Origin of the sequence: Variovorax sp. Root411, assembly GCF_001425205.1 — a bacterium.
Taxonomy (GTDB): Bacteria; Pseudomonadota; Gammaproteobacteria; order Burkholderiales; family Burkholderiaceae_C; genus Variovorax.
Genome location: NZ_LMDW01000018.1, coordinates 111,315 through 153,932 on the forward strand (window position 1 = coordinate 111,315; position 42,618 = coordinate 153,932).

At 67.0% G+C, this 42,618-nt stretch carries 32 protein-coding genes (1 of these 32 cut by a window edge); 17 read left to right on the top strand and 15 right to left on the bottom strand.

Going from position 1 to position 42,618, the window contains the following annotated elements; translation table 11 throughout:
* The 5 genes in view from ASC92_RS22460 to ASC92_RS22475 are tightly spaced (at most 31 nt apart) and all read left to right on the top strand, a layout consistent with a single transcriptional unit that may run on beyond the window.
* Nucleotides 1-111: the final stretch of a DUF3613 domain-containing protein gene (locus tag ASC92_RS22460; protein WP_056520206.1), read on the top strand. Its footprint begins 324 nt before the window's first position; only the last 111 of its 435 coding nucleotides appear in the window; its start codon lies off the left edge, out of view; its stop codon occupies nt 109-111.
* A 31-nt stretch (nt 112-142) separates the two neighbouring features.
* Nucleotides 143-616, top strand: a complete 474-nt coding sequence (locus ASC92_RS22465; protein ID WP_056520208.1) for a TadE/TadG family type IV pilus assembly protein — start codon at nt 143-145, stop codon at nt 614-616.
* Between the two features lie 5 nt (nt 617-621).
* On the top strand, nt 622-1,113 hold the full coding sequence (locus ASC92_RS22470) for a TadE/TadG family type IV pilus assembly protein (RefSeq protein ID WP_082519675.1): 492 nt from the start codon (nt 622-624) through the stop codon (nt 1,111-1,113).
* A 13-nt stretch (nt 1,114-1,126) separates the two neighbouring features.
* On the top strand, nt 1,127-2,938 hold the full coding sequence (locus ASC92_RS28210; RefSeq protein WP_082519676.1) for a pilus assembly protein TadG-related protein: 1,812 nt from the start codon (nt 1,127-1,129) through the stop codon (nt 2,936-2,938).
* 31 nt (nt 2,939-2,969) lie between these two features.
* Nucleotides 2,970-4,388, top strand: coding sequence for a sigma 54-interacting transcriptional regulator (locus tag ASC92_RS22475; protein ID WP_056520211.1), 1,419 nt, complete (start codon nt 2,970-2,972; stop codon nt 4,386-4,388).
* A 4-nt stretch (nt 4,389-4,392) separates the two neighbouring features.
* On the opposite strand, the gene ASC92_RS22480 is transcribed toward ASC92_RS22475, so the two are convergent.
* The 7 genes from ASC92_RS22480 to ASC92_RS22505 all read right to left on the bottom strand — a co-directional run bounded on the left by ASC92_RS22480 (nt 4,393) and on the right by ASC92_RS22505 (nt 16,170).
* Nucleotides 4,393-5,964: a TolC family protein gene (locus ASC92_RS22480; RefSeq protein ID WP_056520212.1), complete on the bottom strand. Its 1,572-nt coding sequence runs from the start codon at nt 5,962-5,964 to the stop codon at nt 4,393-4,395.
* On the bottom strand, nt 5,961-7,277 hold the full coding sequence (locus ASC92_RS22485; RefSeq protein WP_056520213.1) for an HlyD family type I secretion periplasmic adaptor subunit: 1,317 nt from the start codon (nt 7,275-7,277) through the stop codon (nt 5,961-5,963). The genes ASC92_RS22480 and ASC92_RS22485 overlap by 4 nt, the downstream gene beginning before the upstream one ends.
* Before the next feature lie 45 nt (nt 7,278-7,322).
* Nucleotides 7,323-9,140, bottom strand: coding sequence for a peptidase domain-containing ABC transporter (locus ASC92_RS22490; RefSeq protein WP_056520215.1), 1,818 nt, complete (start codon nt 9,138-9,140; stop codon nt 7,323-7,325).
* A gap of 75 nt (nt 9,141-9,215) precedes the next feature.
* On the bottom strand, nt 9,216-9,383 hold the full coding sequence (locus ASC92_RS28720) for a hypothetical protein (protein ID WP_157609108.1): 168 nt from the start codon (nt 9,381-9,383) through the stop codon (nt 9,216-9,218).
* Nucleotides 9,380-12,475 carry a glutamate ligase domain-containing protein gene (locus tag ASC92_RS22495; protein ID WP_056520217.1) on the bottom strand — a complete coding sequence of 1,032 codons (3,096 nt, stop codon included), beginning with the start codon at nt 12,473-12,475 and terminating at the stop codon, nt 9,380-9,382. The genes ASC92_RS28720 and ASC92_RS22495 overlap by 4 nt, the downstream gene beginning before the upstream one ends.
* A 109-nt stretch (nt 12,476-12,584) precedes the next feature.
* Nucleotides 12,585-13,091 carry an OmpA family protein gene (locus ASC92_RS22500; RefSeq protein WP_056520219.1) on the bottom strand — a complete coding sequence of 169 codons (507 nt, stop codon included), beginning with the start codon at nt 13,089-13,091 and terminating at the stop codon, nt 12,585-12,587.
* A gap of 85 nt (nt 13,092-13,176) precedes the next feature.
* Entirely contained in the window at nt 13,177-16,170 is a 2,994-nt protein-coding gene (locus ASC92_RS22505; protein ID WP_056520220.1) for a hypothetical protein, read from the bottom strand.
* Between the two features lie 300 nt (nt 16,171-16,470).
* Between ASC92_RS22505 and ASC92_RS22510 the strand changes: the two genes are divergently transcribed.
* Nucleotides 16,471-16,905 carry a DUF1841 family protein gene (locus ASC92_RS22510; protein ID WP_007838777.1) on the top strand — a complete coding sequence of 145 codons (435 nt, stop codon included), beginning with the start codon at nt 16,471-16,473 and terminating at the stop codon, nt 16,903-16,905.
* A gap of 104 nt (nt 16,906-17,009) precedes the next feature.
* Here the strand turns inward: ASC92_RS22510 and ASC92_RS22515 are convergent, their stop codons facing one another.
* Complete coding sequence (locus ASC92_RS22515; RefSeq protein ID WP_056520225.1) at nt 17,010-17,999, bottom strand: LysR substrate-binding domain-containing protein; 990 nt, start codon at nt 17,997-17,999, stop codon at nt 17,010-17,012.
* A 107-nt stretch (nt 18,000-18,106) separates the two neighbouring features.
* Here ASC92_RS22515 and pcaH point away from each other — a divergent pair, with 107 nt between their 5' ends.
* Together pcaH and pcaG are read left to right on the top strand one after the other, a co-directional pair.
* On the top strand, nt 18,107-18,832 hold the full coding sequence (pcaH, locus tag ASC92_RS22520; RefSeq protein WP_056520227.1) for a protocatechuate 3,4-dioxygenase subunit beta: 726 nt from the start codon (nt 18,107-18,109) through the stop codon (nt 18,830-18,832).
* A gap of 17 nt (nt 18,833-18,849) precedes the next feature.
* Nucleotides 18,850-19,458: a protocatechuate 3,4-dioxygenase subunit alpha gene (pcaG, locus tag ASC92_RS22525; RefSeq protein ID WP_056520229.1), complete on the top strand. Its 609-nt coding sequence runs from the start codon at nt 18,850-18,852 to the stop codon at nt 19,456-19,458.
* Nucleotides 19,459-19,527: 69 nt separating this feature from the next.
* On the opposite strand, the gene ASC92_RS22530 is transcribed toward pcaG, so the two are convergent.
* The gene (locus tag ASC92_RS22530) at nt 19,528-20,220 is read right to left on the bottom strand and encodes a c-type cytochrome (RefSeq protein WP_007835005.1); all 693 of its coding nucleotides are present in this window, start codon (nt 20,218-20,220) and stop codon (nt 19,528-19,530) included.
* A 160-nt stretch (nt 20,221-20,380) separates the two neighbouring features.
* On the opposite strand from ASC92_RS22530, the gene ASC92_RS22535 reads away from it, so the two are divergent.
* The 7 genes from ASC92_RS22535 to ASC92_RS22565 all read left to right on the top strand — a co-directional run bounded on the left by ASC92_RS22535 (nt 20,381) and on the right by ASC92_RS22565 (nt 29,783).
* Nucleotides 20,381-21,235 carry an AAA family ATPase gene (locus tag ASC92_RS22535; protein ID WP_007835007.1) on the top strand — a complete coding sequence of 285 codons (855 nt, stop codon included), beginning with the start codon at nt 20,381-20,383 and terminating at the stop codon, nt 21,233-21,235.
* Between the two features lie 4 nt (nt 21,236-21,239).
* A complete protein-coding gene (locus ASC92_RS22540) occupies nt 21,240-21,485 on the top strand; it encodes a hypothetical protein (protein ID WP_056520230.1) in 246 nt (81 codons plus the stop codon).
* 23 nt (nt 21,486-21,508) lie between these two features.
* The gene (locus tag ASC92_RS22545) at nt 21,509-22,096 is read left to right on the top strand and encodes a GNAT family N-acetyltransferase (RefSeq protein ID WP_056520233.1); all 588 of its coding nucleotides are present in this window, start codon (nt 21,509-21,511) and stop codon (nt 22,094-22,096) included.
* A gap of 17 nt (nt 22,097-22,113) precedes the next feature.
* Complete coding sequence (locus tag ASC92_RS22550; RefSeq protein WP_056520235.1) at nt 22,114-23,301, top strand: vWA domain-containing protein; 1,188 nt, start codon at nt 22,114-22,116, stop codon at nt 23,299-23,301.
* Between the two features lie 70 nt (nt 23,302-23,371).
* The gene (locus tag ASC92_RS22555) at nt 23,372-25,300 is read left to right on the top strand and encodes an autotransporter assembly complex protein TamA (RefSeq protein WP_056520237.1); all 1,929 of its coding nucleotides are present in this window, start codon (nt 23,372-23,374) and stop codon (nt 25,298-25,300) included.
* 8 nt (nt 25,301-25,308) lie between these two features.
* Nucleotides 25,309-29,385, top strand: a complete 4,077-nt coding sequence (locus ASC92_RS22560; RefSeq protein WP_056520381.1) for a translocation/assembly module TamB domain-containing protein — start codon at nt 25,309-25,311, stop codon at nt 29,383-29,385.
* A gap of 98 nt (nt 29,386-29,483) precedes the next feature.
* Entirely contained in the window at nt 29,484-29,783 is a 300-nt protein-coding gene (locus ASC92_RS22565) for a hypothetical protein (protein WP_056520239.1), read from the top strand.
* A gap of 9 nt (nt 29,784-29,792) precedes the next feature.
* Here ASC92_RS22565 and ASC92_RS22570 read toward each other — a convergent pair whose 3' ends face one another.
* The 6 genes from ASC92_RS22570 to oxlT form a co-directional block, all read right to left on the bottom strand.
* Nucleotides 29,793-30,101, bottom strand: coding sequence for a formate dehydrogenase subunit delta (locus ASC92_RS22570; protein WP_056520241.1), 309 nt, complete (start codon nt 30,099-30,101; stop codon nt 29,793-29,795).
* 31 nt (nt 30,102-30,132) lie between these two features.
* On the bottom strand, nt 30,133-30,999 hold the full coding sequence (gene fdhD / locus ASC92_RS22575) for a formate dehydrogenase accessory sulfurtransferase FdhD (protein ID WP_157609109.1): 867 nt from the start codon (nt 30,997-30,999) through the stop codon (nt 30,133-30,135).
* Between the two features lie 4 nt (nt 31,000-31,003).
* Nucleotides 31,004-33,880 carry a formate dehydrogenase subunit alpha gene (fdhF, locus tag ASC92_RS22580; protein ID WP_056520243.1) on the bottom strand — a complete coding sequence of 959 codons (2,877 nt, stop codon included), beginning with the start codon at nt 33,878-33,880 and terminating at the stop codon, nt 31,004-31,006.
* Between the two features lie 342 nt (nt 33,881-34,222).
* Nucleotides 34,223-35,782 carry a formate dehydrogenase beta subunit gene (locus tag ASC92_RS22585; RefSeq protein WP_056520245.1) on the bottom strand — a complete coding sequence of 520 codons (1,560 nt, stop codon included), beginning with the start codon at nt 35,780-35,782 and terminating at the stop codon, nt 34,223-34,225.
* Nucleotides 35,779-36,306 (bottom strand): formate dehydrogenase subunit gamma, encoded by a 528-nt coding sequence (locus ASC92_RS22590; RefSeq protein ID WP_082519677.1) that lies wholly within the window; start codon nt 36,304-36,306, stop codon nt 35,779-35,781. The genes ASC92_RS22585 and ASC92_RS22590 overlap by 4 nt, the downstream gene beginning before the upstream one ends.
* A gap of 296 nt (nt 36,307-36,602) precedes the next feature.
* The gene (gene oxlT, locus ASC92_RS22595) at nt 36,603-37,937 is read right to left on the bottom strand and encodes an oxalate/formate MFS antiporter (protein ID WP_082519678.1); all 1,335 of its coding nucleotides are present in this window, start codon (nt 37,935-37,937) and stop codon (nt 36,603-36,605) included.
* Nucleotides 37,938-38,560: 623 nt separating this feature from the next.
* Between oxlT and ASC92_RS22605 the strand changes: the two genes are divergently transcribed.
* Both ASC92_RS22605 and ASC92_RS22610 read left to right on the top strand, forming a co-directional pair.
* Nucleotides 38,561-41,155: a type VI secretion system Vgr family protein gene (locus ASC92_RS22605; protein ID WP_082519679.1), complete on the top strand. Its 2,595-nt coding sequence runs from the start codon at nt 38,561-38,563 to the stop codon at nt 41,153-41,155.
* A gap of 20 nt (nt 41,156-41,175) precedes the next feature.
* Nucleotides 41,176-42,408, top strand: coding sequence for a VRR-NUC domain-containing protein (locus tag ASC92_RS22610; protein WP_056520386.1), 1,233 nt, complete (start codon nt 41,176-41,178; stop codon nt 42,406-42,408).
* Nucleotides 42,409-42,618: the final 210 nt, after the last annotated feature.

Sequence of the window (42,618 nt, forward strand, 5' to 3'; positions counted from 1 at the left end):
CGCAGCTACGAGCGCTATCTGAAGAGCTTTGAGTTCCCGATACCGGAGCATACGAGCTCGACGGTCAAGTCTTCGTCTGGCTCCGGCTCGGGCGCTGGCTCCCCGAAATAACTAGCGCCAGTCGCCACCGGACGCCACGATCATGAAAGCCGCGCCTCGTCCTCTTACCGCAGCGCGCAGCCAGCGCGGCGTGTATGCAATTGAGTTCGCGATGGTGTTCATGACCTTCTTCAGCATTCTTTATGCAGTCATCTGCTACGGGATGCTGTTCGCGTTTCGGCTCGGATTGCAGAACGCAGCCGAAGATGGCGCTAGGGCGGCGCTTCAATATCAGAGCAGTCTGGAGGACCGAAGAAAGCGCGCAGCAGACGTCGCAACCTCTCGAAGCGGCTGGATGCCGCAGGTGGTGAAGCCCACCGTGTCGACACAGATCTGCCGCGTTGAGGGAACCAACCAATGCGCCCCGACCAACTGCGGACCGTCATGGAGCCAACGATGCCAAGTCGAAGTTCTCGTACAAGCCAACAACCTTGGGTCGCTGCTGCCTCCCTTGCCGAGTTTCGCCGTGCCGACTCAGATCACCGGCAAAGCCAGCATGCTGCTTGAGTTGAGGTGAGAACCATGTCCGTCACAAGCATCCGACTGCGTTCCAGCTCCCCCGCTCCCAGGCTCCAGCGCGGCATTGCCGCTATCGAGTTCGCTTTCGTTTTCGTATTTCTCTTTCTTGTGATGTATGGGCTGGTGACCTTTGGCGCGATCTTCTATACGCAGCAGGCCGTCTCCCGCGCCGCAGAAGATGGCGCACGCGCGGCGATGCTGCTACCTCAGCCGCCGGATCAGGAGAGCGTGCGCCAGGTCGTTCTCGATTCGCTCGCGCGCTCACTTGTCGTTCCCAGTTTCGCCAATACGGACACGGCCAGCAGAAAGAATTGGCTCTCCACCAACGTCACGGTCGCCCCTTGCTCGGCAGTGCCGGGCGCTACGAGTTGCGTAGTGACTGTCACCTACCCCTACAAGAACAATCGCATCCTGCCTTCTGTGTCGCTGCTGGATTCCAGTTGGGTACCGGACAACTTACGCAGCAGCGCCACCGCGGCGCTTAAGGCCTCATGAAACGGTTCTCGGCATGAATGCAGCCACGATGCGCAAAGCTTTTCAACCGAGCGATCGCCGCCGCGCCCGCGGTTCCATCCTCGTCAACACGGCCATTGCACTGAGCCTGATTGCGATCACTCTCGTGGGCACGGAATTGGGTTACCTCTTCTATATGAAACGGGAGCTGCAGAAAACAGCGGACCTTGCCGCCCTAGCGGGTGCGCAGAAGCTGACACCGCCAGGAGACTCCGGTACGTGCAGCGCGTCGGACGGCCCACAGAACGCGGCACTCGCCAGCGCGAATCAGAACTTTCCGGGCATTGGCCTGACAGAGATGAAATGTGGACACTGGGATCCTGCCAATGCCACGCCTGCAAGCCCGGTCCCAGATGATTGCTTCATCGGGACGGACGATCATTTCCTTCCAGAGGCTTTCCCGGAAAACGCCTTTCGCGTACGGATCAAGAAAACGCCTGCCACCCTACTGCCCTTCTTCGAAGGCAATCGCAATATATGCGTTCAGGCAGTTGCTGCACTCGACGCGCCCGTAGCAGCCTTCACCGTGGGTTCTCGCCTGCTTCGCCTCGAAGACAACACCCTCTTGCCCAATCTGCTGAAGGCTATCGGGCTTGATCTCAGTCCGACCGATCTTCTGAGCTATCGCGGATTGGCCAACACGAGCATTACTCCTGCGGGCTTGCTCGCTGCCCTGGGCGTTCCCGTCACGGGAGACTTGAACGTTGGCACTCTCAATCAGCTTGCATCCATCGAAGGCCTGGCGTTAGGCGGTTTGATCGACGCCACAGTCATAGCACTTCAGAACCAAGGAGGAACTGTTGACGCTTCAATCGCATTGCTGAGGCAACTGCAGGGGGGCCTGAGCGCCGGAGCCGTTGCTGCGAAAGTGAAGCTCTTCGGGAACGAAACGTCGCCGGGAATATTGGTCGGTCTGGATACCACGGGGAATGCCGCACTCAACTCAAAAGTTGATCTACTAAGTTTGGTGACAGCGGGGGCGTCTATTGCGAATGGAAAGAACCTTATTGCGATTGACAATCTTGGAATTGGAATTCTTGGCGTTCAAGCCAAGGCCAGCGTGATCGAGCCGCCATCGATCGGAATTGGCGGAGTGGGAGCGATTGCGAGAACTGCGCAGATACGAGCGTATCTGCGGATCACCCCCCCGCTTCTAGGCCTTGACCTCCCCCTCATTCTCGAACTCGCGCAATCGACGGGGGAACTGAAGAATATCAATTGCAAAGCACCAAGGCACAACGCAACCATTGCTGTCAGTTCTTCACAGGTGAATGTATGCCTGGGTCGATTTCATGACATGACCTCAGAAGCAGATAGCAATTCCTCTCATTTTTTCACCGAGAACAACCGCTGTGCTCCAAACAGCTCAGGGGCGTTTCCCGACTCCGCAGAAGGAGTCAGGCGCCACCGCATACTTAACGTTCTTGGACTCGGCGCTGTATCGGCAAGCGCTCGCGTCGGACTTCCGGTGCTCGCATCTCAAGCGCCAGTCGAGACAAATCCGCCGCTCAATGTTCCGTCGTCCCCCTCAGACGGAACTTCACAGACGACCATCACTGCAACCGGGATCAATCCGGCTCAAATTGTCAGTAGCGCTGCTAGAGCGGTGACCGATGGGATTCTTGGTGACTTGGGAGGACAGGGCTTGGGGTTGCTTCTAGGCACCATCACCGGGCTTCTCAAGCCCGTATTTGATATTTTGAGCCAAGTGCTCGCGGCGCTTCTTTCAACCCTCGGTATTTCGATAGGACAGACAGATGTCTCACTTCTCTCCGTCGATTGCGGAGTCGCCAAACTAGTGCACTAGGTTTATAGCAATTGAGACGAGTTAGTTTTTCATGACCTCCCCCAACTTCGACGAACTCGACCTCTTTGTCTGGGAAGGCAAAGCCGACATCCTCGACCGCATCGCGCGGTGCATGGCGAGCTTCGACGTGGAGGTGCTTCGGGCCGATGGCTTGCCGCCTCCGCCGCAGGATCGCGGCACGGCGCTGCGCCCGTCGGTGGCGATCATCAGCGTCACCGTCATCGACAGCGGCGGGCTGGCGCATGCGACCGAGCTGCTGCAGGGCATGCCGGTGATCTGGGTGGCCGCAGGCTCGCGCGAGCGCGACTCGCGCACCTATCCGCCCGAGTACCTGCACGTGCTGCCCTACGACTTCACCTGCGCCGAGTTGCGCACGATGGTCGCGAAGCTGGTGCGGCAGCTGCGCGCGCGCGAAGTGGCGCCGCAGGCGCCCGACGTGCTGGTCGCGCACTCGGAAGCGATGAAGGCGCTGCTGGCCGAGGTGGGCGCCTTTGCCGACTGCAACCACAGCGTGCTGGTGCGCGGCGAAACGGGCGTGGGCAAGGAGCGCATCGCGCAGCAGCTGCACCTCGGGCACCAGCACTACAGCAAGGGCGCGTTCGTGGCGGTGAACTGCGGCGCGATTCCCGATGGGCTTTTCGAGTCGCTGTTCTTCGGCCATACGAAGGGCTCATTCACGGGCGCGGTGCACGCGCACCGCGGCTACTTCGAGCAGGCCACGGGCGGCACGCTGTTTCTCGACGAGATCGGCGACCTGCCGCGCTACCAGCAGGTGAAGCTGCTGCGCGTGCTGGAAGACAGCGCGGTCACGCGGCTGGGCGCGACGGCGCCGGTGCGGGTCGACTTCCGGCTGGTGGCGGCGACCAACCGCAACCTGCGCGAGATGGTGGCGAGCGGCGAGTTTCGCGCCGACCTGTTCTACCGGCTCGCGGTGATCGAGCTGCATGTGCCCAGCCTCGAGGAGCGCGGCGAGGTCGACAAGATTGCGATTTTCAAGGCACTGCTGGGCAACGTGCTCGGCGACGAGCTCGAAGCGCTCGGCGAAACGCCGCATTGGCTCAGCGATGCGGTGGCCGAGACCTACTTTCCGGGCAACGTGCGGCAGCTGCGCAACCTCGCGGAGCGCGTGGGCGTGATCGCGCGGCAGCTGCACGGCTGGGACCAGCACCTGATCCAGCGCGCGATTGCGCTCACGCGCGGCACGCCGGCACCGGCGACTCCGAGCGACCGCAACGGCATGGGCAACGGCAACGGCTCGCTCGATGGCAGCGGCGACCGCAAGGGCTGGAACAGCGGCGAGCGCAACCGCATCATCGCGGCGCTGGAGATCAACGACTGGAAGCGCCAGGACACCGCGCAGCACCTGGGCATCAGCCGCAAGGTGCTGTGGGAGAAGATGCGCAAGTACCAGATTCTCGACGGCGAGCCAGGCATCCCTGAGGACGCCTGATCTCTCAGCGCGTCGACAGGCGCGAGGCCTTGCGCAGCGGCGGGTTCGCTCCTGCCGCGCCCACGGTGCGTTCGGCAACGGGCTCGCTCGCACACGCCGTGTTGCTCGAGATGCACAGCGCACCCAGCAGGCCGTCTTCGGTCAGCACCTGCCGCCTCGGCGCGCCGAAGAGGCGGTCGATCCAGCCGTTGGGGCCGGCCGGGTCGATTCGCAGTTCACCGGTGGTGCGCGCCAGGCGCAGCTCGGAGATGCGCAGGTCGAACACGCCGTCGATGTAGTCGAACAGCAAGGTGTAGTAATCGAGCTGGGCGTCGAGCACCTTGGGCAGGGTCTCGCGGCCGAACTCCATGAGGCGGCGGCGGCCGCGGAAGGCCTGGCCTGCCGTGCTCACGGCTTCCATCAGCTGGCGCTCGCGCTCGCGGCCCGACACGGTGCGCGCCCATGAGGCCGATGTGAGCTCGAACAGATTGAGCTTCACGCTTTCGAGCTTGGCTTCCTGGTTGGCGACTTCGGCCAGCGCCGACTTCAGGCGCAGTTGCCGGTCGAAGCCGTTGCCGAAGTTCCAGTTGAGTTCGAAGGCGGCGCGCGTCGGGTCTTGCGGCGACACGCCGCGCGGGTCCTTGCTCTTCACGAGCACGGCGTCGAGCGAGGGGTAGAGGCTCGCGTCCTGCTGGTCGGCCAGCGCCTTGGCGCGGTCGATGCGGCCCTGCGCCTCGGCGATCTCGGTGCTGCGCGACTCGGCGCGGCGCAGCGCCTCTTCCTGCGAGGAGATGCGCCACTGCGCCGGCGCCGCGAGCACGGGCAGCGACTCTGCATTGGGCGAGAACTTGAAGTAGTTGCGGAACTTGGCAAGGGCCTCGTCGCGCTGCGCCTCGAAGTCGGACTCGCGTGCAGCCACCAGCGCGCGCCGCGAGGCCGCCATGTTGAGGTCGTTGTCGCCGCTCACGCCCAATGCCACGCGGCGGGCTTCGGCCTTGGAGATTTCGGCCACCACCTCGGTGGCCTTGTGCGCGATCTGCTTCTTCAGGTCGAAGCGCTGCACCTGCAGGTAGGCGGTGAGTGCATCCAGCACCACCTTCTGCGAGGTGGTGACGACGGCCTCGTCGTCTGCCTGGTTGGCCGCTTCGGCGGCGCGCTGCGCCGCGCTCATGGCGCCGCCGTCGATCAGGCTCACGCGCGCCTCGGCGGTGAGCACGGTGTAGTTCTGCGTCTTGGCGTTGGCCGCGCCGCTGTTGTAGTTGCCGGACGAGGTGCCGAGCTTGAAGCGCGGGTAGCGCGCCTGCCTGGCCGCGTCCACGCCGTAGCTGCTGGTGTTGGCCGCGGCCTGCGCGGTCTGCACTTCGGGGTAGTCCTGCGACAGCGCGACCAGGGCCTGCTTCACCTGCTGGGTGTAGCTCGCAGCGCCGAGCGAGGGCGAGGACAGCCGGCGCGCGAGCATCAGCCTGGCGCCGGCCTCCTGCTGCTCCTGCCGTTCTTGCGCGAAAGCGACGGGCGGCAGGACGAAGCTCGCGCACAACGCTGCGCAGACAACGCCGGCGCCCCTTCGGCGTCGGTCGGCCGGTTGGCGGTACTTCATGGTTCGCGGAAGGCTTCGCGCCGCAGCTTGAGCACAGGTCGCAGGATGTACCAGATGAACGGGTCGGTGCCCACACGCAAGTCCACTTCGGACTCCATGCCGGACGTGATGCGGTTCTCGTCGCGGCCCACATGGGACTGCGACATGCTGATGAGCAGCCGGTAGTACGGCGCGCCGTTGGAGACGGCGGCGTCGCGGTCGGCGTCGGCCGCCACCAGCTTGACCTTGCCGTCGACGGCGCCGTAGCGCAGGTAGTCGTAGGCGGTGATCTTCACGCGCGCCGGCTGGCCCACTTCGATGAAGCCGCGGTCGTTGGGGTTGAGCCGCGCCTCGACCATGATCTCGTCCTCGTCGGGCACCACCTCGAGGATGGATTCGCCGGGCTTCACGACCCAGCCCGGGCTGGAGTTGCGCAGCCCCTTGACGATGCCGTCCGACGGCGCCTTCACCACCGTGCGCGAGCGCTGGGTGCGCGCGCGCGCCAGGTCTTCGCTCAGGCTCGCGAACTGCCGCTCCACCGTGGCCAGTTCGTCCGACGCGCGCCGGCGAAAGCGCCCTTCGGCCTCGGCCATCTTGGCCTGCGCCTCGGTGATGGACGCGTTGGCGGAGATCACGCCCTGGCGCGCCACGGCAAGTTCGCTGCGCACGCCTTCGGCCTGCCGGCGCTTCTCCAGCACCTCGACCTGGCCGACCAGCTTCTCGCTGAACAGCTGCTCGGAGATTTCGAGTTCCTTCTGCATCAGCGCCAGCCGGTCGCTCAGGCCCTTGACCTTGGCCTGCTGCTCCAGTTGCTTGCTGCGCGCCTGCTCCAGGCCCGACACGGCGCCGGCCATGACGCCGCGCTGTTCGAGCGCGCGCGCCTGGTAGGCGCCGGTCTCGCCTTCGAACACGCTTTCGTCGATGTCGGCGGCGAAGGATTCACGCTTGAGCGGCTGGCCGCGGCTCTCGGCCATGAGCCGCACGCGCGTGGCTTGCGTGGCCGCGTAGCGGGCCGAGAGTTCCTCGAAGTTGAGGCCGCTGCCGCCAAGATCGATCTCGACCAGCGACTGGCCCTGCTTGACCTTTTCGCCTTCCTTCACCAGCACGTTGCTGACGATGCCGCCTTCCAGATGCTGGATCGACTTGACGCGGTCCGAGGGGATCACGCGACCGGGTGCGACGACCACGGTTTCCATCGGGAAACCGAGGCCGACCAGCGCCAGCACGCCGATCGCGCCGCCGATGATCCATTGGCGCCGCCGCCCCTGCGGCGAGGCCTGGGCCGCGCGCTTGTCGTTCTCGTCCTGAAGAATCTGCGGCAAATCTGATTTCAAGTCGCGTCCCCGATCACTCGTCATTCGCTGTTCGTTTGTTCTTCGTCACGCCATCGAACGGGAGGCCGCGGCGCCCGCGCCCTCTTCCGCATCACCCAGCGCCACCAGCGGCTTCTTCACACCGAACAGCTTCGGCACCATCACCGCCGCCGTGCCCTGCTCCACGTTGCCTTGCCCCGTGACGTGATAGACCACGTTGGCGGCGGAGACGATGCGCAGCGAATGCGTGACCACCACCACGGTGCGCACCTTGGCCACCGCGAGCAGCGTGGCGAGCAGGTTGCGCTCGCTCTGAAAGTCGAGGTCGTTGCTGGGCTCGTCGAGCACCAGCACCGAGGGTTTGCGCAGGAAGCTCATGGCCAGCGCGAGCTTGCGCCGCTCGCCCACCGACATGCCGGTGCCGCCTTCGCCGATCATGGTGCGGTAGCCGTCCGGCAGCCGCGAGATGAAGTCGTGCGCGCCCGATAGCCTGCAGGCCGCGACGATCTGCTCGTCGCTCTGGCCGGGCGCCGTCCGGCGCATCACGTCGATCAGCGAACCGCCGAACCAGTAGACCTCTTGCGAGAGGTAGCTGATCCAGCGCGACAGCTCTTCGCGGCCGAACTGCGAGAGGTCGTACTCGCCGATGCTGACGATGCCGCGCGTGGGCGTGTACAGGCCCGACAGCAGCTTCACCATGGTCGACTTGCCCGCGCCGTTGCGCCCGACGATCACGTGCAGCCCGCCCGGTCCGATGTCGAGGTCGACGTTTTCCAGCACCGGCTGCTGCGCGGTGTCGGTGAAGCTGAAGCTCACGTCCCTCAGGGTGATGCGGCCGAGCGGCTGCGGCAACGTCATGCCCGTGGGCGGTTTCTCGACCGGTTCGCACAGCACGCTCTCGAGCCGCTTGGCGGCTTCCTTGGCGGTGGCCAACGAGCGCCAGTTCGACACCAGCCCGGCCACCGGCTGCAGCGCCTTGAGCGCCAGCATGTTCGAGGCAACGAGGCCGCCCACCGTCATCCACTGCTCCATCACCGAGACTGCCCCCACGGACACCACGATGACCGAGAACACCGTGAGCAGCACGGTGGTGCCGTCGCGCGCGGTTTCGATCTGGCCGTTCTTGCTGAAGCTCTCGGTGAGCCAGGCGTTGTAGGTCTGGCGCCACATGTCGCTGATGGGGCCGTCGTTGGCCTGCGTCTTCAGCGTTTCGCGCGCATGGCAGATCTCGGCGGTCATGCGGTCGAGGCCGCGGCCGCGCTGCACTTCTTCCACGCGGCCGGCGCGCACCTCGTCGGCCCACCACCACGCCAGGAACGACATGATGGCGAGAAACGCCGCCACCACGGGCAGCACCGGCAAGGCGACGATGCCGATCACGATGAGCGCGAAGATCGCCATCGGCAAATCGAAGATGGATTGCGCGAGGCCGCCGGTGACGGTGCCGCGCACCGAGCCCACGTCGCGAAAGTATTGCTGCCACACCGAGGCGGGCCGCGCCTCGAGCGCGCGCAGCGGCCGGGCCAGCATCGATTGCAGCAAGGCGCCCGAAATGCCGTGGTCGATGATGGCGCCCGCGTTGCGCAGCAGGCGCGAACGGCGCGTGCGCAGCCAGAACTCGATGCACAGGAAGAAGAAGATGCCGCTCACCAGCGCAGCGAGCGTCGAGAAGCCGCTGCGCGACAGCACGCGGTCATACACCTGCAGCAGGAAGATGGAAGGCAGCAGCCCGAACAGGCTGATGGGCAGCGAACGCCATGCCGCGCTCTTCACGAGCGGGTAGGCCGCGCGGAACGCGGTGTTCAGCGCCCCGGCATAAGGGCTGGCACCCGGCTCGTCCGGCGTTTCGGCAACCAGCTGGCTGGGCAAGAGAAACTTGATCATGGGAAAAAGCCGATCCGTCGTGCAATGACGCCTGAGCCATTATCAACTGTTACCCAACTGTTACAAGGCAAAAAGTCACGCTCCGGCCAGCACCAGTGCGATGTTGGCGCACAGCAGCATGCAGAGCACCCAGGCACACAACAGCTGCGCCCAGCCCAGCCACCAGCGGCGCATCGGCCGCCGCCGAAGCGCCGCCTCATGGTCGAAGGGCGATTGCGGAAGTACATCCCATCTCGTGCTCATGGCAGTGCTTTCAAAACCCGGGCCAACCGGGACAGGCCTACGCCTGCGGAACTCTTCGCCAACACCCAGTCGCCGGGCTGCAGCAGCCCGCCGAGCGCGGTCGACAGGTCGGACACATCGACGAACCAGTGCGAGCGAACCTTTGTACGAATGCGCGCGTGCAGTGCCCGCATCAGCGGGCCGCACAGCAGCACGCGGTCGGGCTGCGAAGCCAGCAGCTCGGCCTCGAGGTCGAGGTGGTGGCGTTGCGCGGCGGGGCCGAGCTCCTGCATGTCGCCGAGGATCGCCACCCGCCGCGCCGGCTCGCAGGGCGCCTGCGACAGCATCTCGAGCGCCGCGCGCATCGAGCTCGGGTTGGCGTCGTAGGTCTCGTCGATCAGCTTGAAGCTGCCGCCGCCGATGTGAATGGTGTGCAGCGCACCGCGGCCGCCCGGCGGCTCGAAGTGCGCGAAGGGCTCGACCGCGGCGGCCAGCGGCAGGCGCAGGGCCTGCAGGGCCGCGAGCGCGGCGATCGCGCTCGCGCCCATGTGACGCCCCGGTGCATTGAGCCGCAACTGGAAGGGCTCGCCCGCCACCAGCGCCTGCACCTCGCCGTGGTCGAAGGCGAGCAGGCGCACGTCGGCGTCCTTGTGCTCGCCGCAGGTGACGATCTGCAGCTGCCGCTCCGTTGCCGCTTCGGCGAAGGTCGCGAACTCGGGCATGTCGCGGTTGAGCACCACGCTGCCGCCCGGCGCCATGGCCTGCAGGATGCGGCTGTCGAGCCGCGCTGCGGCTTCGGTCGGACCGCGGTGCTTCTGCGACGCGGCCGAGAGCCCCGTCACCACCAGCAGCGAAGGCCGCACCAGCTGCGCCGAGGCCGGCATGTGCGAGGTGCCCATCTCCAGCACCCAGTAGGCGGCGTGCCGTGGCATGCAGGTCATGTTCCAGGCGATGCCCGATGGCAGGCTGACGTTGCCCTCGGGCTGGCCGACCTCGCCCCATACTGTCAGCGCGCCGGCCAGCATGGCGGCCACGGTGCCGCTGGCGACGCCGTTCGCCGCGCCGCTGCCGAGCACGCCGCACACGCGGCCGGTGAACTCGGCGCGCGCATGGTCGCCCAGCTCCAGCACGGCCTGCAGCACGTTCGGCACCTTGAGCACGGGCACGCGCTTGTCGAGGTGCGGCTTGGGGTCGGTGCACAGCACGGCGGCGGCCGGCTGCAGTACGCCCTTGAGCGTGACGGCGGCCAGCGGCGTCTTCGACGGCCGCGCCTGGTGGTCGAACACCACGCGGCCCTTGCGCATGAACGAACGCTGCGCCACGCCGGTGGCGCGCCAGCCGTCCTCGGGCTTGACGACCCACTCGCCGCCGGTGACGCGCGCCATTTCGCTCGCGGTCCAAACGGCGCCGTCGTCGCGCACGCCGCCCGTGCCGGCCGCACCGGGCGAGGTGCGCCGCTCCACCAGGTAGCGGTGGTAGGCGGCGAAGCCCGACAGGTAATGCTCCACGTCGTCAATGCGCACGCGAAACGAGTGATGGCGGATGAAGAACGAGCCGACGATGGTCGACGGCCGGCGAAAGTACATCGCCATCTCGGGCCAGAAGAAGCCGTTGAGCAGGTAGTGCGCGCGGTAGTCGAGCGCGCGGTAGAACTTCTCGGTGTCGAGTTCGTCGAGCAGGTGCCGCATCGCGGGCATGCCTTCGAGCCGCTGGAGCATCTGCTGCGCGGCCAGCATGAGTTCGAGCAGCGTCGGGAAGGTGGTCTTCCGGTCGAGCACGAAATCGAGATACCCCGCCACGTTCTGCAGGCCGAAGCGGAAGTACTTCTCCTGCGGGCTCCAGTGCGTGAGTTCGTGGACGCAGCGGCTGAGCCAGTGGTCGTGTGCCTGCCAATGCTGGCTGGCGATGAAATGGTCGAAGGCCTTCTCGACCGCGGCCAGCCATTGCGGCTCGCGCGTGAGGCCGTACAGGCGCATGAGGCCGTAGGCCGCCTCGCCGTCGTAGCAGGCGATGCGCGAGGCCTGCTTGAGCGTGAGGTCGGCCGCGTGCAGCACGTGGTTGAAGCGGCCGGTGGCCGGGTCCTGCAGCGACACGATGCCGAGCGCGAGCTTTTCCAGCAGCGGCAGCCAGTGGCGCGTTTCCATCAGCTCGCAGTACTTCACCAGCGCGAGCACGCAGGCCGCGTTGCCACCGAGCTTGATCTCGCCGCCGGTGTCGACCAGGAACGCCGCCGCGCGCCCGTCCGCCAGCGTGTAGTCGCGGATCAGCGAGGCCGTGAGATTGTCGAGCGAGCGGTCGATGGCGGCGCGCAGCGTTTCGTCGCGCGTGAGCTCCCACGCCTCGAGCATGGCGTGGAGCGCGCTCGCGTGGCGCGCCGCGTCGTAGGTCGGGATGCGGCGGTCGAAGCACGGGAAATAGCCGTACACGAAGAGGCCGTCGCTGCGCACCTGGCGCGCGAGGTACGACGAGCCGCTGCGCACGAGGTCGAGCACCGACTGCGGGTTCAGTGCCGGCAGCTGCCGGCGGCCCGCGTCGAGCCCCGTGCCCACGAGCTTGTGCACCACGCCGTCGGGCTGGCAGAACACGCCCACCGTGGCCAGCAGGTAGACCGGCTGGTCCGGGGGCATGTTGTCCATTGGCGGCGAGCACTGGAAGCGCTCCTGGCCATAGACCTCGAAGTTGCGCGGGTTCACCACCGAATGCGCAATGGTCGAGTCGCCGCACAGCATGGCGTTGGCGTTGAGTTCCTGCTCGGTGAAGGCGAGAGCGAAGTCCTGGTCGAAGGCCAGGCCGAGGCGGAAGTAGTTGCGCTTGACGGCGGTGAGCTGGGTCTTGAACTGGGTCCAGTCCATCGGGCTCGCGCCCTCGACCCAGTCGATGCGCAGCCACGGCGACACGACGCCGCGCTCGCGCACCCAGTGCTCGACGCGCCCGGCGCCTTCGCGCCAGGCGGTTTCGAATTCGGCGGCCCGCGCGTGCACGACATGTGCGCGCTGCGCGCCATCGCTCACGGAGAAGAACAGCGTGAACGCCGGATAGGGAGCCGGCAGCGCCGCGCACAGCGAGACCAGGCGTTCGTGGCAGGCGTGGAGCTGGTCTGTGAAGGACATCATTCGGCCCCGATCCAATGCGGGAGACCGGTCGCGCCCGTCATCTGCTCTCGCTTCGACGACGTATGCGCGGACCGGGAACTGCCGTCGAAGTCATCGCGGTGATCCGGCTTCAGCGGTAGCTGAATTCGGCTCGGCGATTGAGCTGATAGCCCTCCTCGGTGGTTTCGGTGGACGCGGGTTTTTCCACGCCCCAGCTGATGGCCTCGATGCGCTCGGCGGGCACGCCCAGTTGCGTGAGCGTGCGCTGCACGGAGTCGGCGCGGCGCTGTCCGAGCGCGAGGTTGTATTCGCGCCCGCCGCGCTGGTCGGTGTGGCCTTCGATCACGATCCGGCTCGCCGGCCGGTTGCGCATGAAGCCCGCGTGCGCCTCGACAACGTTGCGGTCGCCGGGCCGAATGTTGTACCTGTCGAAGTCGAAATAGACGATCTTCGCCACGCCGGCCGGTCCGTTCTGCACCGGCGGCGCAGGGGGTGGCTCCACCTTCGCCACCGGGGCGGCCACGGCCTTGTTCGAGTAGTAGTAAGTCGCGTCGTCGCGGCCCGTCTTCGGGGCCGCGCAGCCCACGAGGACTGCGCCGAGGGCGACGATGGCCAGTGTCTGGAAATTCTTTTTCATATCGATCCTTTCGGGGGACAGGCCGGTGGCGGCCTGTCCCTGGTGCTGCGCTCCCCCACTGCTCCTTCTGCGTTCTTGTTGCCGTTCAGCCCAGCAGGCCGTGCAATACGTTCGTCACGGGCGACAGGGCTGTGCCGGTCGGGCTGTGCTCGACCAGGCTGGTGATCGGGGTCACGGCGTCGGTCACCAGCGGAGTGACCGCATGCGTGACGCTGCCCACCAGGTCGCCGGCCGGGGAAGCGGTGCCTGAACCGGCCAGGATGTCGGTCACGGGGGCGAGCAGGTCGGAAACCGCGCTCGTCGGGTTCGATGCCACCGGAGCAGCATCGGTCACGCCGCTCACCACGCTGGTGACAGGCTCCAGGATGTTTGCCACCGGGCTGCTGCCACCCGACAAGCCGCCGAGCAGGCTGCCCACCAAGCCGTCCTGGCCCAGCAGGCTGCCGACGAGGCCGTCGTTGCCGACCACACCGTCGAGCAGGCCGCCGGTGCCGCCATCGGTCACGCCGCCGAGGACGCCACCCAGAAGGCCGCCGCTGCCGAGCACGCCATCAAGCAGGCCGCTCGCGCCGCCATCGGTCACGCCGCCGAGGACRCCRCCCAGAAGACCGTCGTTGCCGAGCACGCCGTCGAGCAGCCCGCCCGTGCCGCCATCGGTCACGCCGCCGAGGACGCCGCCCAGAAGACCGTCGCTGCCGAGCACGCCGTCGAGCAGCCCGCCCGTGCCTCCATCGGTCACGCCGCCGAGGACGCCRCCCAGAAGACCGTCGCTGCCGAGCACGCCGTCGAGCAGCCCGCCGGTGCCTCCATCGGTCACGCCGCCGAGGACGCCACCCAGTAGGCCCCCATCACCCAGTACGCCGCCGAGCAGGCCGTCGCCGGACACGAGGTGGGCCACGCCGTCGGTCAGGTAGTCGACCTGCGCCGTGACACCGTTCAGCAGCGCGGTCGTCGTGCCCTCACCGAGCAGTTGATCGGTCAACGGGCTCAGCAGACCACCGGCGCCGGCCGCCACTTCGCCCACGACGCCATCGACCGGGTCGAGCACGTTGGGGTTGTTCTCCGAGAAGCTGGTGCCGAGCACCGGAGCCAGCAGGCCGCCGGCAGTGTTGGTCAGACCGTCCGCAAAGCCGACCACCGATCCGAGTGTGTTCCCGAGACCAAGCTCGCCCACAAGGCCGGTGTTCAGGCCATCGGCCAGGTTGCCGGCCATGCCGTCGGCCGGGTCGAACAGGCCAGCGCCCGTGCCCGGGGTGCCGCCATTGCCGAGCACGCCGCCAAGCAAACCACCTTCGCCGCCGAGAACGCCGCCCAATGGGCCTTCATCGCCGATCATGCCGCCCAACACGCCGTTTTCGCCAAGCAAGCTGCCAAGCAGGCCGGTGGTGCCGAGCAGGCCGCCCGCAAGGCCGCTTTCGCCCAGCACGTCGGAGAGCGCGCCGTTCGTGCCGAGCAGCGAGCCGACGACGCCGTCCGGACCCACCAAGCCACCCAGGGGCGTGCCTTCGCCGAGCAGGCTTCCGACCAGGCCGTCCTCACCCAGAACGCCGCCGAGCAGGCCACCGGAAAGACCGTCGTTGCCGAGCACACCACCCAGGGCACCGCCTTCGCCGATCACTCCGCCAAGCAGGCCGTCGAGGGCGCTGCCCTGGCCGATCAGGTCGCCGACGAGGCTGCCTTCACCGAGCAGGCCTCCAACCAGGCCATCGTCCGCCAGCAGGTCGCCGACCAACCCGTTGTCGCCGAGCAGGCCGTCGAGCGTGTTGCCAACCACACCGCCGTCAGCCAGCAGGCTGTCGAGGCCCAGGTTGGAGGTCAGGCCACCCAGCGGGCCTTCATTGGAAAGGAGGTTGTTCAGGCCGTCGGTCAGGTAGTCCACCTGGCCGTTCAGATGATGGAGCAGCGCATCGGTCACGCCCTCGCCGAGCAGGGTGTCCACGATGGGACTCAGGCTGTTGCCGAGCGGGTCGGCGATGTTGCCGACGACGTCGTCGACCGGGTCCAGCGCGTTGGGATCATCGCGGGTGAACTCGGAGCCGAGCAGCGGTGCCAGCACGCTATCGACCACGTCGGTCACGCCGTCGACCACCGGGGCCACGGGAGCGAGCGCGCCGCCCAGGCCAGCGGTGCCGTCGACCGCGCCGACCGCACCATCGACGAGGCCGTCGCCCGGATCGAGCAGGTGATCGCCGTCTGCGTCTGCGTCTGCGTCTGCATCGGCGTCTGCATCTGCATCTGCATCTGCATCTGCATCTGCATCGGCGTCAGCGTCAGCGTCTGCATCGGCATCGGCATCGGCATCGGCATCGGCATCAGCATCAGCATCAGCATCAGCATCAGCATCGGCATCGGCATCGGCATCGGCATCGGCATCGGCATCGGCATCGGCATCGGCATCGGCATCAGCGTCGGCATCGCCGTCCGCATCCGCATCAGCGTCCGCATCGGCATCGGCGTCGGCATCGGAGTCGCCCACGCCCGAAAGGAGCAGCGGGAAGGCGCTGTCGCTGCCACCGCCACCGCCGCCGAGCGCGGCGCCGAGTGCGGCGGCGCCCAGGGCACCCAGTGCGAATTCACCCAGCCCGATACCGCTGCCGGCAGCGAGCTTCTTGGTCACGGCCAGGGCAGCGGCATCCGCATCGCTGTCCGGCGGGGTCACTTGCAGGTCGCCCGAAGCGACATCCACATTCACCTGCTCGAGGCCGCCCGGCAGCTTGGTCGAGCCGATGGTGGCGTCGGTGCCGCCGGTGAACACGCCGGCCAGCGGGGCCTTGTTGGTCGCCGATCCGGGAAAGAGAACGTTGGCGTGGCCGTCCTGCGGAACGATCACGCGGTCGCCGGCCACCAGTGTCTGATTGCCATCGACCGGAATGCGGACACCGTCGCGCATCACGGCGACACCCGGCGTCGCGTTCGATAATGTGCCGATGCTGGACGGGCCAGCTGCAGCGGGCGCCGCCGAACTCGCCATGGCAGGAGCGCCTAGCGGAGTAACGGTGGCCTGGGCAATGACCACGGGAGCAACGCCTGCGGCGGCAAGTCCTTCGGTCGAATTCGTCGATGCTTGTTGAGCGGTCATGGCAGCCTCTGTGACAAAAGATGCCTACTCAGGGGCAACTAGCGTGCCGCTTTTTGCGCGCCCCTTGCCAAACCGCCTCCAGGCGCCGCAACCTGTTGATTCGTATGGAAATTTTTCTTTTAGCCGGCCTGTCAATGGGGTCTGAAAACAGCCCGCAGGAAGGTCGTTCAGCGTTTCGTTACGTAACGACGTAACGCCCTGTACCCGGAACGTCCGGCACATCCAAGGTCTTGTTCAGGGCTTGCGTACCGGCTCCTGCACAGGACTCCACTTCCTCTTTTTTCTTCCTCTTCTATAGATATGTTCAATCCCTCCCAGGAAGACGTGCGCCGCTTCTTCTGCGACGTGTACGCCAAGCACCGGCAGGGCTTGCCGATGGAAGCGCTCGAGACCATCGCCGCCGGCTGGATCGACGAGCACCCCGAGTACCACGAGGATCTCGCCGACGCCGACGCGGCGGTGGCGCGGGTCTACGACGGATCGAACGGACGCGAAAACCCGTTCCTTCATCTGTCGATGCATTTGTCGATCAGCGAGCAGTGCTCCATCGACCAGCCGCGCGGCATCCGCCAGGCCGTCGAGCTGCTGGCCGCGCGCCGCGGCTCGCTGCTGCATGCGCATCACGAGGCAATGGACTGCCTGGGCCAGATGATGTGGGAGAGCCAGCGGGCCGGACGGCCGCCGGATGGCGAGGGCTACGTCGCCTGCGTGCAGCGGCGAGCGACCAAGGACTAACCCCCAGGCTTCGCGCACTTCGTGTCGCTTTGCCAACCCCCTTGCAGGGGGCAACACCAGCGGCCCGGCAAAGCCGGTTCCGCGGTGTTCGCGAAAGACGTCGGCTAGGCCCTGGGCTTGCTCCGGGACTTCGGTGGCACCGCCCCCTGCTGCTTCGCGGCCTCGCGCAGCAGCGCCGCCATGGCGCCGCGCAGGGCCGAAGGCTCGGCATCGCTGCGCTGCAGCAGCCCGACCGGCTCCTCGGTGCCGGCGGTCTCGATGCGCAGCCTCGCGAGGCGCCCGTCCGCCAGCTCGCCGCGCGCGGCGCCCAGCGGCGTGATCCACACCGCATCGGACACCGCCACCAGCGCGCGCGCCACCGCCACGTCAAGCGTCTGCAATGCATTGGACGGCAGCACGAGGCCGCGCGCGGACAGGAAGCTCTCGGTGTTGTGGCGCGGGATCGTGCCCTCGCCGTACACCACCAGGGGATAGGCCAGCACCGCTTGCACCGACACCGCCTTCAGCGCGAGCGGATGGCCGGCGCGCACGGCAAACACCAGCGGCTCGGTGTGCAGCAGCTCGAAGCTCAGGCCGCCCATCAGGCGCGGATCGCTCATGCGGCCGACCACGAGGTCGAGCTCGCCGGCGCGCAGTTCGTCGAGCAGCACGGCGTTGGCGGCGCTCTTCACCACGATCTGCACCGAGGGCCGGCTGTCGCGCAGCCGCGCCAGCGCCACCGGCAGCAGCGCCGGCGCCACGCTCGGCAGCGCGCCGATGCGCAGCCGCTCGATGCGCCCGCCATCCGCCGGCGCCACCGCCTGCGCGCTGGCGTCGAGCGCCTCCAGCACGCGCAGGGCATGCGCCAGCAGTTGCTCGCCGGCCGCCGTGAGCCCCTGCACGCCGCGCCGGCCGGCCTTGCTGCGCTCGACCAGCCGCGTGCCGACGATCGCCTCCAGCTCGGACAGCGTCTTGGACACCGCCGGCTGGCTCAGCGCCAGCCGCTCGGCGGCGCGCGCGAGATGGCGCTCCTGCGCCACGGCCACGAGGCAGCGCAGGTGCCGCAGCTGCACGCTGCGCACGAAATCCTGTCGAAGATCGGCGGAGTCTTTCAATTCCTGTTGGTTATTGAGAACGGAGAATTCTTCAATTTACATCATCGGATGGCGCTTCTAAAGTGGCGGCTTCCCGATTCGTCCCACGACAGCAGGAGACAACGCACATGTCGACCAAGACCCCAGGGGCCCAGCCCACCCTCACCCCGCGCGACTGGGAAGCCCATCCCAGCTACGTCTACCCGGGCTACAAGTCCACCGTGAAGCGCGGCCCGCAGAAGCCGCTGATCCCGCTGAAGGCCTCGCTCGGCGAGCTGCAGCAGCCGGTGTACGGCCACGACAGCATCGGCGAGTTCGACCACGACCTCACGCGCAACGCGCGCCGCAACGGCGAGCCGCTGGGCGAACGCATGATCCTCACCGGCCAGGTGCTCGACGAGCGACGCCGCCCCGTGGCCAACACGCTGGTCGAGCTGTGGCAGGCCAATGCCGCCGGCCGCTACGTGCACAAGGTCGACCAGCACGACGCGCCGCTGGACCCGAACTTCCTCGGCGCGGGCCGCTGCCTAACCGACAGCGAAGGCCGCTACCGCTTCCTCACCATCAAGCCCGGCGCCTATCCTTGGGGCAACCACCCGAACGCCTGGCGTCCGCAGCACATCCACATGTCGCTGTTCGGCCAGAGCTTTGCGAGCCGCCTGGTCACGCAGATGTACTTTCCCGGCGACCCGCTGATGCAGTACGACCCGATGATCACCGGCACGCCCGAGCGCTACCGCAACCGCCTCATTGCCGACTTCAGCCTCGACATCACCGAAGAAGGCTACGCACTGGGCTACCAGTTCGACATCGTGCTGCGCGGCGCCGACGAAACACCCTTCGAGAACCGCTGAGCCAGGAGACACGCACCATGCTGATGACCGCACAGGAAGCCGACTACGGCCAGACCCCCTCGCAAACCGTGGGCCCCTACTTCGCCTACGGCCTCACCGCCACGCAGTACGGCTACGACTTCGACCAGCCCTTCGACGCCGTGCTGGCGCTCAACGCCGCCGCCGGCCAGCGCATTCGCCTCGAGGGCCGCGTGATCGACGGCGACGGCAACCCGATCAACGACGCGCTGGTCGAGATCAGCCAGCCCGACGGCGAAGGCCGCTACCCGCAGACGCCCGAAGAAGCGCGCGCCATGGGCTTTCGCGCTTTCGGCCGTGTCGGTACCGGCACCGCCGAGGGCAACCGCTTCGTTTTCCACACCGTGAAGCCCCGCGCGCAGGCGCCCGGCGAAGCGCCGCACATCAACGTGATCGTGCTGATGCGCGGGCTGCTGCTGCATGCGTTCACGCGCGTGTACTTCAGCGACGAGGCCGAGGCCAACGCGAAGGACGCGGTGCTGCAGAGCGTGCCGGCCGAACGCCGCCACACGCTGATCGCCGAGCGCGTGGAGCAAGGCGGCGCGGTGACGTACCGCTTCGACATCCGCATGCAGGGCACGGACGAGACGGCGTTCTTCGACGTCTGATCTCAGGGAAATCCCGGACACAAAAAAACCCGCTCGCAGCGGGTTTTTTTGTGTCTGGCTTCGAAGCGCTTATTCGGCGCCGTGGTGAATGCGCGACTCGGGCACCGTCTTCAGTTCGCCGGGCAGCGAGCTGATGTAGCTGGCCAGCGTCTTGAGTTCGGCGTTGGTGAACTTCTTGGGTTCGACCTGCTGGCCCATCACCGCGTTGGAGCGGCCGAGGTGCGGGTTGTTCTTGACACGATAGGACTTGAGCGCGACGAACAGGTAGTCGGCATGCTGGCCGGCCAGCTTGGGCACGGTGCCGTCGTTCGGCGTGTTGAAGTTGGCGCCGTGGCACTTGGTGCAGTTGTTGTCCTTGTCGCGAGAGATCAGCGCCTGGATGTTCTCGGGCGTGGCCTTGGCGAGCGTGGCCGGCGGTGCGTCGTCCTGCTTCACGCCGAGCTGGCTGTAGTAGGCGGCGACGTCGGCGATGTCCTGCTCGGTGAGCGTGTCGGCGATGGCGCGCATGGTGGGATGCTTGCGGTCGCCGCCCTTGTACGCGGTGAGCGCCGCCGTGATGTACGTGGCGCTCTGGCCGGCGATCATCGGCACCTTGTGGATCTCAGGAAAGCTGGCCTGGTAGCCGATGATGCCGTGGCAGCCCACGCACATCGCAACCTTCTTTGCGCCGTCCTGGGCCTTGCCAGTGACTTGCTGGGCTTGTGCCGAGAGCGTCACGCAAGCGACAGCAAGGGCAAACATCGTGGTCAACAACTTGTTCATTTTGCGCGCACAATCTCGTGGAGAGTACAGTTTTTCGAATCAACATTCGATTATATGCAGGGGTCCTCCGGAACCCTGTGCAGGCCAACCCTGAGGCTGCACAACGCGTGTCGAGTGTGTTCTTTTCTCCACCCCAGCCTCCGCCTCACTCATCTCACTCATGAAATTCCAGGGCTCAGACAACTACGTCGCCACGCAAGACCTGATGCTCGCGGTCAATGCGGCCATCACCCTGAAGCGTCCGCTGCTCGTCAAGGGCGAGCCCGGCACCGGCAAGACCATGCTGGCCGAGGAAGTGGCCCAGTCGCTCGGCCTGCCGCTGCTGCAATGGCACATCAAGTCGACCACCAAGGCGCAGCAGGGCCTGTACGAATACGACGCCGTGAGCCGCCTGCGCGACTCGCAGCTCAAGGACCTCGACGGCGGCGAGCGCGTGAGCGACATCAACAACTACATCGTCAAGGGCGTGCTCTGGCAGGCCTTCACGGCCGACCAGCCGGTGGCGCTGCTGATCGACGAGATCGACAAGGCCGACATCGAATTCCCGAACGACCTGCTGCGCGAAATCGACCGCATGGAGTTCTACTGCTACGAGACGCGCGAACTCATCCGCGCCAAGCACCGGCCGGTGGTGTTCATCACCTCCAACAACGAGAAGGAGCTGCCCGACGCCTTCCTGCGCCGCTGCTTCTTCCATTACATCAAGTTCCCCGATGCCGAGACGATGAAGCACATCGTCGCCGTGCACTTCCCCGGCCTCAAGCAGGAACTGCTCACGTCCGCGATGAAGACCTTCTACGACGTGCGCAACCTGCCCGGCCTGAAGAAGAAGCCCTCGACCTCCGAGCTGCTCGACTGGCTCAAGCTGCTCGTGGCCGAAGACATTCCGCTCGAAGCGCTGCAGAGCAAGGACGACAAGGTCGCCGTGCCGCCGCTGGTGGGCGCACTGCTCAAGAACGAACAGGACGTGACCTTGTTCGAGAAGCTCGTCTTCATGCAGCGCAACAACCGGTAAGCCAATGAACCAGACGCCGCATCCGACCGCGCAGCTGATGAAGCTGGGCATTGCCCAGGCGGTGCTGTTCGTGGTGGGCGCGCTGCTCGGCCGCGGGCTCGGCCTGCTGCTCGGGCTCGATGCCTTCGGGCCCGGCGGCTACGGCAACCGCGAGCTCTTCGGCATTGCGCTGATCGGCCTGGGCGGCGGTGGCGGCGTGCAGCTCGCGCGCATCTGGTACGTGCGCAAGTACGGCGATCCCAGGGCCTGAGAACACAAGAGAGAGTCTTGCAAATGGCGTTCGTCGAACCCGTCACCTTGAAGGCCCGCGGCATCGCGCTGGTGCCGCTGTCGCTGGCCCACGAAGATGGCCTGCGCGCCGCGGCCGCCGACGGCGAGCTGTGGAAGCTGCGTGTCACCTCCGTGCCCGAGCCGCAGGACACGCGCGCCTACATCGAGACCGCGCTCAAGACCGCCGACCGCTTCGCCTTCGCCGTGACCGACGACACCACCGGCACCGTGCTCGGCAGCAGTAGCTTTCACGACATCCTGCCGGGCGTGAAGCGCGTGGAGATCGGCTACACGTGGTACGCCGCGCGCTGCCAGCGCACGCACGTCAACACCACCTGCAAGCTGCTGATGCTCACGCACGCCTTCGACGCGCTCGGCTGCAACGTGGTGGGCTGGCGCACCGACAATTTCAACTTCGCCTCGCAGCGCGCCATCGAGCGGCTCGGCGCGAAAAAAGACGGCGTGATCCGCGGCCACGCGATGCGCCGCGACGGCACCATCCGCGACACCGTCATGTACAGCCTGCGCGCGGGCGAATGGCCCGAGGTCAAGGCCCAGCTGCTGTACCTGCTCGACAAGCCACGCGGCTGACACACAAGGAGCGCCCCATGCTCATCGACTTCTTCTACACGCTGCGCTCGGCCAAGCTGCCGGTGTCGGTCAAGGAATACCTCACGCTGCTCGAAGCCCTGCAGGCCGACGTGGTGGGGCCCAACTCCGACGGCGCCTACGGCATCGACGACTTCTACTACCTCTCGCGCACCGCGCTCGTGAAGGACGAGAAGCACTACGACAAGTTCGACCGCGCCTTCGCCTCCTACTTCAAGGGCGTCGAGATGCTGACCGACTTCACCAAGGAAGTGCCGCTCGACTGGCTCAAGAAGACGCTCGAGCGCGAGTTCACCGCCGAGGAAAAAGCCAAGATCGAGAAGATGGGCTGGGACGAGCTCATGGAAACGCTCAAGAAGCGCTTCGAGGAGCAGAAGGAACGCCACGAGGGCGGCAGCAAGTGGATCGGCACCGGCGGCACCTCGCCCTTCGGCAACGGCGGCTACAACCCGCAGGGCGTGCGCATCGGCGGCGCCGGCAAGAACAAGAGCGCCGTGAAGGTGTGGGACCAGCGCGCCTACAAGGACTACGACGACACGCAGGAACTCGGCACGCGCAACATCAAGGTCGCGCTGCGCCGGCTGCGCAAGTTCGCGCGCGAGGGCCACGACGAAGAGCTGGACCTCGACGACACCATCCACTCCACCGCGGCCAATGCGGGCTTCCTCGACATCAAGATGCGGCCGGAGCGCCACAACAACGTCAAGGTGCTGCTGCTGATGGACGTGGGCGGCACGATGGACGAGCACATCCAGCGCGTGGAAGAGCTGTTCTCGGCCGTGAAGACCGAGTTCAAGCATCTGGAGTTCTTCTACTTCCACAACTGCGTGTACGACTTCATGTGGAAGAACAACAAGCGCCGTTTCTCCGAGAAGTTCGCGACCTGGGACATCCTGCGCAAGTACAACAAGGACTACAAGCTCATCTTCGTCGGCGACGCGACCATGAGCCCCTACGAGATCCTGCAGCCCGGCGGCAGCGTCGAATACAACAACGAGGAGGCCGGCGCCGAGTGGATCCAGCGCCTCACGCACACCTTCCCGAAGTTCGCGTGGATCAACCCCGAGCCGCAGGGCGTGTGGCAGTACCGCCAGAGCATCGCGGTGATGCAGCAGCTGATGTCGAACCGCATGTATCCCCTCACCCTGCGGGGACTCGAGGAAGCAATGCGCATGTTGTCCAAGTAAGCAGGTAGGACGATACCCCCTGTCTTCGGCCCCTTCAGGAACCGGAGGAGCTTGCTGTCAGAATCCGCCCATGGTCAGGGTGGTTCCAGTTTCCTCGCCGGCGTGGTGGCCGGCTTTGCTTTTTTCCGGCGTCCTGCTTCTGCAAGGCTGCAGCCTGCTGCCGAAAAAAGAAAGCACTGAAAGCAAGCCCGCGGCCGGCCTCGTGCGCAGCGGCGCCGCCGCCGCGGAGGACGACAAGGAAAAAGACGACAAGACCAAGGCCGGCAAGCGCGACGCCTTCACCGTCGACGTGCGCGGTCCCGAGGCCGTGCGCGACTACCTCAGGCTCCATCTCGAAATCCAGCGCTACCGCGAGCTCGACGACCTCGGCGCGACCGAGATCTCGCGCCTCATGGTGGCCGCCGAGGCCAACGCCCGGGAACTGCTCGGCACCCTCGGCTACTTCACGCCCACGCTCACGCTCGAACTCAACGAGACGCCCGAGAGCACCAAGGCCCCGCGCGAGATCGTCATCACCGTGTCGCCGGGCGAGCCCACCAAGGTGAGCAACGTGCAGATCAGCTACGGCGGCCCGATCGCCGACGATGCAGCCGCGGAGCCGCAGCGCGATTCGATCCGCACCAACTGGGGCCTGCGCGCCGGCCAGCCCTTCACGCAGCAGGCCTGGGACAACGCCAAGACCACCGCGCTGCGCAGCCTCACGGCCAGGCGCTTTCCCACCGGCAGCATCGAGATCAGCCGCGCCGAAGTGGACGCCGACCGCAGCGAGGTCCGCCTGAGCGTCACCTACCAGTCGGGCCCGGCCTGCAAGTTCGGTCCGCTGGTGCTGCGCGGCATCCAGCGCTACGACCCCGACGGCGCGCGCCGCATCGCGCGCCTGCCCAGCGGCACCGACTACGACCAGCAGAAGCTGCTCGATGCCCAGCAGCGCCTGGCCAGCAGCGGCTACTACGACTCGGTGTTCCTCACGCTCGACACCGAGAGCGGCAATCCGCTGGCCGCGCCCGTCATCGCGCAGCTGCGCGAGGCGCCGCTGCAGAAGGTGGTACTCGGCGTGGGCTTCACCACCGACAACGGCCCGCGCCTGTCGGTCGACCACATCCACAACCAGATTCCGCTGCTGGGCTGGCGCGCCGTCTCGCGGCTGTCGGTCGACCGCGACATCAAGTCGCTGGGCACCGAATGGAAGGCGATTCCCGACGACCGCGGCTGGCGCTGGTTCTCGGGCGCCGAGCTCAAGAGCGAGCAGTCGGGCAGCTACGTCGTCGACAGCGGACGCCTGCGCGGCGGGCGCAGCAAGTCGGGCGACCGGATCGACCGCAGCTACTTCCTGCAATACGACTACGCGCAGAACCGCGGCATCGACGCGCCGCCCTCGGCCTCGGCCGTGACGGCCAACTGGGGCTGGACCGGGCGCTACTTCGACGACAACGCAGCGCCCTCGCGCGGCTTCGGCCTCGCGCTCGAAGTGGCGGCAGGCTACACGCTCACCGGCGAGCAGATGCCCTTCACGCGCACCTATGCGCGCTGGCTCGGCGTGCTGCCGCTGGGCTCGGCCGAGGACAAGGAAACGCGCGCACGCCGCAGCCGGCTGCAGCTACGCGTCGAGGCCGGCGCGGTGTCGGCCAGGGAGAACGCACAGATCCCGTCGACGCTGATGTTCCTGACCGGTGGCGACACCACCGTGCGCGGCTACAGCTACAAGCAGATCGGCACCGTGCGCGCAGACGGCCAGACCGTTGCGGGCCGCTACCTCGGCGTGGCCAGCCTGGAGTGGCAGCGCCCCTTCGTCTACAACGACAAGCTCACCGAATGGGAGAGCGTGTTGTTCGTCGATGCCGGCGCCGTGGCCGACAAGCCCGGAGAGCTCAAGCCCAAGGTGGGCGTGGGCGTGGGCGCGCGCTGGCGCAGCCCGGTCGGACCGGTGCAGGCCGACCTTGCCTACGGCGTGGACTCGAAGAAGTTCCGCCTGCACTTTCGCCTCGGCTTCACCTTCTGATGCTTCCGATGCAGACCGACGCCGAACCCACGCCAGCGCCCGTGCCTCCAGCCGTGCGGCGCTCACGCGCACGGCGTGCCGCGCGTGCCCTGGCCTGGACCGTGGCCGGCCTGGTGATGATCGTGATGCTGCTTGCTGCCGGCGCCTGGTGGTACATCGGCTCCGACAAGTCGCTCGCCTTCGCGCTCGCACAGGCTGCGCAGCGGCTGCCGGCCGGCCAGACCCTGGAGAGCCGCGACGTCACCGGCTCGCTGCGCACCGGCGGCCACATCGGCTGGCTCAAGTACCAGAGCGAGGGCATCGCCGTCGAGGTGAACGACGCCACCATCGGCTGGACGCTGGCCCCATTGTTCCAGCGCAAGGTGCACCTCGGCGAGGTGCACGCGAAGCAGGTGCTGATCGAAAAGCGCGGCCCGCCGAGCGAGGAGCCCGCCAAGCCGCTCGAACAGATCGTGCTGCCGGTCGAGGTCGAACTGCCCTTTCGCATCGACGAAGTGCGCTGGGCCGGACCACCCGTGCTGCGGGCGCTCAATCTCTCGGGCAGCTACAGCTACAACAAAGCCGCCGAGCACGCGCTGGAGATCAAGGGCGTTGACATTGCCGACGGCCACTACAGCGCCCGCGTGAAGCTCGAAGGCCCCGCGCCCATGGCCATCGACGCGGCGCTCGACGGCCGCGTGAAGGCGCCGCTGGCCGAGGACCACGACATCGACGTGCTGGCCACCGCCGCGGTGAAAGGCACGCTCGCCGGCACGGCCGCGCGGCTGCAGGTGGCGGCCGAACTGAAGCCTGCCGAAGAGAACGCCGACGCCCCGATGGAAGCCAAGCTGCAGGCGCAGATCGCGCCCTGGCTGCCCCAGCCGGTGATCGACGCGAAGGCCGATCTGCGCAACGTGGACGCATCGAGCCTGTGGCCCGGTGCACCCGGAACGAGGCTCACCGGCACGGTCGAACTCCAGCCCGACGCCGACACCGGCCCCGCCGCGTGGAAGGCCTCGGCCGACATCCGCAACGCCGTGCCAGGCCCGTGGGACGAAAAGAAACTGCCGCTCGACCAGGTGCAGGCCCGCGTCGGCTTCGACGGCACGAACTGGACCGTTCCCGAAGCCAGCGTGCGTGCAGGCGGCGGGCGCATCGACGCGGCCGGCAAGTGGAGCCCCGCGCCCTCGCCCTGGCAGGCCCAGGCCACCGTGCGCGGCGTGCGGCCGGGCGCGCTGTACAGCGAACTCTCGGGCGCGCCTGTCAGCGGCACGCTCAAGGCCGAGCAGAAGGAAAGCACCATCACCTTCGACGCGGCCCTGCGCGCCGAAGGCGGCGCCGGCAGCAAGGCCCTGCCCGGCTTCGCGCTCGACCGCGCGCTGGCCCAGGGCCAGTGGAAAGACCAGGTGCTGGACCTGCGCACGCTGCGCATCGAGGCCCAGCGCGCCAGCGTCGATGGCCGCTTGCAGGTGCGCGTGGCCGAGCAGGCTGCGAGCGGCAAGCTTGCCCTCGTGCTGCCGGGCGGCAGCGCGCAGGTCGAAGGCCGCATTGCGCCGGACGCGGGCGGCGGAGACGTCCAGGCCGCCATCGACGACGCCGACGCCGTGCAGCGCTGGGTGCAGAGCCTGCCGGGGCTGTCGGACGTGTTCGCGAACGCGGGCGCCAAGGGCTCCGCGAAGCTCGATGCGAGCTGGCAGGGCGGCTGGCGGACCCTCCAGCGCCGCCTGGAGAGCCCCAACGCGCCCGCGCCGCGCGGCAGCGCCGAGCCCAGCATCAAGGCGGTGCTCGGCGTGCCGCGCCTCGACCTGAGCTTCCCCTCAGGGCGACCCGGCGGCGCCACCACCGCCGTGCAGTTGCGCGACCTGCACGCCGACCTCTCCGGCAGCCTCGCGCAGGCCGCGCTCACGCTGAAGGGCGAAGCCGCCACCGGCACGCAGAAGTTCGCCATCGACACCCGCGCCAGCGGCGGCATTGCAGGCGCCGGCCAATGGCGCGCGGCGCTGGCCAGCCTGAAGCTGCAGGCGCAGGACAGCACCCGCCCCGGCGTCCCCTGGGTGCTGGAACTGAGCCGCGAAGTGACCGCGACCCTCCGCAGCAGCACCGGCAATGCATCGCCCCGCCTCGACGTCGAAGCCTCCGCCGCCGCGGCCACGCTGCGCGGCCCCGTGTCCGGCACCGTGCGCATCGACTGGCAGCCGCTGCGCTTCAGCCAGAGCGGCGCCGCACCCAACCGCGTGTTCCGCGTGCAGTCGAAGGGGCAGATGCAGGGCCTGCCTATGGCCTGGGCCGGCGCGTTCGGCGCGAACGCCACGCTGGGCGAATACGGCGTCAGCGGCGACCTGGTGTTCAATGGCGACTGGGACATCGACGCCGGCGACACGCTGCGCGCCAAGGCCCGCCTCGCGCGCCAGAGCGGTGACATCCGCGTGCAGGCCGGCGAGGCTGCGCTCGTCACGCGCATCACCAGCACCGGCACGGGCACCGCGAGCGAGCGCACGATGAACGCGGCTTCCGCGGGCGGCGACGCGCCGAGCACACCGGCCGGCCTGCGCCAGGCCGAGCTGCGGCTCGATGCCGAGGGCGACGCCGTGCGCGCCGTCCTCGCGTGGGACAGCGAACGCGCCGGCAAGATCGACGCCGACGTCAACACCCGCGTGCTGCAGCGCGCCGGTGGCTGGCAGTGGGCGCCCGACGCGCCACTGGGCGGCACCATCAAGGCCACGCTGCCGAACCTCGGTGTGTGGTCGATGCTCGCGCCGCCGGGCTGGCGCATTGCCGGCACGCTCGACGCCAGCGCCACGCTGTCGGGCAACCGCGCCGTGCCGCGCTGGAACGGCACGCTGGGCGCCGACAAGCTCGCGCTGCGCGCGCCGGTCGAAGGGCTGGACCTGCACGACGGCCGCCTGCGCGCCACGCTCTCGGGCGAGCGCGTCGACATCACCGAATTCACGCTCAAGGGCGGTACCGGCAGCTCGGTGCGCATCGGCGGCCAGAGCGGCAACCGCAGCACCGCCGCCAGCGAAGCCCGCACCGACGGCGGCACGCTCTCGGCCAGCGGCAATCTCGGTTGGGGGCCCGCGAGCGGCTCCGCCTCGGGCATCCGCATGGCCCTGCAAGGCCAGTTGCGGGCGCTGCGCGTGCTGGTGCGCACCGACCGGCAGGTCACGCTCTCGGGCGACCTGCAGGCGCAGCTCGACAACGGCCAGTTCAGCGTGCGCGGCAAGCTCAGGACCGACCGCGCCGTCATCATCCTGCCCGACGAGACCGCACCCAGCCTGGGAAGCGACGTCGTCGTGCGCTCCGCCGCCAAGGACCGCGAGACCGCCGAGGCGGCGCAGCGGGATTCCGCCAGCGCCAACGCACAGGCTGCCAAGCCGCAGACAGCCAAGCCGCCGGACATCGCCGTCAACTTCGACCTGGGCGACGACTTCGCCGTGCAGGGCCGCGGCATCACCACGCGGCTCGAAGGCAACCTGGAGATCCGCAGCACCAGGCTCAATGCGCCGCCGCGCATCACCGGCGAGGTCAAGACCGTGAAGGGCCAATACCGCGCCTACGGCCAGCAGCTCGACGTGGAAACCGGCCTCGCGCGCTTCAACGGACCGTTCGACAACCCGGCGCTGGACATCCTGGCGATCCGCCCGAACCTGTCGCAGCGCGCGGGCGTGCAGATCACCGGCACCGCGCAATCGCCGCGCGTGAAGCTTTATTCGGAGCCCGCGCTGTCCGACGCGGAGACGCTGTCGTGGGTGATCCTGGGCCGCGCCTCGGCCACCAGCGGTGGCGAGTCGGCGCTGCTGCAGCAGGCCGCGCTCTCGCTCATCGGCAAGATCGGCGGCAGCAGCAGCGGCGGCAGCCTGGCCAGCCGATTCGGCCTGGACGAACTCGGCTTCAAGGGGCCGGGCAGCGGCGGCGACCTGCGCGAGTCGGCCGTGACGCTGGGCAAGCGGCTGTCGAAGGATTTCTACCTCACCTACGAACGCAGCATCGGCGGGACCTTCGGCACGCTCTTCATCTTCTATGACCTGACGACCCGGCTCACGCTGCGCGGGCAGGCGGGACAGACGAGCGGGCTGGACCTGATCTACACGGTGAAGTACGACTAACGGCCGAGCCTGCCGCGAGCGGCCGGGCAAGGGACTTCGATCTTGACCGGGCCGAGGCTGCGATCAAGAATCGCCGACGCCTTCACCGAGGAGCGACGATGAACAACGATGGAGACAAGGGCGACCACAGCCCGGTGCACGAACGTCAGACGCACGACGCGCCGGCATCGCCACGCATCACGTTCGTGCGCAGCGTGCTGCACACGGTGATCGCGGTCATTGCCCTCCTTGCGATCGCCACGTCGATTCCCCATTGGGGCGGCGACAACTTCCCCGTGCTGAGCCTGGTGATCTATGTGGCGGGCATGGTGTTCATCGCCATGCCGCTGTGCCTCTTCTACGAGGCGCTGCTCAAGTCGCAGGCAGAACGCACGGCCGGACGGAGCTGGGGCGTCTAGACCTCGCGCTCAACCCGCGTCGCCGCCGCCCTGCGGAAACTGTTCCTTCACATCGCCAATCTCGCGCGCCCCGCCGGGCAGCAGATTCGCGCGGTGGCCGCGAACTGCGGACGCGACGATCGGCAGCAGCCCCGTGGCGGTGCCCGCTTCGAGCGCGCGGATCAGCTGCACGCGCATGCTCGGCGCCCAGAACGACTTCAGGTGCGCGGCGATCGCGTTCGTGGCCATGGTGGCGTCGCTCGGCGATTGCGCCTGGAAGAAGGTGCCGATCTGGTTGGCCATCTTGACCAGTTGCGCCGTCGGATCGTGATCGTGCATGCACTGCCTTTGGAATGAATGGATGACTGCTTCAGTGCGCGCCGTACCCGGCCGCCGCCAGGCGCCCGGGGTGGCTGTAGACCGCGAGGTCGTCCTTGCGCGCGAAACCGACCAGCGTGAGCCGCACGCGCTCGGCCGTGGCCACTGCGAAAGAGGTCGGCGCGGACACCGCGGCCAGCAGCGGCACGCCGGCCATCGCCGTCTTCTGCACCATCTCGAAACTGGCGCGGCTGGTCACGGCGACGAAGCCGGTGGATGCGTCGACGTCGTTGTTCGCGAGCGCGCCGATCAGTTTGTCGAGCGCGTTGTGGCGGCCCACGTCCTCGCGCAGCCACTGCACCTCGCCGTCAGCCGAGCACCAGGCAGCAGCGTGCACCGCACCGGTGGCCTGCTGCAGCGTCTGCAGCGACTGGACCTGCAGCATCGCGCGGGCGATGGCCTGCCGTTCGAGCGGGCCCGCCGGATCGGCGAGCGCCGGCAGCTCGCGCGACACGTGCGCCAGGCTCTCGGTGCCGCACAGGCCGCAGCCGGTGCGGCCCGCGATCGTGCGGCGCCTTAGCTTCAGCCGCGCGAAGGCGGCACTCGACACCTGCAGGCGCACCGTGATGCCGAGTTCCGATTCGCCCGTCTCCACCGCATAGAGCTCGTGCGCGTGGTCGAGGATGCCCTCGCTGAGCGAGAAGCCGAGCGCGAAGTCTTCGAGGTCCAGCGGCGTCGCGAGCATCACCGCATGCGAGATGCCGTTGAACTCCAGCGCCACCGGCACTTCATCGGCCACCCAGTCCTGCACCGCATAGGCCTCGCCGCCACGCACGCCGTGCACGGGCAGCAGGCGCGCGCCTTCGCAGAAGGCGTCGGCGCCGTCCGCGGCGGGCAAGGTGGCGATGTCCACGGCCATTGCGCTACTTGGCGGGAATCGTCTCGTTGCGCGGGTCCTGCGCCGCACTGGCCGTCGCGAGTTCGAGCTGGACCTTGTTGAAGCGGCTGTATTCCTGCTGCCAGGCGGAGGGCTGCATCACCGGCGCCACCTGCACGGCCGTCACCTTGTACTCGGGGCAGTTGGTGGCCCAGTCGGAGTTGTCGGTGGTGATGACGTTGGCGCCCGACTCGGGGAAGTGGAAAGTGGTGTAGACCACGCCCGGCTGCATGCGCTCGGACACCATGGCGCGCAGCACCGTCTCGCCCGCGCGGCTCTGGATGCCGACCCAGTCGCCGTCCTTCACGCCGCGCTCCTCGGCATCGTGCGGATGGATCTCCAGCCGGTCCTCGCTGTGCCACTGGTTGTTCTCGGTGCGCCGCGTCTGCGCGCCCACGTTGTACTGCGAGAGGATGCGCCCGGTGGTCAGCAGCAGCGGGAACATGCGCGTGACCTTCTCGTCCGTCGCGACGTACTGCGTGACGATGAACTTTCCCTTGCCACGCACGAAGGCGTCGATGTGCATCGTCGGCGTGCCCTCGGGCGCGGCCTCGTTGCAAGGCCACTGGATGCTGCCGAGCTCGTCGAGGCGCTGGTAGCTCACGCCGTGGAAGGTCGGCGTCAGCGCGGCGATCTCGTCCATGATTTCCTCGGGACTGCTGTAGTCCATCGGATAGCCGAGGGCCTGCGCGAGCTTCACGGTCACTTCCCAGTCGGCATAACCGGCCTTCGGAGGCATCACCTTGCGCACGCGCGAGATGCGGCGTTCGGCGTTGGTGAAGGTGCCGTCCTTTTCAAGGAACGACGAGCCCGGCAGGAACACGTGCGCGTACTTGGCGGTCTCGTTGAGGAACATGTCCTGCACCACCACGCACTCCATGCCCATCATCGCGGCCGCCACGTGCTGCGTGTTCGGGTCGGACTGCACGATGTCCTCGCCCTCGCAGTACAGGCCCTTGAAGCTGCCGCCGATCGCGGCCTCGAACATGTTGGGAATGCGCAGGCCCGGCTCGGGGTCGATCTGCACACCCCACGCGGCCTCGAACGAGGCGCGCGTGGTGCTGTCGGACACGTGCCGGTAGCCCGGCAGTTCGTGCGGGAAGGAGCCCATGTCGCAGGCGCCCTGCACGTTGTTCTGGCCGCGCAGCGGGTTCACGCCCACGCCCTCGCGGCCGACGTTGCCGGTGACCATCGCGAGGTTGGCGATGCCCATCACGGTGGTCGAACCCTGGCTGTGCTCGGTCACGCCCAGGCCGTAGTAGATGGCGCCGTTGCCGGCCGTGGCAAACAGGCGCGCGGCGGCGCGCAACTCGGCCGCGGGCACGCCCGTGGCCTGCTCGGTGGCTTCGGGCGATTGCTCCGGGCGCTCGACGTACGACTTCCATTCCTTGAACGAGACCAGGTCGCAGCGCTCGGCCACGAAGTCGTCGGCCATCAGGCCTTCGGTGACGATGACGTGCGCCAGCGCCGTGACCACCGCCACGTTGGTGCCGGGCCGCAGCTGCAGGTGGTGCGCGGCCTCGACGTGCGGCGACTTCACGATGTCGATGCGGCGCGGATCGACCACGATCAGCTTCGCGCCCTGGCGCAGCCGCTTCTTCATGCGCGAGGCGAACACCGGGTGCCCGTCGGTCGGGTTGGCGCCGATCACCATGATGACGTCGGCCTTGTCGACCGAGGCGAAGGTCTGCGTGCCGGCCGATTCGCCGAGCGTCTGCTTCAGGCCATAGCCCGTGGGCGAATGGCACACGCGCGCGCAGGTGTCGACGTTGTTGTTGCCGAAGGCGGCGCGCACCAGCTTCTGCACGAGGTAGGTTTCCTCGTTGGTGCAGCGCGAGGAGGTGATGCCGCCGATCGAGTCCTTGCCGTACTTGGCCTGCAGGCGCTTGAACTCGCCCGCGGCGTAGTTCAATGCCGTGTCCCAGCTCACTTCCTGCCATGGGTCGCTGATGTTCTTGCGGATCATCGGCTTGAGCATGCGGTCCTGGTGCGTCGCATAGCCCCAGGCGAAGCGGCCCTTGACGCAGGAGTGGCCTTCGTTGGCCTTGCCGTCCTTCCAGGGCACCATGCGCACGACCTCGTTGCCCTTCATCTCGGCCTTGAAGGCGCAGCCCACGCCGCAGTAGGCGCAGGTGGTGATCACGCTGTGCTCGGGCTGGCCGAGCCAGATGACCGACTTTTCCTGCAGCGTGGCGGTGGGGCAGGCCTCGACGCAGGCGCCGCAGCTCACGCATTCGGAGTCCATGAAGGCTTCGTCCTGCCCCGGCGACACGCGCGATTCGAAGCCGCGGCCGCTGATGGTGAGCGCGAAGGTACCTTGGGTTTCCTCGCAGGCGCGCACGCAGCGGTTGCACACGATGCACTTGGAGGGGTCATAGCTGAAGTACGGGTTCGACTCGTCCTTCTGGTCCTTCAGGTGGTTGGCGCCGTCGAAGCCGTAGCGCACATTGCGCAGGCCGGTGACGCCCGCCATGTCCTGCAGTTCGCAGTTGCCGTTGGCCGAGCAGGTGAGGCAGTCGAGCGGATGGTCGGAGATGTAGAGTTCCATCACGCCCTTGCGCAGGTCCTGCAGCTTCGGCGTCTGGGTGCGCACCTTCATGCCGGCTTCGGCGGGCGTGGTGCACGAGGCCGGAAAGCCCTTGCGGCCCTCGATCTCGACGAGGCACAGCCGGCACGAGCCGAAGGGCTCCAGGCTGTCGGTGGCGCAGAGCTTGGGCACGTTGATGCCGGCATCCACCGCGGCGCGCATGAGCGAGGTGCCGGCGGGCACGGTGACTTCGGTACCGTCGATTTCCAGCGTGACCTCACGCGTTGATTCGCGCTTGGGGGTGCCGTAGTCGGTTTCTTTCAGATGGTCCAACATGTCTTTTGCTTTCTCTCTGTGGCTCTTGCTTGAGCGGACATTTCTGGGGGCTTGTGTTCGGGGCGCGTGCACAGGCCACCGGGTGCTCCCCTGCGCGAATGTCCCCCGCTTCGCTCCTCCTTTATTTCGCTGCGGGGAGCACCCGATGCCCTGTGCACGAGGGCACGCTGCTGGTTCGCGGCCGATCGACAAGTGCTCTGAACGATCACGACGGCGGGGTGCCTTGCGCAGCGGAATAAAGGAGGAGCGAAGCGGGGGACATTCGCGGAGCAAGGCACCCCGTCGGCGTGAGCGCGCCCCGAAGGACCCCCACTACGGCGAATGGAACAGCAAGGCGACATCTCAAGCAGCCTTGCGATCAGGGACCACAAGACCGAAGTCCTGCGGAAAGTGGTCGAGCGCGGACAGCACCGGAAATGGCGTCATGCCGCCCATGGCGCACAGCGATCCGTGGACCATGGTGTCGCACAGGTCGCGCAGCAGGATCACCTGCTGTACGCGATTCTGGTCCGCGCGGATCTTGTCGATCACCTCGACACCGCGCGTCGATCCGATGCGGCAGGGCGTGCACTTGCCGCAGGATTCGAGCGCGCAGAACTCCATGGCATAGCGCGCGAGCTTCGACAGGTCGGCCGTGTCGTCATGCACCACGATGCCGCCGTGGCCCACCGTGCCGCCGACGGCCGCATAGGCTTCGTAGTCGAGCGGCAGGTCCCATTGCGATTCGGGCAGGTAGGCGCCCAGCGGTCCGCCGACCTGCACCGCCTTGATCGGCCGTCCCGAGGCCGAGCCGCCGCCATAGTCGTACAGCAGCTCGCGCAGCGTGACGCCGAAGGCCTTCTCGACCAGGCCGCCGTACTTGATGTTGCCGGCCAGCTGCATCGGTAGCGTGCCGCGCGAACGGCCCACGCCGTAGTCGCGGTAGAAGGCCGCGCCGCGCGCCAGAATCAGCGGCACGCTGGCCAGCGTGATCACGTTGTTGATCAGCGTGGGCTGGCCGAAGAGCCCCTCGATGGCCGGCAGCGGCGGCTTGGCGCGCACGATGCCGCGCTTGCCTTCCAAGCTTTCGAGCAGCGCCGTTTCCTCGCCGCACACATACGAGCCCGCGCCCTTGCGTACCGCGAGCGAGAAGCGCTTGCCCGAACGCAGGATGTTGTCGCCGAGGAAGCCCGCCGCCTCGGCGACGCGAATGGCCTCGTTCATCGTCGCGATCGCGTGCGGGTACTCGGAGCGCACGTACACGTAGCCCTGCGTCGCGCCGGTGGCGAGGCCGGCGATGGTCATGCCCTCGATCAGCATGAAGGGGTCGCCCTCCATCGTCATGCGGTCGGAATACGTGCCCGAGTCGCCTTCGTCGGCGTTGCACACGATGTACTTCTGCGCGGCGGCCGTGCCCAGCACCGTCTTCCACTTGATGCCGGCCGGAAAGGCTGCACCGCCGCGTCCGCGCAGGCCCGAATCGAGCACCTGCTGCACGATCTCCTCGGGCGCAAGCGCCAGCGCGCGGCGCAGGCCGGCGAAGCCTTCGTAGGCCTGGTAGTCGGTCAGTGACACCGGGTCGGTGATGCCCATGCGCGCGAATGTCAGGCGCTCCTGCTTCTTCAGGTAGGGAATGTCTTCAGTCGGGCCGAGCGCGAGCGGGTGCTTGCCGCCCGTGAGAAAGCCGGCATCGAACAGGCCGGCCACGTCGTCGGGCGTCACCGGCCCGTAGGCGACGCGGCCGGTCGGGGTGTTCACCTCGACCAGCGGTTCGAGCCAGAACATGCCGCGCGAACCGTTGCGCACCAGTTCGAGCATGAGGCCGCGCGCGGTGGCCTCCTTCGCGATGCGCTGGGCCACGCGGTCGGCGCCGGCGGCAAGCGCAGCCGAGTCGCGCGGGACGTAGACGGTGATGGTGCTCATGGGTTGTTGTCCTGCGCGACCAGCGCGTCGAATGCCTTGGGTGTCATGCGTGCATGCGGCTGGTCGTCGAGCGTCATCGCGGGCGACGAGGCGCACAGGCCGAGGCAGAACGCGGGCTCCAGCGTGAACGCGCCGTCCTTCGAAGTGCCGTGCGCGCTGCATCCGAGGCGCAGCTCCGCGTGGGCGAGCAGCGCATCGGCGCCCATCGACTGGCAGGCCTCGGCGCGGCAGATCTGGATCACGTGGCGGCCCGCGGGCTCGGCACGGAAGTGGTGGTAGTAGGTGACGACGCCATGGACCTCCGCACGCGAGAGGTTCAGCGCATCGGCGATCACGGGCACGGTGTGCGCGGGGATGTAGCCGAGCGCGTCCTGCACGTCGTGCAGGATCGGCAGCAGCGCGCCGGGTTCGTCCGCATGCTGCAGCAGGCTGCGTTGCACGGTGGCGAGTTGGTCTTCCTTGTCGAGGGGAGCGGAGGCCGGATGCGGTACCTCGTGTCCCTGCTGCGCCTGTTGTAGTTTCATGGTCCCGTCCGGTCTGGTCCGTTGCCGGCTCCGCCGCCGTTGTCTTGCTGCCGGCGGAGCTGTTTTCATCGTGGTTTCGTCACGGGCCATCGTCATGAAATTCGACGTGGATCCCGCGGCCATTCGCTTGAGGATCAATGTCGATGAATCGAGCGACGGGGGCCTTGACGCAAGTCAATTTCCGCGGAAACAAGCTCGGTGCCAATGCGCACAAACCCTGCGGCCCAATCGGCAAAAAGCCCTGCCAACTTCATGGCAGGGCCGCGTGGGTCGCAAGAACCGGAAGGGCCGACGGCTTACTCGATGGTTGTGTTGGCGCGGCTCGCCTCGATGTGCTTGCGGCGCATCGGCCGCAACACGAACCACGCCATCAGCGCAGCGGCCGCATTGACCGCGCTGGCGGCGATGAAGACGGCCTGCCAGCTGCCGGTGGCGGCGGCGAGCACGCTCGACAGCGGCACCAGCAGCGAGGCCGTTCCCTTCGCGGTGTAGAGCATGCCGGCGTTCGATGCCGCGTACCTTGAGCCGAAGGTGTCGGCGCAGGTCGAGGGGAACAGGCTGTAGATCTCGCCCCAGGCAAAGAACACGATGCCGGTCAGGATCACGAAGAGGATCGGGTTCTGGCCGTAGTGATAGAGCATCAGGATGCCGACCGACTCCATCGCGAAGGCGATGAACATGGTCTGCTCCCGGCCGATCTTGTCGGACACCCAGCCGAAGAAGGGCCGCGTGAGGCCGTTGAGCACGCGGTCGATGGCGAGCGCGAAGGTCAGCGCGGGCAGCACCAGGCCCATGATGTTGACCGGCACGTCCATGATCTTGAAGTCCTTGGCGATGGGCGCGAGCTGCGCCGTGGCCATCAGGCCGCCGGCGGCCACCATCACGAACATCGCGTACATGACCCAGAACACGGGCGAGCGCAGCACCTCGGCCGGCGCGTAGTCGCGGCCCGCCTGCTGCACGTTGCGGCTGTTCGACGCCTTGGCATGGTGGGGCGCGCGGGTCAGCATCCATGCGAGCAGGAACACGATGAGTCCCTGCCCGATCCCAAAATACAGGAAGGCCGCTTCGTAGCCGCTCGACTTGATCATCGCGGAGATCGGAATGATCGTGAGCGCCGAGCCCGCGCCGAAGCCCGCGGCGGTCATGCCCGCGGCAAGCCCCCGGCGATCGGGGAACCACTTGAGCGCGTTGCCCACGCAGGTGCCGTAGACCGCGCCCGCGCCGATGCCACCGACGGCGGCCGCGATGTAGAGCAACGTGAGCGAATCGGCCTCCGAGTTGAGCACCCAGCCCAGGCCGCACAGCAAGCCGCCCACCAGCACCACGGGACGCGGGCCGAAGCGGTCGACGAGGTAGCCTTCGATCGGCACCAGCCAGGTTTCGGTGAGCACGAAGATGGTGAACGCCACCTGGATCGCGGCGCGGCTCCAGCCGTGCTTCTCGGCGATCGGATTGACGAAGAGCGTCCAGCCGTATTGCAGGTTGGCGATCATCGCCATGCAGACGATGCCGATCAGCAACTGTCCCCATCGGTATGCCTCGGATCGGCTCGCGGTGGCGCCATGGGCGTCTGACGGTGGGTACATCGCGGGGGTGGAACCTGCGATCGTGGAGGTGGGCCGATTCATGGTGTTGTCCTTGGTTTTTCGGTGAGGTCCGACAGACTTCGAATGCAGAGAAATCAATCGAGCGATCGGTGCAAACAGCGGAAATAAAACGGGGTGCTGCGCCATGCGCCACACACGCCACGCGATCGGTGCGCATCGACAGGCGACGAGACTTCCCTGCCATCGATACACCGCATGAAGATCACCTGTCTTGGCGCGTGAATGACTGTCGGGCGGAGCGACTCAAAAACTCTTGACCTCAGTCAAGTTCGCACGAATCGCGGACTCGCAGGACCCCCGTGGTATCCCTAGCAAGAGGCCTCTTTGCGCACGCGTGCTCCGCGTGTGTCGACGGCCGCCCGCCGTCCTCGGCTTGGCCGACGTTTGATCACCGCGCAACCCTGAAGACTGGGCATGGACACGAGAGGTCGCGCCTGCCAGCGTGGATTCGTTCACGCATTGCAGCTGCGCCTCGTACGGGTCGTACTTTTCACTACTTTCGGACAGACGAGTGGGCCTTACATAATCCGGCAAAGCCTGCCCTCGGTCGAGCGGCTGGCGCTTCAGGGAGTCCTCATGTCCGTCTTCGATCGCGCGTGCCTGCGCAATCACCTTGCGCGCGCGCACGTCCCGCAGGCCACGCGATGAGCCGCCGCGTCACGATTCAAACGCCCTTGGGCGATGCCCTGCAGTTTTATCGCCTGGTCGGGCGCGAGCCGCTCAGTCAGCCTTACGTCTTCGATATCGATCTGCTCGGCAATAGCAACGCTATCGAGCCGAAGTCGCTGCTGGGCAAGGCCGCCATCATCGAGGTGCAAACAGAAACCGGCACTCGCTACCTTTGCGGCGTCGTCACACGCTTCGGTCTGTCGCAGGAAGACGCCCGCCAGTCCTACTATCGCCTCCGGCTGCGTCCCTGGCTCTGGCTCGCCACCCGCCGCAGCGACTTCCGTATCTTTCAGGACCAGACCGTCCCCGACGTCCTGATGCAGGTGCTCGGGCGCTACGGCTATTCCGTCGAGCAGAAGCTCAGCCGCAGCTACAGGGCGTGGAACTACTGCGTGCAGTACCACGAGAGCGACTTCAATTTCATCTCGCGCCTGTGCGAGCATGAGGGCATCTACTACTATTTCCGACACGAGGCCGAGCAGCATGTGCTGGTCTTCGCTGATGACATCGCCAGTTCCCATGGCCCGCTGCCTGGTGGCGAGACCGTCCGATATCACCCGCACGAGAAATCGGGGATGACCGGGGGCCTGCAGCCCAGCGAGCGCATCTACGAATGGGAGCAGGCCGAAGAGGTTCGCTCCGGCCATCACCATCGCAACCACTATGACTTCGAGAAGCCCAAAGCCGACCTGGCCAGCCAGCGGCAAATGCCACCTGGCCACGACCACGACAGCCTTGAGTTCTACGAATGGCCAGGCGACTACACCCGCCATGACGATGGCGAAACCTACGCACGCATCCGTACCGAAGAGCAACTGAGCGCGCGCGGCCGGGCCACTGGGCGCTCCAATTTGCGCGAACTGGCGCCGGGCTATACGCTGCGCCTGCGCGGCCACCCCCGGGATGACCAGAACCAGCAGTACCTGCTGCTCGGGGTGGCCTACCAATTGCAAGAAAGCCTCCAGGCCAGCGAGGGACTACAAGGTGCGGGCGGTTCGATCCAGCACTTTTCCTTCGACGTCCAGCCCACGACCTACGCCTGGCGCCCACCGCGCACCACGCCCCAGCGACGCACGCGCGGCCCGCAAACCGCCCGCGTGGTCGGGCCGGCCGGCGAGGAGATCTGGACCGATCAGTACGGCCGCATCAAGGTGCAATTCTTCTGGGACCGCTTGGGCCAGAACAACGAACACTCCAGTTGTTGGGTGCGTGTCTCAACGGCCTGGGCCGGGGCGACCTTCGGCGCGGCCGCCTTGCCGCGCATCGGTCAGGAAGTCATCGTCGATTTCCTCAATGGCGACCCGGACTACCCCATCGTCATCGGTCGCGTACACAATGCCGACGAGATGCCGGCGTGGGCGTTGCCCGACCAGAAACACCTCTCGGGCATTCGCAGCCGCGAATTGGGCGGCGGGCGCAGCAACCACCTCGTGCTCGATGACCTGGGCAACAGGATACAAGCGCAGCTCAAGAGCGACCATCAAAGCAGCAGCCTGAGCCTCGGCCATATTGCGCGCATCGAGGACACGGCCGGCCGCAAGGACCTGCGTGGTCAGGGCTTCGAACTGCGTACTGACGGTCATGGCGTGTTGCGCGCTGCCAAAGGGCTGTTGGTCAGTACCGAAGCCCGTCAAAACGCACGCGCGCACCTCACCGACATGGGCGAGACTGTCGCCAGATTGACCCAGGGTCGCGAGCTGCACGAGGGTCTTTCGCAAGCCGCCCAAGAGGCCAAGGCGCACGAGATGGGCGACCAGGACGAGGTCACCAAGGCGTTGAAGGAACAGAACGACGATATCAAGGGCCAAGGCGGCAACAAGGAAAAGGGGCAGTTCCCCGAGTTCCAAGAGCCGCACCTGACGTTGGCAAGTGCGGCAGGCATCCAGAGCACGGCGCAGGGCTCCACGCACATCGTGAGCAACGAACACAGCGCTCTTACGAGCAGGGGGCACACCAGCATCAGCGCGGGCAAGAGCCTTTTGGTCAGCGTGCGGCGTGCGGTGCGCATGTTCTCCTACAAGGCCGGTATGAAGCTGGTGGCCGCTGGTGGAAACATCGACATCACGGCCCTCCAGGACAGCGTGAACGTGCTGGCCAAGCTCAACATCACCCATACCGCCAACCGAATCACGATCACGGCCAAGGAAGAGGTGGTCATCAACGGCGGCTCCAGCTTCAGCAAATGGAGCGGCACGGGCATCGTGCATGGCACCAATGGGCTTTGGCGCGAGCATGCGGCTGTGCACAGCCTGGTGGGGCCCGACAGTCTGCCCGTGCCGCCGATCAATTTCAAGCCGCCGTACCAGGCGCAGTATGTCTTGCAAAGCGAGGAAGACGGGGCGCTGCTCATTCGGCATCCCTACAGCCTTGACCTTCCCTCGGGTCGCACTGTGCTCGGCCAGACGAATGACAGGGGCGAGACCATTCCAGTTTTCACGCCTGGCCCCCAGGATGTGCGGTTGCGCGCCGTCAAGCCCAAGCCGCTGGAAAACAAGCCCTGGAAGTTTGCAGGAGGTGGCAGTGCCGCCATCCCTGCCGATTACCTCGAAGCCGAGCCCGACAAAGACTGAACAGCTGGAGCACCATGCACATGGCCACCACAATGCAGCCCGTCGCCTCGACCTGCACCACCATCGAAGAGCGGCTGGAATACGCCCGCCTGCCTCCACTGACCACAGGCTACCTGACCGAGAAGGTTCTGTACGCCCTGAAGGTGCCGAAGATCGTCACGCTCAAGCTGCCGGACGGATCAACCACTGACACCTTTCTCAAGCAGGTGGTCGTCTCCACCACCATCCGCGTCGATGAGACAATCGCCAACTTCTACTGGTTGTACAAGGCGGAGGTGAGTTTTGATATGACGCCGGCCCTGAGAAACGAGGCCCCAATCCCATTTCTCAGCAGTGAAAAGGCAGATGGTCCAGGACGCCGCCACAGCCTGAACCCATTCCCACCAGGCCTCACATCAGGTTTCTTGCGCCGCCCCGATGTCATCATCGTGCGCAATCCAGCGATGCGCTGGCCAGGCCGGGGCGTGGTTGACCTCGATGGCGCTCCTCATGCCGACAACTTGTTGCGCTTGGTCGAGATCAAGTTCCCGGGTGACACCTGGGGAGTAGGTCAAGAACGAGCCTATCAGCTGATCGCCGGCGGCAGGGATCGGATGTCTGTCCTCGATGTCTCTGACTGCGAAGGCGAGCTTGGGAAGGCCAAGGCCCGCGCACGTGCGCCGGCGCCTGCCACTGAGCAAGAAAAGGCTCGACTGCGCGCCCCTGTACGCACTGAGCAGGCGATTCCCCAGCCGGCGTGGTACGAGGACTGGATTCCCGATACCAGCCATGCGCGCACCGAGATCGCCAACGCCATCGCGGCGCTCTGGGACAGCACCAAGCAAGGGGCAAGCTACCTGTCTGCTGAAGCGAACTCGTGGCTTCATGCGAAAGCGCCTTGGCTGTTTGCCGCTGGGCACTGGGTAGCCGAGACGGGTCAGGCTGCCTGGACGTGGGTCGATGAGAAAGGCCAGGTGATCTACCGTTACACCGCCGCTCAGCTCAAGGCCGCTTGGCATGCGATCCAGCGTCAGACAGACTTGACCTTCGAAATGCTCAAGCAGATCGACTGGGGGCAGGTGGCGATGACGGTCGTCAAGGGATTGGTTGCCATCGTGCTGGTTGTCGCAGCCGTGGTGGTGATCGCCGTGTTGGCCGAGGCTCTTGCCGCCGCGCTGGCGGCCTTGATCGCCATCGTGGCCACGGCCAGCGCGGCCACTCTCGCCGCACTGGCCATCATGTTGGGCGTCACGGCCGTGGCGACGGCAGGCTGATTTGATCGTCTTATTTTCATTGCATGCTTAAACAGCAGTTGCCCCATGTCCCCCACAGAACCTAAAGCCATCCTGACTCCGTTCGAAGCCCTGGTGCGCTACCGGAATGAATTGACCCTGCAATTGGCCGATGGCCGCCCCGTCGTGCTGCCTGGCGTGATCGGCACCGTTTTCTTCGAGCGCGGCTCCAAGCCGGAAGTGCGCCAAGGC

Excerpts from the sequence above, each read along its gene's own strand:
- ASC92_RS22570 (WP_056520241.1), bottom strand. The coding sequence starts at position 30,101 with ATGCACGATCACGATCCGACGGCGCAACTGGTCAAGATGGCCAACCAG.
- oxlT (WP_082519678.1), bottom strand. The coding sequence starts at position 37,937 with ATGAATCGGCCCACCTCCACGATCGCAGGTTCCACCCCCGCGATGTAC.
- pcaH (WP_056520227.1), top strand. The coding sequence starts at position 18,107 with ATGTCGACCAAGACCCCAGGGGCCCAGCCCACCCTCACCCCGCGCGAC.
- ASC92_RS22535 (WP_007835007.1), top strand. The coding sequence starts at position 20,381 with ATGAAATTCCAGGGCTCAGACAACTACGTCGCCACGCAAGACCTGATG.
- fdhD (WP_157609109.1), bottom strand. The coding sequence starts at position 30,999 with ATGGCCGTGGACATCGCCACCTTGCCCGCCGCGGACGGCGCCGACGCC.
- ASC92_RS22610 (WP_056520386.1), top strand. The coding sequence starts at position 41,176 with ATGGCCACCACAATGCAGCCCGTCGCCTCGACCTGCACCACCATCGAA.
- ASC92_RS22530 (WP_007835005.1), bottom strand. The coding sequence starts at position 20,220 with ATGAACAAGTTGTTGACCACGATGTTTGCCCTTGCTGTCGCTTGCGTG.
- fdhF (WP_056520243.1), bottom strand. The coding sequence starts at position 33,880 with ATGTTGGACCATCTGAAAGAAACCGACTACGGCACCCCCAAGCGCGAA.
- ASC92_RS22465 (WP_056520208.1), top strand. The coding sequence starts at position 143 with ATGAAAGCCGCGCCTCGTCCTCTTACCGCAGCGCGCAGCCAGCGCGGC.
- ASC92_RS22545 (WP_056520233.1), top strand. The coding sequence starts at position 21,509 with ATGGCGTTCGTCGAACCCGTCACCTTGAAGGCCCGCGGCATCGCGCTG.
- ASC92_RS22605 (WP_082519679.1), top strand. The coding sequence starts at position 38,561 with ATGAGCCGCCGCGTCACGATTCAAACGCCCTTGGGCGATGCCCTGCAG.
- ASC92_RS28210 (WP_082519676.1), top strand. The coding sequence starts at position 1,127 with ATGAATGCAGCCACGATGCGCAAAGCTTTTCAACCGAGCGATCGCCGC.
- ASC92_RS22480 (WP_056520212.1), bottom strand. The coding sequence starts at position 5,964 with ATGAAGTACCGCCAACCGGCCGACCGACGCCGAAGGGGCGCCGGCGTT.
- ASC92_RS22590 (WP_082519677.1), bottom strand. The coding sequence starts at position 36,306 with ATGAAACTACAACAGGCGCAGCAGGGACACGAGGTACCGCATCCGGCC.
- ASC92_RS22495 (WP_056520217.1), bottom strand. The coding sequence starts at position 12,475 with ATGATGTCCTTCACAGACCAGCTCCACGCCTGCCACGAACGCCTGGTC.
- ASC92_RS22585 (WP_056520245.1), bottom strand. The coding sequence starts at position 35,782 with ATGAGCACCATCACCGTCTACGTCCCGCGCGACTCGGCTGCGCTTGCC.
- ASC92_RS22550 (WP_056520235.1), top strand. The coding sequence starts at position 22,114 with ATGCTCATCGACTTCTTCTACACGCTGCGCTCGGCCAAGCTGCCGGTG.
- ASC92_RS22500 (WP_056520219.1), bottom strand. The coding sequence starts at position 13,091 with ATGAAAAAGAATTTCCAGACACTGGCCATCGTCGCCCTCGGCGCAGTC.
- ASC92_RS22470 (WP_082519675.1), top strand. The coding sequence starts at position 622 with ATGTCCGTCACAAGCATCCGACTGCGTTCCAGCTCCCCCGCTCCCAGG.
- ASC92_RS22565 (WP_056520239.1), top strand. The coding sequence starts at position 29,484 with ATGAACAACGATGGAGACAAGGGCGACCACAGCCCGGTGCACGAACGT.
- ASC92_RS22490 (WP_056520215.1), bottom strand. The coding sequence starts at position 9,140 with ATGATCAAGTTTCTCTTGCCCAGCCAGCTGGTTGCCGAAACGCCGGAC.
- ASC92_RS22560 (WP_056520381.1), top strand. The coding sequence starts at position 25,309 with ATGCAGACCGACGCCGAACCCACGCCAGCGCCCGTGCCTCCAGCCGTG.
- ASC92_RS22475 (WP_056520211.1), top strand. The coding sequence starts at position 2,970 with ATGACCTCCCCCAACTTCGACGAACTCGACCTCTTTGTCTGGGAAGGC.
- ASC92_RS22540 (WP_056520230.1), top strand. The coding sequence starts at position 21,240 with ATGAACCAGACGCCGCATCCGACCGCGCAGCTGATGAAGCTGGGCATT.
- pcaG (WP_056520229.1), top strand. The coding sequence starts at position 18,850 with ATGCTGATGACCGCACAGGAAGCCGACTACGGCCAGACCCCCTCGCAA.
- ASC92_RS28720 (WP_157609108.1), bottom strand. The coding sequence starts at position 9,383 with ATGAGCACGAGATGGGATGTACTTCCGCAATCGCCCTTCGACCATGAG.
- ASC92_RS22555 (WP_056520237.1), top strand. The coding sequence starts at position 23,372 with ATGGTCAGGGTGGTTCCAGTTTCCTCGCCGGCGTGGTGGCCGGCTTTG.
- ASC92_RS22510 (WP_007838777.1), top strand. The coding sequence starts at position 16,471 with ATGTTCAATCCCTCCCAGGAAGACGTGCGCCGCTTCTTCTGCGACGTG.